The organism is Shinella granuli (genome assembly GCF_004341885.1).
GTDB lineage: Bacteria > Pseudomonadota > Alphaproteobacteria > Rhizobiales > Rhizobiaceae > Shinella > Shinella granuli.
On the sequence record NZ_SLVX01000006.1, the window covers coordinates 110,215 to 166,366 of the forward strand.

General features: G+C 66.2%; 52 protein-coding genes (2 of these 52 running past the window's edge). 34 read left to right on the plus strand and 18 right to left on the minus strand.

Features of this window, described 5'->3' with window-relative positions:
* A protein-coding gene (gene glcF, locus EV665_RS12120) for a glycolate oxidase subunit GlcF (protein ID WP_133034311.1) crosses the window boundary here: on the plus strand, positions 1 to 774 show its 3' portion. The gene continues 525 nt to the left of window position 1, outside the view; only the last 774 of its 1,299 coding nucleotides appear in the window; the start codon falls outside the window, past its left edge; the stop codon is at positions 772 to 774.
* Between the two features lie 75 nt (positions 775 to 849).
* Positions 850 to 1,293: a hypothetical protein gene (locus EV665_RS12125; protein WP_133034312.1), complete on the plus strand. Its 444-nt coding sequence runs from the start codon at positions 850 to 852 to the stop codon at positions 1,291 to 1,293.
* Positions 1,294 to 1,337: 44 nt separating this feature from the next.
* Here the strand turns inward: EV665_RS12125 and EV665_RS12130 are convergent, their stop codons facing one another.
* Entirely contained in the window at positions 1,338 to 2,045 is a 708-nt protein-coding gene (locus tag EV665_RS12130; RefSeq protein ID WP_133034313.1) for a L,D-transpeptidase, read from the minus strand.
* A 131-nt stretch (positions 2,046 to 2,176) separates the two neighbouring features.
* Positions 2,177 to 2,917: a L,D-transpeptidase gene (locus tag EV665_RS12135; protein WP_064329184.1), complete on the minus strand. Its 741-nt coding sequence runs from the start codon at positions 2,915 to 2,917 to the stop codon at positions 2,177 to 2,179.
* A 220-nt stretch (positions 2,918 to 3,137) separates the two neighbouring features.
* On the opposite strand from EV665_RS12135, the gene EV665_RS12140 reads away from it, so the two are divergent.
* The 5 genes from EV665_RS12140 (at position 3,138) to hisG (ending at position 7,987) form a co-directional block, all read left to right on the plus strand.
* Positions 3,138 to 3,764, plus strand: a complete 627-nt coding sequence (locus EV665_RS12140; RefSeq protein WP_380685366.1) for a DNA-3-methyladenine glycosylase I — start codon at positions 3,138 to 3,140, stop codon at positions 3,762 to 3,764.
* A 158-nt stretch (positions 3,765 to 3,922) separates the two neighbouring features.
* Entirely contained in the window at positions 3,923 to 4,141 is a 219-nt protein-coding gene (locus tag EV665_RS12145; protein ID WP_133034315.1) for a hypothetical protein, read from the plus strand.
* A 318-nt stretch (positions 4,142 to 4,459) separates the two neighbouring features.
* Positions 4,460 to 5,983, plus strand: coding sequence for a histidine--tRNA ligase (gene hisS, locus EV665_RS12150; RefSeq protein ID WP_133034316.1), 1,524 nt, complete (start codon positions 4,460 to 4,462; stop codon positions 5,981 to 5,983).
* 178 nt (positions 5,984 to 6,161) lie between these two features.
* Positions 6,162 to 7,295, plus strand: a complete 1,134-nt coding sequence (locus EV665_RS12160) for an ATP phosphoribosyltransferase regulatory subunit (protein WP_133034318.1) — start codon at positions 6,162 to 6,164, stop codon at positions 7,293 to 7,295.
* The gene (hisG, locus tag EV665_RS12165) at positions 7,292 to 7,987 is read left to right on the plus strand and encodes an ATP phosphoribosyltransferase (RefSeq protein ID WP_064329189.1); all 696 of its coding nucleotides are present in this window, start codon (positions 7,292 to 7,294) and stop codon (positions 7,985 to 7,987) included. Before EV665_RS12160 ends, hisG begins: the two co-directional genes overlap by 4 nt.
* 3 nt (positions 7,988 to 7,990) lie before the next feature.
* Here hisG and EV665_RS12170 read toward each other — a convergent pair whose 3' ends face one another.
* Positions 7,991 to 8,362 (minus strand): VOC family protein, encoded by a 372-nt coding sequence (locus tag EV665_RS12170; RefSeq protein ID WP_133034319.1) that lies wholly within the window; start codon positions 8,360 to 8,362, stop codon positions 7,991 to 7,993.
* 87 nt (positions 8,363 to 8,449) lie between these two features.
* On the opposite strand from EV665_RS12170, the gene EV665_RS12175 reads away from it, so the two are divergent.
* The 3 genes from EV665_RS12175 to EV665_RS12185 all read left to right on the plus strand — a co-directional run bounded on the left by EV665_RS12175 (position 8,450) and on the right by EV665_RS12185 (position 13,452).
* Entirely contained in the window at positions 8,450 to 9,157 is a 708-nt protein-coding gene (locus EV665_RS12175) for a glutathione S-transferase C-terminal domain-containing protein (protein WP_133034320.1), read from the plus strand.
* 93 nt (positions 9,158 to 9,250) lie between these two features.
* The gene (locus tag EV665_RS12180) at positions 9,251 to 10,468 is read left to right on the plus strand and encodes an NAD(P)/FAD-dependent oxidoreductase (RefSeq protein ID WP_133034431.1); all 1,218 of its coding nucleotides are present in this window, start codon (positions 9,251 to 9,253) and stop codon (positions 10,466 to 10,468) included.
* A gap of 185 nt (positions 10,469 to 10,653) precedes the next feature.
* On the plus strand, positions 10,654 to 13,452 hold the full coding sequence (locus EV665_RS12185; protein WP_133034321.1) for a bifunctional diguanylate cyclase/phosphodiesterase: 2,799 nt from the start codon (positions 10,654 to 10,656) through the stop codon (positions 13,450 to 13,452).
* Positions 13,453 to 13,458: 6 nt separating this feature from the next.
* On the opposite strand, the gene EV665_RS12190 is transcribed toward EV665_RS12185, so the two are convergent.
* The 3 genes from EV665_RS12190 to groES form a co-directional block, all read right to left on the minus strand.
* The gene (locus EV665_RS12190) at positions 13,459 to 13,905 is read right to left on the minus strand and encodes a hypothetical protein (protein WP_064329192.1); all 447 of its coding nucleotides are present in this window, start codon (positions 13,903 to 13,905) and stop codon (positions 13,459 to 13,461) included.
* Positions 13,906 to 14,500: 595 nt separating this feature from the next.
* A complete protein-coding gene (groL, locus tag EV665_RS12195) occupies positions 14,501 to 16,141 on the minus strand; it encodes a chaperonin GroEL (protein WP_064329193.1) in 1,641 nt (546 codons plus the stop codon).
* A 55-nt stretch (positions 16,142 to 16,196) separates the two neighbouring features.
* Positions 16,197 to 16,493, minus strand: a complete 297-nt coding sequence (gene groES, locus EV665_RS12200) for a co-chaperone GroES (protein WP_064329194.1) — start codon at positions 16,491 to 16,493, stop codon at positions 16,197 to 16,199.
* Between the two features lie 320 nt (positions 16,494 to 16,813).
* Between groES and EV665_RS12205 the strand changes: the two genes are divergently transcribed.
* The 5 genes from EV665_RS12205 to EV665_RS12225 all read left to right on the plus strand — a co-directional run bounded on the left by EV665_RS12205 (position 16,814) and on the right by EV665_RS12225 (position 23,271).
* Complete coding sequence (locus EV665_RS12205) at positions 16,814 to 17,662, plus strand: TIGR01459 family HAD-type hydrolase (RefSeq protein WP_133034322.1); 849 nt, start codon at positions 16,814 to 16,816, stop codon at positions 17,660 to 17,662.
* 19 nt (positions 17,663 to 17,681) lie between these two features.
* Positions 17,682 to 18,662: a bifunctional riboflavin kinase/FAD synthetase gene (locus EV665_RS12210; protein WP_133034323.1), complete on the plus strand. Its 981-nt coding sequence runs from the start codon at positions 17,682 to 17,684 to the stop codon at positions 18,660 to 18,662.
* Positions 18,663 to 19,106: 444 nt separating this feature from the next.
* Positions 19,107 to 21,998, plus strand: coding sequence for an isoleucine--tRNA ligase (ileS, locus tag EV665_RS12215; protein WP_133034324.1), 2,892 nt, complete (start codon positions 19,107 to 19,109; stop codon positions 21,996 to 21,998).
* A 169-nt stretch (positions 21,999 to 22,167) separates the two neighbouring features.
* Positions 22,168 to 22,782 (plus strand): hypothetical protein, encoded by a 615-nt coding sequence (locus EV665_RS12220; protein ID WP_064329198.1) that lies wholly within the window; start codon positions 22,168 to 22,170, stop codon positions 22,780 to 22,782.
* 3 nt (positions 22,783 to 22,785) lie between these two features.
* Complete coding sequence (locus EV665_RS12225) at positions 22,786 to 23,271, plus strand: GNAT family N-acetyltransferase (protein WP_064329199.1); 486 nt, start codon at positions 22,786 to 22,788, stop codon at positions 23,269 to 23,271.
* Here the strand turns inward: EV665_RS12225 and EV665_RS12230 are convergent, their stop codons facing one another.
* A complete protein-coding gene (locus EV665_RS12230) occupies positions 23,272 to 23,715 on the minus strand; it encodes a nucleoside deaminase (RefSeq protein ID WP_133034325.1) in 444 nt (147 codons plus the stop codon). It abuts the gene before it with no gap.
* Positions 23,716 to 23,785: 70 nt separating this feature from the next.
* Here EV665_RS12230 and EV665_RS12235 point away from each other — a divergent pair, with 70 nt between their 5' ends.
* The 3 genes from EV665_RS12235 to EV665_RS12245 are packed head-to-tail and all read left to right on the plus strand — an operon-like array spanning position 23,786 to position 27,151.
* Entirely contained in the window at positions 23,786 to 25,675 is a 1,890-nt protein-coding gene (locus EV665_RS12235; protein WP_133034326.1) for a pseudouridine synthase, read from the plus strand.
* Between the two features lie 6 nt (positions 25,676 to 25,681).
* Positions 25,682 to 26,242: a 16S rRNA (guanine(966)-N(2))-methyltransferase RsmD gene (gene rsmD / locus EV665_RS12240; protein ID WP_064329202.1), complete on the plus strand. Its 561-nt coding sequence runs from the start codon at positions 25,682 to 25,684 to the stop codon at positions 26,240 to 26,242.
* Positions 26,243 to 26,284: 42 nt separating this feature from the next.
* Complete coding sequence (locus EV665_RS12245; protein WP_133034327.1) at positions 26,285 to 27,151, plus strand: patatin-like phospholipase family protein; 867 nt, start codon at positions 26,285 to 26,287, stop codon at positions 27,149 to 27,151.
* Between the two features lie 204 nt (positions 27,152 to 27,355).
* Here EV665_RS12245 and EV665_RS12255 read toward each other — a convergent pair whose 3' ends face one another.
* Positions 27,356 to 29,140 carry a monovalent cation:proton antiporter-2 (CPA2) family protein gene (locus EV665_RS12255; protein ID WP_133034328.1) on the minus strand — a complete coding sequence of 595 codons (1,785 nt, stop codon included), beginning with the start codon at positions 29,138 to 29,140 and terminating at the stop codon, positions 27,356 to 27,358.
* A gap of 110 nt (positions 29,141 to 29,250) precedes the next feature.
* On the opposite strand from EV665_RS12255, the gene EV665_RS12260 reads away from it, so the two are divergent.
* The 6 genes from EV665_RS12260 to lpxK all read left to right on the plus strand — a co-directional run bounded on the left by EV665_RS12260 (position 29,251) and on the right by lpxK (position 35,269).
* Positions 29,251 to 30,597, plus strand: a complete 1,347-nt coding sequence (locus tag EV665_RS12260; RefSeq protein ID WP_133034329.1) for a TldD/PmbA family protein — start codon at positions 29,251 to 29,253, stop codon at positions 30,595 to 30,597.
* 4 nt (positions 30,598 to 30,601) lie between these two features.
* Entirely contained in the window at positions 30,602 to 31,408 is an 807-nt protein-coding gene (locus EV665_RS12265; protein WP_133034330.1) for a 3'(2'),5'-bisphosphate nucleotidase CysQ, read from the plus strand.
* A gap of 61 nt (positions 31,409 to 31,469) precedes the next feature.
* Positions 31,470 to 31,706: a DUF4170 domain-containing protein gene (locus tag EV665_RS12270; protein ID WP_064329207.1), complete on the plus strand. Its 237-nt coding sequence runs from the start codon at positions 31,470 to 31,472 to the stop codon at positions 31,704 to 31,706.
* A gap of 108 nt (positions 31,707 to 31,814) precedes the next feature.
* On the plus strand, positions 31,815 to 33,128 hold the full coding sequence (waaA, locus tag EV665_RS12275; protein WP_133034331.1) for a lipid IV(A) 3-deoxy-D-manno-octulosonic acid transferase: 1,314 nt from the start codon (positions 31,815 to 31,817) through the stop codon (positions 33,126 to 33,128).
* Positions 33,129 to 33,141: 13 nt separating this feature from the next.
* Positions 33,142 to 33,876: an HAD family hydrolase gene (locus EV665_RS12280; RefSeq protein ID WP_064329209.1), complete on the plus strand. Its 735-nt coding sequence runs from the start codon at positions 33,142 to 33,144 to the stop codon at positions 33,874 to 33,876.
* A 331-nt stretch (positions 33,877 to 34,207) separates the two neighbouring features.
* Positions 34,208 to 35,269, plus strand: coding sequence for a tetraacyldisaccharide 4'-kinase (gene lpxK, locus EV665_RS12290; RefSeq protein ID WP_133034332.1), 1,062 nt, complete (start codon positions 34,208 to 34,210; stop codon positions 35,267 to 35,269).
* Positions 35,270 to 35,352: 83 nt separating this feature from the next.
* Here lpxK and EV665_RS12295 read toward each other — a convergent pair whose 3' ends face one another.
* Together EV665_RS12295 and mutL are read right to left on the minus strand one after the other, a co-directional pair.
* A complete protein-coding gene (locus EV665_RS12295; RefSeq protein WP_064329211.1) occupies positions 35,353 to 35,586 on the minus strand; it encodes a DUF2093 domain-containing protein in 234 nt (77 codons plus the stop codon).
* Positions 35,587 to 35,830: 244 nt separating this feature from the next.
* Positions 35,831 to 37,636 (minus strand): DNA mismatch repair endonuclease MutL, encoded by a 1,806-nt coding sequence (mutL, locus tag EV665_RS12300; RefSeq protein WP_133034334.1) that lies wholly within the window; start codon positions 37,634 to 37,636, stop codon positions 35,831 to 35,833.
* A 308-nt stretch (positions 37,637 to 37,944) separates the two neighbouring features.
* On the opposite strand from mutL, the gene EV665_RS12305 reads away from it, so the two are divergent.
* The 3 genes from EV665_RS12305 to EV665_RS12315 all read left to right on the plus strand — a co-directional run bounded on the left by EV665_RS12305 (position 37,945) and on the right by EV665_RS12315 (position 41,589).
* A complete protein-coding gene (locus tag EV665_RS12305) occupies positions 37,945 to 39,642 on the plus strand; it encodes a response regulator (RefSeq protein WP_245337360.1) in 1,698 nt (565 codons plus the stop codon).
* 140 nt (positions 39,643 to 39,782) lie between these two features.
* The gene (locus EV665_RS12310; protein WP_064329214.1) at positions 39,783 to 41,138 is read left to right on the plus strand and encodes a putative bifunctional diguanylate cyclase/phosphodiesterase; all 1,356 of its coding nucleotides are present in this window, start codon (positions 39,783 to 39,785) and stop codon (positions 41,136 to 41,138) included.
* A 115-nt stretch (positions 41,139 to 41,253) separates the two neighbouring features.
* The gene (locus EV665_RS12315; protein WP_064329215.1) at positions 41,254 to 41,589 is read left to right on the plus strand and encodes a PilZ domain-containing protein; all 336 of its coding nucleotides are present in this window, start codon (positions 41,254 to 41,256) and stop codon (positions 41,587 to 41,589) included.
* A 3-nt stretch (positions 41,590 to 41,592) separates the two neighbouring features.
* On the opposite strand, the gene EV665_RS12320 is transcribed toward EV665_RS12315, so the two are convergent.
* Complete coding sequence (locus EV665_RS12320) at positions 41,593 to 42,519, minus strand: LysR substrate-binding domain-containing protein (RefSeq protein ID WP_064329216.1); 927 nt, start codon at positions 42,517 to 42,519, stop codon at positions 41,593 to 41,595.
* Between the two features lie 88 nt (positions 42,520 to 42,607).
* Here EV665_RS12320 and EV665_RS12325 point away from each other — a divergent pair, with 88 nt between their 5' ends.
* Positions 42,608 to 44,152 carry a trimethylamine methyltransferase family protein gene (locus EV665_RS12325; RefSeq protein ID WP_380685401.1) on the plus strand — a complete coding sequence of 515 codons (1,545 nt, stop codon included), beginning with the start codon at positions 42,608 to 42,610 and terminating at the stop codon, positions 44,150 to 44,152.
* A gap of 79 nt (positions 44,153 to 44,231) precedes the next feature.
* On the opposite strand, the gene EV665_RS12330 is transcribed toward EV665_RS12325, so the two are convergent.
* From EV665_RS12330 to EV665_RS12350, 5 genes are all read right to left on the minus strand, one after another.
* Positions 44,232 to 44,945, minus strand: coding sequence for a PRC-barrel domain-containing protein (locus EV665_RS12330; RefSeq protein WP_064332414.1), 714 nt, complete (start codon positions 44,943 to 44,945; stop codon positions 44,232 to 44,234).
* Positions 44,946 to 45,141: 196 nt separating this feature from the next.
* Positions 45,142 to 46,026: an SMP-30/gluconolactonase/LRE family protein gene (locus EV665_RS12335; protein WP_133034336.1), complete on the minus strand. Its 885-nt coding sequence runs from the start codon at positions 46,024 to 46,026 to the stop codon at positions 45,142 to 45,144.
* Complete coding sequence (locus EV665_RS12340; protein ID WP_133034337.1) at positions 46,023 to 46,661, minus strand: 2-dehydro-3-deoxy-6-phosphogalactonate aldolase; 639 nt, start codon at positions 46,659 to 46,661, stop codon at positions 46,023 to 46,025. The genes EV665_RS12335 and EV665_RS12340 overlap by 4 nt, the downstream gene beginning before the upstream one ends.
* 57 nt (positions 46,662 to 46,718) lie before the next feature.
* Positions 46,719 to 47,642 (minus strand): 2-dehydro-3-deoxygalactonokinase, encoded by a 924-nt coding sequence (locus tag EV665_RS12345; RefSeq protein ID WP_133034338.1) that lies wholly within the window; start codon positions 47,640 to 47,642, stop codon positions 46,719 to 46,721.
* Entirely contained in the window at positions 47,642 to 48,409 is a 768-nt protein-coding gene (locus EV665_RS12350; RefSeq protein WP_133034339.1) for an SDR family NAD(P)-dependent oxidoreductase, read from the minus strand. The genes EV665_RS12345 and EV665_RS12350 overlap by 1 nt, the downstream gene beginning before the upstream one ends.
* A 93-nt stretch (positions 48,410 to 48,502) precedes the next feature.
* On the opposite strand from EV665_RS12350, the gene EV665_RS12355 reads away from it, so the two are divergent.
* The 6 genes from EV665_RS12355 (at position 48,503) to EV665_RS12380 (ending at position 54,487) form a co-directional block, all read left to right on the plus strand.
* On the plus strand, positions 48,503 to 49,294 hold the full coding sequence (locus EV665_RS12355) for an IclR family transcriptional regulator (RefSeq protein ID WP_133034340.1): 792 nt from the start codon (positions 48,503 to 48,505) through the stop codon (positions 49,292 to 49,294).
* Between the two features lie 262 nt (positions 49,295 to 49,556).
* Entirely contained in the window at positions 49,557 to 50,294 is a 738-nt protein-coding gene (locus tag EV665_RS12360; protein WP_133034341.1) for a helix-turn-helix transcriptional regulator, read from the plus strand.
* An 84-nt stretch (positions 50,295 to 50,378) separates the two neighbouring features.
* Entirely contained in the window at positions 50,379 to 51,122 is a 744-nt protein-coding gene (locus tag EV665_RS12365) for a helix-turn-helix transcriptional regulator (protein ID WP_064329224.1), read from the plus strand.
* A 115-nt stretch (positions 51,123 to 51,237) separates the two neighbouring features.
* Complete coding sequence (locus tag EV665_RS12370) at positions 51,238 to 52,419, plus strand: Mrp/NBP35 family ATP-binding protein (RefSeq protein ID WP_133034342.1); 1,182 nt, start codon at positions 51,238 to 51,240, stop codon at positions 52,417 to 52,419.
* A gap of 138 nt (positions 52,420 to 52,557) precedes the next feature.
* The gene (locus tag EV665_RS12375; RefSeq protein WP_133034343.1) at positions 52,558 to 53,541 is read left to right on the plus strand and encodes a magnesium transporter CorA family protein; all 984 of its coding nucleotides are present in this window, start codon (positions 52,558 to 52,560) and stop codon (positions 53,539 to 53,541) included.
* Positions 53,542 to 53,731: 190 nt separating this feature from the next.
* Entirely contained in the window at positions 53,732 to 54,487 is a 756-nt protein-coding gene (locus EV665_RS12380) for a class I SAM-dependent methyltransferase (RefSeq protein WP_162853044.1), read from the plus strand.
* A 126-nt stretch (positions 54,488 to 54,613) separates the two neighbouring features.
* Here the strand turns inward: EV665_RS12380 and EV665_RS12385 are convergent, their stop codons facing one another.
* Both EV665_RS12385 and EV665_RS12390 read right to left on the minus strand, forming a co-directional pair.
* Positions 54,614 to 54,952, minus strand: a complete 339-nt coding sequence (locus EV665_RS12385) for a hypothetical protein (RefSeq protein WP_133034344.1) — start codon at positions 54,950 to 54,952, stop codon at positions 54,614 to 54,616.
* On the minus strand, positions 54,949 to 56,152 hold the 3' portion of the coding sequence (locus EV665_RS12390; RefSeq protein ID WP_162853045.1) for a hypothetical protein. Its footprint extends 242 nt past the window's final position; the window shows 1,204 of its 1,446 coding nt (coding positions 243-1,446); its start codon lies beyond the right edge, outside the window; the stop codon is at positions 54,949 to 54,951. Before EV665_RS12390 ends, EV665_RS12385 begins: the two co-directional genes overlap by 4 nt.

The following is a 56,152-nucleotide window of genomic DNA, read 5'->3' on the forward strand; positions in this document are numbered from 1 at the left end:
CCGGGCACGCATCCAGCCGCCGGTCCGCGCCGCGGGCGCGTCGCGATCCTCTCCGGCTGCGCCCAGCCGGTGCTGAAGCCGGAGATCAACGCGGCGACGATCCGCCTCCTCACCCGCCTCGGCGTCGAGGTCGTGGCGCCGACGGGCGAAGTCTGCTGCGGCTCGCTCGTCCACCATATGGGCCGAGAAGAGCAGGCGCTGGAGGCGGCACGGCGCAATGTCGACGTCTGGCTCGGCGAGATCGAGAAGGGCGGGCTCGACGCGATCATCATCACCGCCTCGGGCTGCGGCACCACGATCAAGGACTACGGCTTCATGCTGCGCCTCGACCCGGCCTATGCGGACAAGGCCGCGCGCGTCTCGGCGCTCGCGAAGGACATCACGGAATATCTTACGACCCTCGACCTGCCGCAGCAGGAGGCGCGAGGGCTGACGGTCGCCTATCATTCGGCCTGTTCCATGCAGCACGGCCAGAAGATCACCATGGCGCCGAAGGTGCTGCTCAAGAAGGCGGGCTTTGCGGTGCGCGATCCGGCGGAAGGGCACCTGTGCTGCGGTTCGGCCGGCACCTACAACATCCTCCAGCCGGAGATCTCCGGCAAGCTGAAGGCGCGCAAGGTCAGGAACATCGAGGCCACCAAGCCGGACATCATCGCCACCGGCAATATCGGCTGCATCACCCAGATCGCGACGGGCACGGCCATCCCGATCCTGCACACGGTGGAACTCATCGACTGGGCCTATGGCGGAACGAAGCCGGCCGTGCTTTCCTGAGGCTGTCACGCGCGGAACAGCCGCTTCGCTCCCGGATTGCTAGACAGGCGGCATTCCAGCCCATCGGAGATGTCCATGCGCCGCCTCATGCTTTCGCTCGTCGCCCTTGCCGCCCTTTCGACGCCCGCCTTCGCCACCGGCGGGTTCAGCTGCGCGGTGAAGGACAGGAACGTCACTTTCGAAGGGGAGGCAGGCTTCAGCTACAGCCTCGGCGGCATCCTGAATTTCCGCGGATCGATCGAGCTGCCGAAGGACCTCGCCCGCAAGGGGCTCGATGGGAAGATAGCGCTCGATCCGTCCTTCCTCACGCATCACTGGCTGCATGACGGCGAACTGCGCCTGCTCGTCCATGCCGAATCCGGCGACAACCAGCCCTTTGCGGCGCTCGATTTCGTCATGATGACGAAGGCCGGCGCGGACGACATCGGTTACGAGGGCACCTATACGCTGAGGATCGAAGGCGCCGACCTTGACGAGCCGATCCGGCGCGAGGGAAAGATCGGCTGCTCCGTCGGCTGAACGGAAGACGCCGGCGCAGGGCCGGCGTCCGGACGATCGACGGCTCAGCCGCCGAAGCCGAAGAGGTTGCCGAAGAAATCGACGCCGCGATCGTTGTAGCTCACGCTGCCCTGGCGGTTGCCGGGGCCGACGACGATGACCTTGGTGCCGATGTCGGCGCGGGCATAGAGATGCTCCACGTCCTTGTTCATCATGCGGATGCAGCCTGACGACATGTTCTGGCCGATCGTCCAGGGCTGGTTCGTGCCGTGGATGCGGAAGATCGTGTCGCGGCCGCCCTTGTAGAGATAGAGCGCGCGCGCGCCGAGCGGGTTGTCCTCGCCGCCGGCCTGGGTGACGGGCAGGATGCGGCCCTTCTTGGCCTCGCGGCGGCGCATCTCGGCCGGCGGCGTCCAGCTCGGCCATTCGGCCTTGCGGCCGACCTTCACCACGCCCGACCAGCCGAAGCCGTCGCGGCCGACGCCGATGCCGTAGCGCGTCGCCTTGTTGTTGCCCTCGACATAGTAGAGATACTTGTTGTTCGTATCGACGATGACGGTGCCGGGTGCCTGGTCGGTGACGAAGCGCACCTTGGTGCGCTTGTACTTCGCCGCGACCTGCTTCTTGCTCGGCTGGGCGACGAGCGTCACGTCGGAGGCCGTCTCGATCCGGTCGCCCGCGCGGGCGGCGGGAAAGGCATTCGCCGACGAGACCGGCATGATCGCCGTGGCCGCGACGGTCGCGGCCAGCAAGATCGATGCGTATTTCCGCATGGTATAGTCCCTCTCAATCCTAGAATTCTGCGAGGCTAACCGACTCTTGACCGATTTCAAGTCGGCTCCCGCGCAGTAAGACGATTGTGAGGGCGGATTTCTTCGGGGCCTTGTGGCCCCGATACCACAAATCAGATCACGATGACCTTCGTGCCCACCTTCACGCGCTCGTAGAGATCGACGACATCCTCGTTGCGCATGCGGATGCAGCCGGAGGAAACCGCATAGCCGATCGTCCAGGGCGCGTTGGTGCCGTGGATGCGGTAGAGCGTCGAGCCGAGATACATGGCGCGCGAGCCGAGCGGGTTTTCCGGCCCGCCTTCCATGAAGGCCGGCAGGTAATGGCCCTTGGCGGCCTCGCGGGCGATCATCTCCTTCGGCGGCGTCCAGCTCGGCCATTCGGCCTTGCGGGTGATCGTGTGGGCGCCTGCCCATTCGAAGCCGGGCTTGCCGACGCCGACGCCGTAGCGCCGCGCCTTGCCGCCCTCCAGCACGAGGTAGAGGAAGCGGTTGTTGGTATCGATGACGATGGTGCCCGGCCTGTGCTCGCTTTCGTAGTCGACGAGCTGCGGCAGGTACATCGGGTCGAACTTCGACTTGACCGGATTGCGCGCCGTGCCGGTCGCCGAGACCTGCTCGACACGGGCCGCGCCCTCGCGGCGCAGGACGCGGCGCTGCTGCACCTTCTGGCGCTGGATGATGCGGCGGGTGTTGACGGCGGGCTGCACGCCCTCGCCGGTGAGCTGCATCAGCCAGGGCGCGGTAAGGTCAGGGCTGACGATGACCGGCGGGCGGCTCATGTAGCGCTCGCTCGCATGCGCTGCGGTGGTCGTGCACAGAAGGGTCGTTGCAAGGAGGATTCGTATCAACATCGGACGTACTCGCTACTGATCGTGCCGGGATGCGCCGCGGGAACGGGAATGCAGCGCCGGTTCGACGGAAATGCTTGCACCCTGCGATGAAGCGAATGGTAAACGGGCGTTCATTCGATATCGACGATGCCGAGAAAGCTTTGAGTAGGGTTATTGCCGGCTTTCCAAATGTGGTTGATGAGTGGTAAATCGGAACAAAAAGGAAACGGAGGGCATGGTCATGGCAAAGGGACTTCTGGAAGGCGACGACGGGCGGGTGCGGTGCGCCTGGCACGGCAATCTCGACGACTACCGTCGCTACCATGATGCGGAATGGGGCCATCCCGTCGTCAGCGACCACCGCCTCTTCGAGAAGATCTGCCTCGAAGGCTTCCAGTCGGGCCTGTCCTGGCTCACCATCCTGCGCAAGCGCGAGGGCTTCCGCGCCGCCTTCGCCGCCTTCGATTTCGACAAGGTTGCCGGCTTCGGCGACGACGACATCGCCCGCTGCCTTGCCGATCCCGGCATCGTGCGCCATCGCGGCAAGATCGTCTCGACGATCAACAATGCCCGCCGGGCGCAGGCGCTGCGCGACGAGTTCGGCACGCTCGCCCGCTACTTCTGGAGCTTCGAGCCGGGCCCGGACGAACGGCCGGCGCGGGTCGACTGGGAGACGATCGTCGCCAACCCGACGACACCCACTTCCGTCCGGCTGTCGAAGGACCTGAAGAAGCGCGGCTGGACCTTCGTCGGCCCCACCACCGTCTACGCCTTCATGCAGGCCATGGGCCTCGTCAACGACCATGTGGAGGGGTGTTTCTGCCGCGTGGAAGTCGAAGAGAAGAGAAATCGGCTCGAACGGCCATAATTCGCGTATTGCCGACACAAATATATCTTTGATTCTACAACGAATCATGTAGCTTAAGGTTGAGCGGCAAAATCATACATCGCAAGTTCTGGGGTCGGCGTACGCGTGCGTAGTCGTGACGTGCCGCTTTGTGCTGAATGATTTGGCATGGGGGACAAATGGCGGCGAGCACACCTGCAATGGACGATTCCCGACTTGAAGGCTGGGCCTGTGACAAGGCGCAGGAGATCATGCTCCGGGAGGGCTTTCGCCTGATCCGGTCGGCAAGAAGCGGCAGCAACACGGAAATTCGCGAAACGACGCTGCTGATGGCCCGCGCCATCGCGGCCTCGCTGGTCGAGGCGTCGGCGGCGCATCGCAACCCGGCGGCTGAATGACGCATCATTCCATGGAACCGTAGAGAGGCCTGCCGGGGATACCGGCAGGCCTCTGCCGTCTTGTCGGCGCAGCTTCCCGGCGTTCTTCGCCGGCCGGCCGGAAAGAGCGGCCTCCGGACCGGCGAACGGCGTCATCCGCGACGACACCCATTCCATCCTCATCCCGACCGCCGGGGCGCCGATGGCCTGCGCCGTCATCGTGCACGGTTGGGACACGCTGTCGCGCCGGCCGTGATGGAGGGCGCTTCCGCCCTTGCCGCTGCCCGTCCAATCCGCTAGGGAAACCGCAACGGAAATACAGGAATTTCGGGTATCCCGATGAGCGAAAAGCAGAAAAAACCGCAGAAGCTGAAGGCCCGCCTGCCGCGCGGCTTCGTCGATCGCGATGCCGCGGACATCCGCGCCCTCACCGAAATGACCGCGAAGATCCGCGCGGTCTACGAGCACTACGGCTTCGACCCGGTCGAAACCCCGCTTTTCGAATATACCGACGCGCTCGGCAAGTTCCTGCCGGACAGCGACCGCCCGAACGAGGGCGTCTTCTCGCTGCAGGACGACGACGACCAGTGGATGAGCCTGCGCTATGACCTGACGGCGCCGCTCGCCCGCCATGTCGCGGAGAATTTCAACGAGATCCAGCTTCCCTACCGCACCTACCGCGCCGGCTACGTCTTCCGCAACGAGAAGCCAGGCCCGGGCCGCTTCCGCCAGTTCATGCAGTTCGATGCCGATACGGTGGGCGCGGCCGGCGTTCAGGCGGATGCCGAAATGTGCATGATGTTCGCCGATACGATGGAAGCCCTCGGCATCGCCCGCGGCGACTATGTCATCCGCGTCAACAACCGCAAGGTCCTGGACGGCATGCTGGAGGTCGTCGGCCTTGGCGGCGAGGAGAATGCGGCGCGCCGGCTGAATGCCCTGCGCGCGCTCGACAAGTTCGACAAGTTCGGCATTCCCGGCGTCCGCGAGCTTCTCGGCGCGGGGCGCAAGGACGAAAGCGGCGACTTCACCAAGGGCGTCGGCCTCGATCCCGCCGGCATCGAGCTGCTGGTCGGCGTGCTCGACACCTCGTCCTTCGGCGACAACCTGGAGACCGTCGCTTCGCTCGACAATCGCTTCGGACAGAACGAGCGCGCCCGCGAGGGCGTGGAGGAACTGGAACAGATCGCGAAGCTCGTCGCCAGCGCCGGCTATGAAGCGGATCGCATCAAGGTCGATCCCTCCTGCGTGCGCGGCCTCGAATATTACACCGGCCCGGTCTTCGAGGCCGAACTGCAGTTCGCCGTCACCAACGAGAAGGGCGAGAAGGTCGTCTTCGGCTCGGTCGGCGGCGGCGGCCGCTACGACGGCCTCGTTTCCCGCTTCATGGGCCAGCCGGTGCCGGCCACCGGCTTTTCCATCGGCGTCTCGCGCCTGATGACGGCGCTGAAGAACCTCGGCAAGCTCGGCCAGGACGATATCGTCGCCCCCGTGCTCGTCACGGTCATGGACGGCGACATCGAGAGCATGGGCCGCTACCAGCGTTTCACGCAGGCGCTGCGCGCCGCCGGCATCCGCGCCGAAATGTACCAGGGCAACTGGAAGAAGTTCGGCAACCAGCTCAAATATGCCGACCGCCGCGGCGCCCCTGTCGCGATCATCCAGGGCGGCGACGAGCGCGCCGGAGGCCTCGTGCAGATCAAGGACCTGATCGAGGGCAAGCGCCTTTCCGGCGAGATCGAGGACAACATTGCCTGGCGCGAAGCGCGCGTGGCGCAGGTCTCCGTGCCGGAGGCCGAGCTCGTCGCCAGGGTTCGCGAAATCCTCGACGCGCAGGCCGAAGACCGGGCGCGCCAAGGGTGATGGGCATGCGCGCCGCTCCCCCTCTGTCCTGCCGGACATTTCCTCCTCAAGGGGGGAGGCCGGCAAGGCGCTCGAACGTCATTCCATCTGCCTCGCTTCTGATTGGCGAAACGCTGCTCCATCCGATCTTCCCCCTTGAGGGGGAAATGTCCGGCAAGACGGAGGGGGGGGACGTCCGATGCCCCTAGTCAACCTCCCCACCTTCGCCCCCCAACTCATCGCCGATCTCGAAGGGCTCGGCACGGAGCGTGTCGACACGCCGGTCATCCAGCCGGCCGAACCCTTCCTCGACATGGCGGGCGAGGACCTGCGCCGGCGCATCTTCCTGACGGAGAGCGAGACCGGCAAGAGCCTCTGCCTCCGCCCCGAATTCACCATCCCGGTCTGCCTGCGCCATATCGAGACGGCGACGGGCACGCCGAAGCGCTACGCCTATCTCGGCGAGGTGTTCCGCCAGCGCCGCGAGGGCTCGAACGAGTTCTACCAGGCCGGCATCGAGGATCTCGGCGAGCCCGACGTCGCGAAGGCCGATGCGCGCGCCGTGCATGACGCGCTGACCGTGCTGAAGAACCGCCTGCCGGGCGTGGCCTTTTCCGTGGTGCTCGGCGACCAGGCGGTCTTCGAGGCGGTGGTGGCGGCCTGCGGCCTTCCCGCCGGCTGGCAGAAGCGGCTCGTCCACGCCTTCGGCAACCAGGCACAGTTGCAGCGGCTGATGGCCGACCTCTCCGATCCCGCGCCGTCCGGCGTCTTCGGCCCGGAGGTCGACCGCCTCGCCATCCTCGGCAAGCTCGACGACGAGGCGACGCTGATCGCCCATATCGACGCGACGATGGAGGAGACCGGCTATTCCACCAATGCCAGCCGCAGCCCGGCCGACATCGCCCGGCGCCTGCGCGAGAAGATGGAACTGGCCAACACGCGGCTCGATGCCCGCACGCTGGCGCTTCTCAGGGAGTTCCTGGCGCTGGAGCTGAGCCTTGCCGAGGCGCCCGGGGCGCTCGCTGGCTTCGCTGAAAAGGCCGGCCTGTCGCTCGGCGCGGCGCTCTTGCGGTTCGAAAGCCGTGTCGCGGCGCTCAGCGCCACCGGCGTCGACCCTGCGACGATCACCTATCGCGCCGCCTTCGGCCGCCCGCTCGATTATTATACCGGCCTCGTCTTCGAGATCGCGCCGGCCGGGGAAGCCCTGGTGCTTGCCGGCGGCGGCCGCTTCGACCGGCTCTTGACCCTGCTGGGCGCGAAGGAACGCATTCCGGCCGTCGGCTTCTCGCTCTGGCTCGACCGGATCGCGGGCGTGAAGGGAGCTGCCGCATGACCGTCACCATCGGCCTTCCCTCCAAGGGGCGCATGAAGGAGGACAGCTCCGCCGTGCTCGCCCGCGCCGGCTTCTCCGTCGTCGCCGTCGGCAACGACCGCTCCTATCGCGGCCGCGTCGAGGGGCGCGACGACATCGAGATCGCCTTCCTCTCGGCCTCCGAGATCTCCCGCGAGATCGCCAACGGCACCGTCGATTTCGGCGTGACCGGCGAGGACCTTGTGCGCGAGGGGCTGGCGGAGGCGGATGCCCGCGTCGAATTCTGCGCCCGCCTCGGCTTCGGCCATGCGGATGTCGTGGTCGCCGTGCCGGAAATCTGGCTCGACGTCGATACGATGGCCGATCTCGGCGATGTCGCCCAGGATTTTCGCGCCCGTCACGGCCGGCGGCTCACCATCGCCACGAAATACTGGCGTCTCACGCAACAGTTCTTCTCCGGCAACCACGGCATCCAGCTCTACCGCATCGTCGAGAGCCTCGGGGCGACCGAGGGCGCGCCGGCCTCGGGCTCGGCCGACATCATCGTCGACATCACCTCGACCGGCTCGACGCTGACGGCCAACCACCTGAAGATCCTCTCCGACGGCGTGATCCTCAAGTCCGAGGCCTGCCTCGTGCGCGCCCGCAAGCAAGAGCATGAGGGCGACCCCGTCGTCGCCGAGATCATTGCCCGGGTGCGCGGCGCGCTCTGAAGGTTACGTCGGCGCAGGGCTGCACATCTGCAGCCGGTTGCCGAACGGGTCGTAGAAGCTCGCAAACGTCACGAATCCTGGAAAGTCCTGGGCGTCGTCGCAGCGCACGCCGCGAGCGCGCAACTGCATGACGGCCATCCTGCAATCGGCAACATTCAGCACGATGGTGGTGCCGAAACCCGGCCTGGAGCCCGCCTCGGCACGCGTCAGGGCGATGTTGCCGGCCTGCGCGCCCGCGGAAAACTCGATCCATCCAGCCTCCGGCAAGTCATGGATCGGCGCGCCCAGCTCCAGAATGTCGCGATAGAAGCCGCGCGCCTCGTCAAGTTCCGCAACGCAGATCGAGACGACGTTGATGCCTTGGAAGATCGTCATGTGCTCCCTTCCGGAATGTTTGACTTCGACCCTGCCAAAGCCCGGTTCAATGTCCTATCTATGAGGTCCCATCGCAAGGAGTCCTCCATGGCAGATCTGTCGTCCTTCCCCGTCACCAAGAAGTGGCCCGCCAAGAACCCCGATATCATCCAGCTCTATTCGCTGCCGACGCCGAACGGCGTGAAGGTGTCGATCGCGCTGGAGGAACTCGGCCTGCCCTATGAGGCCCACCGGATCGAGTTCGGTCCCGAGGGCGTCAAGTCGCCGGACTTCATCTCGCTGAACCCGAACGGCCGCATTCCCGCGATCATCGATCCGGACGGCCCGGACGGCAAGCCGATCGGCCTCTTCGAATCGGGCGCGATCCTCGTCTATCTCGCCGAAAAGACGGGCAAGCTGATTCCGGCCGATGCCGCCGGGCGCTACGAGACGCTTGCCTGGGTCATGTTCCAGATGAGCGGCGTCGGGCCGATGTTCGGCCAGTTCGGCCATTTCTACAAGTTCGCCGCCGACAAGGTCGCCAACAATCCCTATCCTGCCGAGCGTTACCGCGACGAAGCCAGGCGCCTGCTCTCGATCCTCGAAGACCGCCTGAAGGATCGCCGGTGGATCATGGGTGACGAATACACCATCGCCGACATCACGACCTTCCCGTGGATCCGCGGCGCCGATGTCTTCTATGGCGGTCGCGAGGTGCTGGACTATGCCGGCTTCCCGGCCGTGATGGCCTGGCTGGAGCGCTGCCTTGCGCGCCCGGCGGCGCAAAAGGGCCTCGAAATCCCCGCCAAATCCTGACGCAAACGACAAATCCGGCGGCGCGGCGATGAGTTGACGCCGCCGGTTCCGGCGCGCTACCTCTCGGAAAACAAGGACGGGACGGACGACATCGTGACGGGAAGACTGGTTGTTGCGGGCGGCGGTCAGGCCGCCTTTGCCCTGGTTGCCAAATTGCGCGCGCTGAAGGACGAGCGGCCGATCACCATCGTCGCCGGCGAGGCGAGCCATCCCTATCAGCGCCCACCGCTCTCCAAGAAATACCTGCTCGGCGAGGCCGATCTCGGCCGGCTGATGTTCCGCCCGGAAAGCTGGTATCCGGACAACAATGTCGAGATCCGCCTCTCGACCGAAGTCACCGCCATCGACCGCGCCGCAAGGACGGTGACGCTCAGCGACGGCTCGACGCTGCACTACGGCGTTCTGGCGCTCGCCACCGGCGCGACGCCGCGCCGCCTGCCGGCCGAGATCGGCGGAGACCTCGACGGCGTCTTCACCGTGCGCGACTACCGCGATGCCGATCGCCTCGGCCTCGAAATGCAGGAGGGCCGCCGGGCGCTCGTCGTCGGCGGCGGTTATATCGGCCTTGAAGCGGCGGCCGTGGCGCGGGGCAGGGGGCTGCATGTCACGGTCATCGAGATGGCCGACCGCATCCTCGCCCGCGTCGCGTCGCCCGCGACCGCCACGATCCTCAAGGCGATCCACACGGCGCGCGGCGTCGATGTGCGGGAAAAGACCGGCCTCGTCCGGCTCCTCGGCGAAAACGGCCGCGTCACCGGCGCGGAGCTTTCCGACGGCTTCGTGCTGCCCGTCGACGTGGTGATCGCCGGCATCGGCGTTGCGGCGAACGACAGGCTTGCGCGCGATGCCGGGCTGGAGGTCGCAAACGGCATCGTCGTCGATGCCCATGCCCGCACCTCCGACCCGGCGATCTTCGCCATGGGCGACTGCGCCGTGCTGCCTTTCGAAGGCAACCGCGTGCGGCTCGAATCCGTGCAGAATGCGGTCGACCAGGCCGAGGCCGCCGCCGCGGTCATCGCCGGCGGCGATCTGCCCTACGTGCCGAAGCCCTGGTTCTGGTCCGATCAATATGACGTCAAGCTGCAGATCGCCGGCTTCTGCATGGGGTTCGACGATACCTTCGTGCGTCCCGGCCCGCGCGAGGGCAGCGTTTCCGTCTGGTATTTCCGGGCCAGCAGGCTGATCGCCGTCGACGCGGTCAACGATGCCAAGGCCTATGTGGTCGGCAAGAAGCTGATCGAGATGGGTCGTACGCCCGAGCGTGCCGCGCTGGAGGACCCGGCGACGGACCTCAAGGCCCTGACGCTCTGAGCGTGGTGATGCGCAAAGGTTGAGTGGAATTTTTGTTGCAGATTGGAACAGTTGTACTGTTTTGATTTTTGTTAAGTATGAACCGACGCAGGATATGGCAGTCCGGTATCGCCATATCTGAATTCACTCATTTTTTAGGGTTGTCCGGCTGAGTGGGGCCATCTCGTTCCCACCGGTGACCTTTCATGCTCCGCATTCTGACCTGCCTGACCGTCGAGCACGACCTCCGTCTCGTCCTGCTCGCAGCCCTCATCTGCTTCCTGTCCTGCTATGTCGCCGTGACGCTGGTGCAGAGGGCGCAGGCTGCCGGCGGCATGGCGCGCGCCCTCTGGCTGGGGGCGGCCGGCGCGTCGAGCGGCTTCGGCATCTGGGCGACGCATTTCATCGCCATACTGGCCTATGATCCCGGCGTCGTCATGGGGTTCGACATGGAGCTGACCCTGGTCTCGCTCGGTGTGGCGATCGTCGTCACGACGATCGGCGTTGCCGTCGCCACCTATCTTGCCGGAAGAAGCGCGGCCATTGCCGGTGGCCTGCTGCTCGGCGCCGGCATCACCTCCATGCACTATATCGGCATGGCGGCGCTGGACGTGCCGGGCAGCCTTGATTGGGATCTGGCCTATGTGGTGGCGTCGGTCGTCTGCGCCGGGCTCTTCGGGGCGCTTGCGCTGGTCTTCTGCATGCGCCCGCAGGCGCGGGGCCGCGACCGGGCGCTCGCCACCGTGCTGATGGCGCTCGGCGTCGTCTCGCTGCATTTCACGGCCATGACGGCGGTCACGGTCACGCCCGGCCTGGTGCCGGTGAGCGACGACACGATGCTGTCGACGGGCCTGATGGCGCCGCTGATCGCCGTCGTCGCCTTCTCGCTGCTCTTCACCGGCCTGACGGCCGCCGTCTTCGCCCGGCAGGCCGAGCTTGCCGCCAGCGAGAGCACGCGCCAGTTCGCCATGCTGGTGCAGGGCGTCAAGGATTACGCCATCTACATGCTCGATCCGGACGGCCGCGTCGCCAACTGGAACGAGGGCGCCGAGCGCAACAAGGGCTACAAGGCGCCTGAGATCGTCGGCCAGCACTTCTCGCGCTTCTACAGCGAGGAGGACCGTGCGGCCGGCCTGCCGGAGCGGGCGCTCGCCATCGCGCGGGAAGAGGGCAAATATGAGAACGAGGGCTGGCGCTATCGCAAGGACGGCTCGCGCTTCTGGGCGAACGTGGTGATGGACGCCATCTACGACACAGGCGGCACGCTCGTCGGCTATGCCAAGATCACCAAGGACGTGACGAAGGAAAAGGCCGATGCCGACCGCCTCGCCGAGGTGACGAAGAACCTCGACCTTGCGCTGGAGAACATGTCGCAGGGCCTTTGCCTGTTCGACAAGGACGAGCGCCTGCTGCTCGCCAACAGGCGCTACAGCGAGATCTTCGGCTTCCCGGAAGGCCGTATCCGCCCCGGCATGACGCTGCGCGAGATCGTCGACCAGGGCGTCGCCGACGTCTTCGTCGATCCGGAGGTCTGGAAGCCGCGGGCGCGCGACATGTATGCGCGTCGCCGCGCGGCCATCCTGGCCAATGACGGCGGCGTGATCGTCGAGAAGCTGTCGAACGGCGTTTCCGTGCAGTTGCGCTACCGCACGCTGCCGGATGGCGCCTGGGTCGCCACCTACGAGGACATTTCCGAGCGGCTGCGCTCGGAGGAACAGATATCCTTCCTCGCCCGCCACGACAGCCTGACGGGCCTGCCGAACCGCGCATGCTTCAACAACCGCCTCGAAGCCGATCTCGATTCGGCGCGCCGCTCGGGCGGCAAGGTCGCGGCGATCGGCATCGACCTCGACAAGTTCAAGGAAATCAACGACACGCGCGGCCATGCGGCGGGCGACGAGGTTCTGACGACGCTGTCGAAGCGCATGCAGGCCTGCCTTGAAGCGGACGAGACGATCGCCCGTTTCGGCGGCGACGAGTTTGCCGCGGCAAAGCGCTTCGAGGATATCGCCGAGCTCCACGATTTCATCCAGCGGCTGGAGGCCTGCCTGCACGAGGAAATCCGCATCGACGGCTACGACATCAAGCCGGGCGCGAGCCTCGGCGTGGCGATCTATCCGCAGGATGCCGACAATCTCGAAGCCCTCATCAACAATGCCGACCTTGCCATGTACCGCGCCAAGGACGCCTTGACCGAGACGGTCTGCTTCTACGAGGTCTCCATGGACGAGGCCGCCCGCAGCCGCCGCCTCATCGCCAACGATCTCTGGCAGGCGGTCGAGCGCAACGAGCTCCAACTGCACTACCAGGTGCAGAAGGCGGTCAATTCCGGCGATACGATCGGCTACGAGGTGCTGCTGCGCTGGCACCATCCCGTGCGCGGCACCATTCCGCCCAGCGACTTCATCCCGATCGCGGAAGAATGCGGCGCCATCCTGCCGATCGGCGAATGGGTGCTGCGCGAGGCCTGCCGCGAGGCGGCCACCTGGAACAACGAGCACAAGATCGCCGTCAACCTGTCGCCGGTGCAGCTCGGCAATGCCGACGTCGCCGACCTCGTGCACCGGGTGCTGCTGGACACGGGCCTCAGCCCGCACCGCCTGGAGCTGGAGATCACCGAATCGACCATCATCGGCGACAAGGAGCGCGCGCTCCAGACGCTCCGCCGCATCAAGGCCTTCGGCGTCACCATCGCCATCGACGATTTCGGCACGGGCTATTCCTCGCTGGAAACCCTGCGCGCCTTCCCCTTCGACAAGATCAAGCTCGACCGCAGTTTCATGAGCGAGGTGGAGGCGAGCCCGGAGGCCAAGGCCATCATCCGCGCCATCCTGGCCCTCGGCCAGACGCTGCGCGTGCCCGTCCTGGCGGAGGGCGTGGAGACGCGCAGCCAGCTCGACATCCTGCTCGACGAGGGCTGCGACGAGGCCCAGGGCTACTTCCTCGGCCGCCCGATGCCGGTGGAGCGCATCCGCCCGGGTTCGGAGACGAGCGAGGCGGCGTAAGCCGCCTTACTGCCGCTTGAAGCGGCGGCCGGCGAGATCGATCTGGAAGCGGGGGAAGATGAAGACGCCGATGATGGAGCCGGCATACTTCTCCTCAAGGCCCGTCGATTCCCCGACGCAGAACACCGGCTGGCGCGGCGCGCCGTCGAGATGGATGGTCGTCGAGAAGCAGAAGGACGACGAGGACGCCGCCGCCTGCTCGAAGAGCTCCAGCACGCGCGTGCGGTCGAGCGGCTCGTAGCAGCGGATGAGGTTCAGAAGGCCGCAGGTGCGCTGCGGCAGGCCATGCGCCAGCGCCGCCTTGTCGCCCAGCGCGAAGAGGCCGTTGGAGAGATCGCCGGTCCAGCGCTCCGTCACGCAATATTGCGTGAGCAGTTCGTTGTCCGTCTCGTCGAACTCCATCGAGCCCGGCAGAAAGGGCGACGAGAGATCAGTCTTGATTATCTTGAACACCTACGACCTCAGGCAGTTGCTCGAATTTGGCCGACATGTCCCGCGCCGTGACGGCACAAGACATGCTAAAAAACAGTGCCGGCTGACAACCATCGAAGCCCGCCGAACCACTTTCTCATGGACTGAACTGCATCCGGCTCCGTCTTTTCTATCGGAGCGGATGTACGCGTGAAGACCGCCGCTGACCTTCATGCAGGCCCCCCGACGGTTTCTTTCCAATGCTTGGAGGCATCCGGCTGCACGACAAATCGACTATAGTCCCGTCGAATTTCAGCGCCTGATCCCCCGGTGAATCTTTAAAGTTCACTTGGAGCGTCTTTATAGTTGGTTTTTTGATGCCATCAACGGCTTTTTGATAATTATTGTACAAATGGAAAAATTCTTTTCACGGTAACGATGCAGGTCCGCCGCCGTTTCAAACGCAAAAGGGGCGGCCCGAAGACCGCCCCTTCCGAACTGAACCGGATGGCTCAGATGTGAAGGCTTTCGCCTATCACATCATGTCCATGCCGCCCATTCAGCGCGCTTGACGCGCTGAACCACTTTTAGTGCATGGGCGAAGCTTGATGGCCACGCTGCGATAGGCTTTCGCCTATCACATCATGTCCATGCCGCCCATGCCGCCCATGCCGCCGGGCATGCCGCCCGGTGCATCCTTCTTCGGCAGCTCGGCGATCATGGCTTCCGTCGTGATCAGCAGCGAGGCAACCGAAGCGGCGTTCTGCAGGGCCGTGCGGACAACCTTGACCGGGTCGACGATGCCGAGCGCGATCAGGTCGCCGTATTCGCCGGTCTGGGCGTTGTAGCCAAAGTTGTCTTCGTTCTTGTCGAGGATCTTGCCGACGACGATGGAGGCTTCGTCACCTGCGTTTTCCGCGATCTGGCGAACCAGCGACTGGAGAGCCTTGCGCACGATGTTGATGCCGGCTTCCTGGTCGTCGTTCTCGCCCTTGACCGAGATCTTCGTGGAGGAACGCAGCAGGGCAACGCCGCCGCCCGGTACGATGCCTTCCTGAACGGCAGCGCGCGTCGCGTTGAGGGCGTCGTCGATGCGGTCCTTCTTTTCCTTCACTTCGACTTCCGTCGAGCCGCCGACGCGGATGACGGCAACGCCGCCGGCGAGCTTGGCAAGCCGTTCCTGCAGCTTCTCGCGGTCGTAGTCGGAGGTGGTTTCCTCGATCTGGGCCTTGATCTGGGCGACGCGGCCTTCGATCTCGGCCTTCTGGCCGGCACCGTCGACGATCGTCGTGTTTTCCTTGGAGATCGAGACCTTCTTGGCCTTGCCGAGCATGTCGAGCGTGACGTTCTCGAGCTTGATGCCGAGGTCTTCGGAGATGACCGTGCCGCCCGTCAGGATGGCGATGTCTTCGAGCATGGCCTTGCGGCGGTCGCCGAAGCCCGGAGCCTTGACGGCAGCGATCTTGAGGCCGCCACGCAGCTTGTTGACGACGAGGGTCGCAAGCGCTTCGCCTTCGACGTCTTCAGCGACGATGACCAGCGGCTTGCCGGTCTGGACGACGGCTTCGAGAACCGGGAGCATGGCCTGGAGGTTCGAGAGCTTCTTCTCGTGCAGGAGAATGTAGGCGTCTTCGAGGTCGGCGACCATCTTTTCCGGGTTGGTCACGAAGTAGGGCGAGAGGTACCCGCGGTCGAACTGCATGCCTTCGACGACTTCGAGTTCGGTCTCGGCGGTCTTGGCTTCTTCAACCGTGATGACGCCTTCGTTGCCGACCTTCTGCATGGCTTCGGCAATGTCGAGGCCGATCTGGCGCTCGCCGTTGGCCGAGATCGTGCCGACCTGGGCGACTTCTTCCGAGGTGTTGATCTTCTTGGCCTTGGCCTGGAGATCCTTGACGACTTCGGCGACGGCGAGGTCGATGCCGCGCTTCAGGTCCATCGGGTTCATGCCGGCGGCAACGGCCTTGGCGCCTTCGCGAACGATGGCCTGGGCAAGAACGGTTGCGGTCGTGGTGCCGTCGCCGGCGATGTCGTTGGTCTTGGAAGCGACTTCACGGACGAGCTGGGCGCCCATGTTCTCGAACTTGTCTTCCAGTTCGATTTCCTTGGCGACGGAAACGCCGTCCTTGGTGATGCGCGGAGCGCCGAAGGACTTGTCGATGACGACGTTGCGGCCCTTGGGGCCGAGCGTGACCTTCACGGCGTCTGCGAGGACGTCGACGCCACGCAGCATCTTTTCGCGCGCGGTGCGGCCGAATTTGACTTCTTTGGCTGCCATTGTGAGAACTCCTGAAGAGGTGTCAGCGGAATTGGGAAAGGGATTACCGGCGAGATCAGCCGATGATGCCCATGATGTCGGCTTCCTTCATGATCAGAAGGTCTTCGCCGTCGAGCTTGACTTCGGTGCCCGACCACTTGCCGAACAGGACGCGGTCGCCGGCCTTGACGTCCAGCGGAACGACCTTGCCGCTTTCATCGCGGGCGCCGGAGCCGACGGCGACGACTTCGCCTTCCTGCGGCTTTTCCTTGGCGGTGTCCGGAATGATGATGCCGCCCTTGGTCTTGGCTTCGGATTCGACGCGACGAACGACGACGCGGTCGTGAAGCGGGCGGAAGGTGGTGCTTGCCATTGTCTTTTCCCTCGATCAAATGACATTGCGGATCGCGAGACGGATCCGATGGATTGATGTTAGCACTCGTCTCCTTTGAGTGCTAGCGATGCCGAGATAGGCGGCGGAGCGCCTGGAGTCAAGAACGGCGCCCGCAAAATATTTCGCCCGGAATGGTTACCGCAGCCGCCAGATGGGAGCGCCATCGCACGCCATCAAGTCAGCGCGATGAATTTTCATTCCTTTCCCCGTTGATCGAGCAAAATTGTGTGGAGAGGCTTGTTTTCTTGGCCTCGCTTTGCGATGTCAGCCGGGCTCGACCTCGATACGGGAATCCCCTGATGGCTCAACGCATCCAATCCTTCAGCGACATTGCCGCGCACTATGACGTGGTGCTCTGCGACGTCTGGGGCGTCCTGCACAATGGCGTCGAAGCTTTCTCCTATGCTTCCGAGGCCCTTGCCGCGGCCCGTGCTGCCGGCCTTGCCGTCGTGCTGATCACCAATTCCCCGCGTCCGCATCCCGGCGTGAAGGTGCAGATCCGCGGCCTCGGCGTCACCGACGACGCCTATGACCGGATCGTCACGTCCGGCGACGTCACCCGCGCGCTGATCGCCGAAGGGCCGAAGAAGATCTATTTCATCGGTGCCGAAAAGGACCTGCCGCTGCTTGACGGCCTCGGCGTCGAGCCGGTCGGCCTGGAGGAGGCCGGCATTGTCGTCTGCGCGGGCCTGCGCAGCGACGAGACGGAAACCGTCGAGGATTACCGCGCCGAGCTGACGGCGCTCGCGGCGAGGAAGCTGCCCTTCATCTGCGCCAATCCCGATCTCGTCGTCGAACGCGGTCACCGGCTCATTCCCTGCGCCGGCGCGATCGCCAAGCTCTATGAGGAACTCGGCTGCACGAGCCAGATCGCCGGCAAGCCGCATCGGCCGATCTATGAGAAATCGATCGCCGAAGCGCGCGAGGTGCACGGCGATTTCGACCTGTCGCGGGTGATCGCTGTCGGCGACGGCATGCCGACGGACGTGCGCGGCGCGGAAGCCTTCGGCCTCGACGTGCTCTATATTTCGGGCGGCATCCACGCGCAGCATTATGTCGAGGGCGGCCGTACCGACGAGGCGAAGCTGGAGGCTTTCCTGAAGGCGGAGGGCGCGCACCCGAAATGGTGGATGCCCAGGCTGCAGTGACGGGACGGAGACGGTCGTCATGACGGTATTTCACAGGAATGAAACCAAGGAGCCGCTGCCGGAGCGCCTGCGCGGCGGCGTCGTCGCCATCGGCAATTTCGACGGCGTGCATCGCGGCCACCAGGCCGTGCTGCAACGGGCGCTCGATATCGCCAAAGATCGTGGCATCCCCGCCCTGGTGCTGACCTTCGAGCCGCATCCGCGCACGGTCTTCCGCCCGGAGCGCCCGGTCTTCCGCCTGACGCCGGCGCCGCTGAAGGCCCGCATCCTCGAAGGCATGGGTTTTTCCGCCGTCATCGAATACCCGTTCGACCGCAGTTTTTCCGAAATGTCGGCGCATGATTTCATCCGCGCCGTGCTGATGGACTGGCTGCACGCCTCCGAGGTCGTCACCGGCTTCGATTTCCACTTCGGCAGGGGCAGGGAAGGCGGACCAGCCTTCCTGATGGCCGCCGGCGAGGATAACGGCTTCGGCGTGACGCTGGTCGACGCTTTCCGCGACGAGAACGCCTCGGTCATCTCCTCCAGCTTCATCCGCGCGCTGCTCGGCGAGGGCGCCGTCGCGGAGGCCGCCGGCCAGCTCGGCTATCGCTACACGGTCGAGGCGGAGGTCATCGGCGGCAAGCAGCTCGGCCGCACGCTCGGCTATCCGACCGCCAACATGCAGCTTCCGCCGGAGGTCGAACTGCGCAACGGCATCTACGCCGTGCGTTTCCGCCGCCCCGACGGCAGCCTCCATGACGGCGTCGCCAGTTACGGCCGCCGCCCGACGGTGGACGCCAACGGCGCGCCGCTGCTCGAAACCTTCCTCTTCGATTTCTCCGGCGACCTCTACGGCGAGGTCTGCGCCGTCTCCTTCTTCGGCCACCTGCGCGACGAACTGAAGTTCGACGGCCTCGATGCGCTGGTCGTGCAGATGAAGCGCGACGAGGAGGAGGCACGGGCGCTGCTCTCCGGTGTTTCGTCGCTGGGGCCGATCGACCGACGGCTCTGTTTCTGATCGCAAGCGGCGGCCTTACCGTCGGTAATTTGTTGACGAACCTTGCCCCATTCTCCTTCGTCATCCTCGGGCTTGTTCCGAGTTCGTCATCCTCGGGCTTGACCCGAGGATCCATTTTTTCAACGGCTTATGGATCCTCGGGTCAAGCCCGAGGATGACGAAGGAGAGGTTTGGCAGTCTTTGTCAGCGTCCCGCCGCGGCTTTGCCGCTCGTCATGTCTTTTCAAACCGCCCAAAACGCCGTAAGACCGCGCGCATGATGCTCAACCGGCTGACCATCGATCTGCGAATTAGTGGCCCGGCCTTCCGCGCGCTCTGAGCGAGGCCGGAAGGTCCGGGATTTCGGGCGTTTCGAAAACGCCCCCGCCGTCAGTGCCCATTGCATGACCTGACAACCTTCCCCGCATGCGCGAAAGATGCGCGCGACGAGACGATAGCCATACCCATGACCGATACACCCGAAAAAGTCGATTATTCGTCCACCCTCTACCTGCCGCAGACGGATTTCCCCATGCGCGCCGGCCTGCCGCAGAAGGAGCCGGAAACGGTGGCCCGCTGGCAGAAGATGGGTCTCTACAAGAAGCTGCGCGCGTCGGCTGCCGGCCGCGAGAAGTTCGTGCTGCACGACGGCCCGCCCTATGCCAACGGCAACATCCATATCGGCCACGCGCTGAACAAGATCCTCAAGGACGTCATCAACCGCTCGTTCCAGATGCGCGGCTATGACGCCAACTACGTGCCCGGCTGGGACTGCCACGGCCTGCCGATCGAATGGAAGATCGAGGAGAAGTACCGCGAGAAGGGCAAGAACAAGGACGAGGTGCCGGTCAACGAATTCCGCAGGGAATGCCGTGACTTCGCCACCGGCTGGATCAAGATCCAGTCGGACGAGTTCAAGCGCCTCGGCATCGAGGGCGACTTCGACAATCCCTACACGACGATGAATTTCCATGCCGAGGCCCGCATCGCCGGCGAACTGCTGAAGATCGCCAGGAGCGGCCAGCTCTACCGCGGCTCCAAGCCCGTCATGTGGTCGGTCGTCGAGCGCACGGCGCTGGCGGAAGCGGAAGTCGAATATGCCGACGTCGAGAGCGACATGATCTGGGTGAAGTTCCCGATCGTGGAAGGCGCTGTCGACCTTCAGGGCAACTACGTCGTCATCTGGACGACCACGCCCTGGACGATCCCCGGCAACCGCGCCATCGCCTTTTCCTCGCGCTATCCCTATGGCCTGTTCGAAGTCGAAAGCGCCCAGAACGATTTCGGCCCGCAGCCCGGCGAGAAGCTGATCTTCGCGACGCGCCTTGCCGATGAGGCCGCCGCGAAGGCGAAGCTCACCTTCAGGTTCGTGCGCGATGTCGAGCCCGCGGAACTCGCCGCGCTCACCTGCGCCCATCCGCTGAAGGATCTCGGCTACACGTTCCCGGTTCCGCTGCTCGACGGCGACCATGTCACCGACGACGCCGGCACCGGCTTCGTGCACACGGCACCCAGCCACGGCCGCGAGGACTTCGACGCCTGGACGGCCAAGGCCCGCGAACTGGAAGCGCGCGGCATCTCCTCGAAGATCCCGTTCCCGGTCGACGACGCCGGCTTCTACACCGCCGACGCTCCCGGCTTCGAGGGCGCGCGCGTCATGGACGACAACGGCAAGAAGGGCGATGCCAACGAGCGCGTCATCAAGGCGCTGATCGCTTCCAACACCCTGTTCGCCCGCGGTCGCCTGAAGCACTCTTACCCGCATTCCTGGCGCTCCAAGAAGCCGGTGATCTTCCGCAACACGCCGCAATGGTTCGTCTACATGGACAAGGAGCTCGGCGACGGCACCACGCTGCGCTCGCGCTCGCTCGCGGCCATCGACGATACCCGCTTCGTGCCCGCCACCGGCCAGAACCGCCTGCGCGCCATGATCGAAAGCCGCCCGGACTGGGTGCTCTCGCGCCAGCGTGCCTGGGGCGTGCCGATCGCCGTCTTCGCCGACGAGAACGGCGAGGTGCTCATCGATGACGCCGTCAACGCCCGCATCCTCGAAGCCTTCGAAAAGGAGGGCGCTGACGCCTGGTTCGCCGAGGGCGCCAAGGAGCGCTTCCTCGGCGGCGACCACGACCCGGCCAAGTGGACGCAGGTCATGGACATCCTCGACGTCTGGTTCGATTCGGGCTCGACGCACACCTTCACGCTCGAGGACCGCCCCGACCTGAAATGGCCGGCCGACGTCTATCTCGAAGGCTCCGACCAGCATCGCGGCTGGTTCCACTCCTCGCTGCTCGAAAGCTGCGCGACGCGCGGCCGCGCGCCCTACGACGCCGTCGTCACGCATGGTTTCACCATGGACGAGAAGGGCGAGAAGATGTCGAAGTCCAAGGGCAACGTCGTCTCGCCGCAGGACGTGATGAAGGAATCGGGCGCCGACATCCTGCGCCTCTGGGTCATGACGACGGACTACTGGGAAGACCAGCGCCTCGGCAAGACGATCATCCAGACCAACATCGACGCCTACCGCAAGCTGCGAAACACGGTGCGCTGGATGCTGGGCACGCTGGCGCACGACACGGGCGAGGAGATCGCTCATGCCGACATGCCGGAGCTGGAAAGGCTGATGCTGCACCGGCTGTCGGAACTCGATGCGCTCGTGCGCGAGGGCTATGACGCCTTCGACTTCAAGAAGATCGCCCGCGCGCTGATCGACTTCTCCAATGTCGAGCTCTCGGCCTTCTACTTCGACGTCCGGAAGGACGCGCTCTACTGCGACGCCCCGTCCTCGCTGAAGCGCCGCGCCAGCCTCTGCGTCATCCGCAAGCTGTTCGAATGCCTCGTCACCTGGCTCGCCCCCATGCTTCCCTTCACGATGGAAGAGGCCTGGCTGTCACGCAAGCCCGATGCCGTCTCGGTACACCTCGAACAGTTTCCGGTCGTCCCGGCCGAATGGCGTGACGATGCGCTCGAAGCCAAGTGGGAGAAGATCCGCGCCGTGCGCTCGGTCGTCACCGGCGCGCTGGAGATCGAACGCCGCGAGAAGCGCATCGGCGCTTCGCTGGAGGCTGCCCCGGTGGTCTCGATCGCCGATCCGGAGCTGCTTGCCGCGCTCGAAGGCCAGGATTTCGCGGAGATTTGCATCACTTCGGCCATCACCGTGGTCGCCGGCGAAGGCCCGGCCGAGGCCTTCCGCCTTGCGGACGTCGCCAAGGTCGCCGTCGAGCCAAAGCTTGCGGAAGGTCAGAAATGCGCCCGGTCCTGGCGCATCACGACGGATGTCGGCAGCGACCCGGACTATCCCGATGTCTCGGCCCGCGATGCCGCGGCGCTGCGCGAGATCGGCTTCCGCCGCGCGGCCTGAACGCCGCAGCTCTGTTGGCGGCCGGCGCTTTCCGGCCGTCAATCTTCCCGGGTGAATTGCACTCGCTGCCGTCATCCGGTAATGCTGCCTGAAAATGGTCGGATTTTTCCGCCATGGGACGGCGGCCGTGCCCGGGCCTTGGGGCGCCGGCCCTGCTGGAAGGGTATTCATGGGAATGACGCGAAAAATTCGGGTGCGTACCGGCCTGCTCGGTCTCTTGGGCGCAAGCTTCGTCCTGACCGGCTGCATGGGTCCGACCTACGGCACGGGCAAGACCGCCGGCGAGCAGCTTGTGGAAGACGTCGGCAACGCCGTCATGATTCGCCCCGACAACAAGGAAGCGAAGAACATCCGCTACCAGCCGCGCGGCAGCCTCGTCGTGCCGAAGGACCAGCTCGCGCTGACCACGCCGCAGCAGTCCGTCGCCAGCAAGGACAATCCGGAATGGCTGGAAAGTCCCGAGGATATGCGCGAGCGCCTGCGCGCCGAGGCGGATGAAAACAGCAACAGCACGACCTTCCGCTCGCCGCTCGCCTCGCAGGGCACGACGAACCGCAAGCTTTCCGCGGCTGAGCAGACCGCCGCCTATCGCGATGCACGCCGCCTGCAGATGGGCGCCTATGCCGACAAGCGCCGCTACCTGAGCGATCCGCCGCTGGATTACCGCCGCCTTCCCGAGGAGGCCCAGGCCGATCTCGGCGAGCCGGAAAAGGTCAAGGAGCGCCGCCGCAAGAAGGAAGCGAAGGCGGCCAAGCAGAGCGGTTCTTCCTGGTGGCCGTTCTAAGCCATGACGGCCTATCGCATTCGTCCGGCGTCGATTGACGACGCCGCGACCATCCTGCGTTTCATCCGGGAACTGGCCGATTACGAGAAGGCCCTCGACGCGGTCGAGGCGACGGAGGAGACCATCGCATCCTCGCTGTTCGGCGAGGGGTCCGTCACCCGTGCGGTGATCTGCGAGACGGCAGCGGGCGAGCCGGCCGGCTCCGCCATCTTCTTCAAGACCTATTCCACCTGGCAGGCGAAGAACGGCCTCTATCTCGAGGATCTCTATGTGACGCCCGCCCATCGCGGCGCCGGCGTCGGCAAGATGCTGCTGCGCCATCTCGCCCGCATCGCGGTGGAAGAGGGCTGCGGGCGCTTCGAATGGAGCGTGCTCGACTGGAACACGCCGGCCATCCGCGTCTATGACGCGCTCGGCGCTGAGCCGCAGTCGGAATGGATCCGCTATCGCCTCGACGGCGACAGGCTGAAGACGTTCGCGGCGGGCTGATCAGCGCCGCTCGGCAAAAAACGTCTTCAGGATCTCCGCCGCTTCCAGGTCGCCGATGCCGGAATAGACGTCCGGTGCGTGGTGGCAGGTCGGCTGGGCGAAGAAGCGCACGCCATTGTCCACCGCGCCGCCCTTCGGGTCTTCCGCGCCGTAGTAGAGCCGGCGGATGCGGGCGAAGGAAATGGCGGCGGCGCAGAGCGTGCAGGGCTCCAGCGTCACGTAGAGGTCGGCGCCGGCAAGGCGTTCCTGCCCGAGTTTTGCGGCGGCCGCGCGGATGACGGCGACCTCGGCATGGGCGGTCACGTCGTTCTCCGCCCGCGTGCGGTTGCCGGCGCTGGCGATGACCGCGCCGTCCATGACCAGCACCGCCCCGACAGGCACTTCGCCGCGCGCGCCGGCCGCGCGGGCTTCCTCGAGCGCGATCTCCATGAAGCGATTTGTCATTGACGGCACGAATTCCTCTTAACCCCGGACGCCTGACCTGATAGGACACGGCAAAACGCAGGCAACACAAATGACATCCAAAGACAAGCCAAAACGGCCGGGCGCCAAGCCCGCGGGCCGTGATCACAAGCCGCGCGGCGCATCGGCCGCTGCCGGCAAGAAGCCCTTTTCCGCCGGCAAGCCGTCGGGCGCCAAGACGCCGTTCGCGGGCAAGTCCGCCCCGCGCGACGGCAAGCCAGCCCGCGCCGCCAAGCCAGCGCCGGCCGCGCCCGCCAGCGCCGAGCTGGCGCCGGAGCGCATCTCCAAGCTGCTGGCGCGCGCCGGCGTCGCCTCGCGCCGCGATGTCGAGCGCATGATCATGGAGGGCCGGGTCAGCGTGAACGGCACGGTGCTGGACACGCCCGTGCTCAACGCCACGCTTGCCGACCATATCGAAGTGGACGGCGTGCCGATCCGCGGCATCGAGCGCACACGCCTCTGGCTCTACCACAAGCCCGCCGGCCTGGTGACGACCAATGCCGACCCCGAGGGCCGCCCGACCGTCTTCGAGAACCTGCCCGAGGACCTGCCGCGCGTCATGTCCGTCGGCCGCCTCGACATCAACACCGAAGGCCTCCTGCTCTTGACCAATGACGGCGGCCTCGCGCGCATGCTGGAGCTGCCGACGACCGGCTGGCTGCGGCGCTACCGCGTGCGCGCCCACGGCAAGATCGAGCAGGCCGACCTCGACAAGCTGAAGGAGGGCATCGCCGTCGACGGCGTGCTCTACGGCGCGATCGATGCGACGCTCGACAAGACGCAGGGCACCAATGTCTGGCTGACGCTGGGGCTTCGCGAAGGCAAGAACCGCGAGGTCAAGAACGTGCTCGGCGCGCTCGGCCTCGACGTGAACCGCCTGATCCGCATTTCCTACGGCCCCTTCCAGCTCGGCGAGCTGCCGGAGGGCCACGCCCAGGAGATCCGCGGCCGCACGCTGCGCGACCAGCTCGGCCCGCGCCTCATCGAGGAATCCAAGGCGAATTTCGACGCGCCGCTGTTCGACCACGCATCTGCCGATGCCGACGAGAAGCCGGCGCCGAAGAGCCGCAGCGAGGCTCCGGCCCGGGGCGAAAAGCCGGCCGGCCGGCGAGAGAAGCCGGAGGACCGCCGCGAGCAGGCCCGTGCCCGCCTCGACACCCGGCGCGACGACCGCTTCGCCGACAAGCCGCAGGACGGCGGCCGTGGCCGCGACGAGGACCGTTTCGATGGCAAGCCGAAGCGCGAACCCGCCGTGCGCGCCCGCAAGTCGAATGTCTGGATGGCGCCCGGCGCGCGCCCCGTTGCCGAAAAGAAGGCGGAGACCGCCGAGGGTGTGAAGCGCGAGCCGCGCGAACGCCCCGAAGGCGCGCCGAAGACCAAGCGCTACGGCCGCACCGCCGAAGGCACGCTGACGCGTTCGGCGAAGAAGTTCGACCCGGACCGCAAGGGCCCGGCCCGCGGCCGCCCCGGCGACGACCGGGCGGAAAAGCCGCGCATCCTGAAGACGCGCGACGCGGACGGCGAATGGATCCGCGCCAGCGAGCCGGAGGCGCGGGACCGCGACGACGGCGGCCGCGGCGGTTTCGGCCGCAAGCGCTCCGGCGCGGGCGACGACCGCTCTTCCCGTGATTTCGCCGATCGCTCGCCGCGCGGCGAGCGTCGGCCCCGTGCGGAAGGCGAACGCTCCTTCGGGGATCGTCCGGCCCGCGGCGACCGCAAGCCTCGCGCGGAAGGCGAGCGCTCCTTCGGCGACCGCAAGCCGCGCGCAGAAGGTGAACGGTCCTTCGGGGATCGCCCGCCGCGCCGCGATGGCGGCAAGCCGTTCGGCGGAAAACCCGGCGGCAAGTCCTTCGGCGGCAAGACGGGCGGGCGTCCCTCCGGCGGCAAGCCCGGTGGTGGTCGCCCGGCAGGCGGCAGCCGCCCGCGCGGCAAGGGGAAGTAAGCGGCCGTGCGCATCGTCGGCGGTGAATTCCGCGGCCGGTCGCTCGCGACGCCGAAGTCGGACGATATCCGCCCGACGACGGACCGCACCCGCGAAAGCCTGTTCAACATCCTCTCGCACGCCTATCCCGAGGCGCTCGACGGCACGCGCGTGCTCGATCTCTTCGCCGGCACCGGCGCCGTCGGCCTGGAGGCGCTGTCACGTGGCGCGCGCGCGGTGCTCTTCGTCGAGCAGGGCGTCGAGGGCAGGGGACTTTTGCATTCCAACATCGAGGCGCTCGGCGTGATCGGCCGCGCGAAGATCTTCCGGCGCGATGCGACGGCGCTCGGCGGCGTCGGCACGATGGAGCCGTTCCATCTGCTCTTCGCCGACCCGCCCTATGCCAGGGGCCTCGGCGAGCGGGCGCTCGACGCGGCAGCCCGCGGCGGCTGGCTCGTCGAGGGTGCCCTTGCGATCCTCGAGGAGCGCGCCGATATTCAGCCTGCCGCCGTCGATGGCTACGAGCTGCTGGAGGTCCGCACCTTCGGCGACACGCGCATGCATTTCTACCGCTACCGCCCCGGCTGATCCTTTCGCCGGCGCTGCCGAAACGAACCGGAGACCTGAGCCATGACCGACGCCCTCGTTTCCGCAAGCAAGCCGCAGGCCGACGGTCCGACCGTCGCCATCGCGCTTGGCGGCGGCGGGGCACGTGGGCTCGCCCATATCCATGTGATCGAGGTGCTGGACGAACTCGGCATCCGCCCGGTGCTGATCTCCGGCGCGTCGATCGGCGCCGTCATGGGCGCGGCCATGGCGGCCGGCATGACGGGCCGGGAGATCCGCGCGCACACGCTCGCCGCCATCGGCCATCCGGGCCGCATCATGAACCGCCTCTGGAGCCTCCGGCCCACCCGCTTTTCCGAGGTCGTCGCCCGCGGTTTCCGCGTCGGCCAGTTCGACCTGGAACGCATCCTCACGGCTTTCCTGCCGGAAAGGCTGCCGGAGACCTTCGAAGGGCTCTCCATTCCCCTGAAGATCGTCACCGCGGATTATTACGCCCAGTGCGAATGCGTCTGCGACAGCGGCCCGCTCTTGCCGGCGATCGCGGCCTCCGCCGCGCTGCCCGCCGTCTTCCGCCCGGTGGTGATAAACGGCCGGGTGATGATCGACGGCGGCCTGTGGAACCCGGTGCCCTTCGATCATCTCCTCGGCAAGGCGGACATCACCATCGGCGTCGACGTCATCGGCCACCCGCCCGCCGGCACGGCCGGCATGCCCAACAGCATCGACAGCCTCTACGGCGCCACCCAGCTCACCATGCGCTCCATCGTCACGCTGAAGCTGGAAAAGGGCGCGCCGGACATCTTCCTCCGCCCCGATGTCGGCCGCTTCCGCGTGCTCGATTTCGTCAAGGCCGAGGAGGTGCTGACCGCCTCCGCTGGCATCCGCGACGAGCTGAAGCGGGCGCTGGACGAGAAGCTGTCGGCGGTTTGAGGCGACGGGCATAGTCCACAGCCGGGATACCCCCCTCTGCCCTGCCGGGCATCTCCCCCTCAAGGGGGGAGATTGGATGGAGAACCGTCTCGCCCATCTCCAACGTTGCTGATCGAGCAGGTCTTTTGCGCCTTGCCGATCTCCCCCTTGAGGGCGAGATGCCCGGCAGGGCAGAGGGAGGACTTTCCAGGTGAGAGGTCCCCCTCAGGCACTCTCCTCCTCGTCCAGCGCCAGCTTCCGCGGCTTGACCAGCGGTTCCGGCTTCACCGGCTTGGTGTGCAGCATGTGCCGGCCGGCGGCAAGGCCCTCGACGGCCTGCAGCTCCAGCCGGGCGAGGTCGCGGCGGCGGATGTCGTCGCCGATCGCCTGGGCGTCGTCCGGCTCCACGCCGAGTTCCTCCAGCGTTTCCCGGCCGAAGACGAGGGCGGATTCGAAGGTTTCGCGCACGTCGTGCTGCACGCCGCGCCCGCGCAGCGACAGCGTGTGCACCCGGTCGTAGGAGCGCACGAAGAGCGTGGCATTGGGATATTCCGACTGCACGAGGTCGACGATGCGGTCCGTCGTTGCCTTGCCCTGGGTGCAGACGGCGACGATCTTGGCGCGCTCGATGCCGGCGGCGCGCAGCACGTCCTTGCGCGTGCCGTCGCCGAAATAGATGCGGAAGCCGAAGCTCGCCGCCTGGCGCACGCGGTCGGTCGAATGTTCGATGACGGTGACCTCGCGCCCGCCGGCAAGGAGGATCTGCGCGGCGATCTGGCCGAAGCGCGAAAAGCCGATCATCAGCACGTCCGCGCCCGCGCCCTCGAAATCCTCCTCCATCTCCTCCTCGATGTCCTCGACGATGAGGAAGCGCGAGAGCGCCGCGGCGATCGGCGTCAGCGCCATGGAGATGGTGACGATGGCGATCAGCAGCGAGGCGAGGCCGCCGGAAAAGATGCCGGCGGCCGACGCCGCGGTGAACAGCACGAAGCCGAACTCGCCGCCCTGCGGCAGCACGAGCGCGATGCGCACCGCATCGTTGTGCGGGGACCCGGTGAAGCGGCAGAGGCCGTAGATGACGAGGCTCTTCACCAGCATCACGGCGGGGGTGGCGATGAGGATCGTCAGCCAACGGGAAAAGACGACGTCGAGATGCAGCGACAGGCCGACGGCCATGAAGAACAGGCCGAGCAGGATGCCGCGGAAGGGCTCGACATCTGCCTGCAGTTCATGGCGATAGGAGGAATCGGCCAGCAGCACGCCGGCGAGGAAAGCGCCCATCGCCATGGAGAGCCCGGCCATCTGAAGGAGCATGGCGGCGGCCAGCACGACGAAGAGCGCGGCGGCGATCATCGCCTCGCGCGCGCCGGTGCGGGCGATCACCTGGAACAGCGGGTTGAGCAGGTAGCGGCCGGCGGCAAACAGGGCGGCGATGGCGCCGATGGCGATGAGGAAGTCCTCGAAGGCCGTCGTCGTGTCGTGCGGCGCCTGTTCGGCGAGCAGCGGGATCACCGCCAGCAGCGGCACGATGGCGAGGTCCTGCAGGAGCAGCATGGAAAAGGCCCGCTGGCCGTAGCGCGTGTTGATGTCGCCCCGCTCGTCGAGGATCTGCATGGCGAAGGCGGTCGAGGAGAGCGCGAGGCCGAAGCCGATGATCAGCGCCCCGTCCCACCGTTCGAGACCGAAGGCGAGGGTCAGGCCGGCCAGCGCAAGGCCGGTGACGACGACCTGCGCCATGCCGAGCCCGAAGATGTCGTGCCGCATCGCCCACAGGCGCGAGGGCTTCAGCTCCAGCCCGATAAGGAAGAGCAGGAAGACGACGCCGAGTTCGGCGACGCCCAGCAGTTCCTCGCCGTCGCGGATCTGGTGCAGGATCGGGCCGATCACCACCCCGGCGGCGAGATAGCCCAGAATGGTGCCGAGGCCCAGCCGCTTGAAGATCGGCGCGGCCAGCAGCGCCCCGCCGAGCATCATGAGGACCTCGTTGTAGGGGCTGTGGGTATAGGCCATGCGGAGGGCTTTCTTCTGGTGGGGCGAGGGCGATGCGGCAAAAAAGGAGCGGCCTCCCTTGATGCCCGTGCCACTGCACAATAAATGGGGCAGCAAAGAAAGGCCAAGTCATGTCAGAGACGATCGATTCCGCAAGCCTTCTCGCGCGTGCCGGTGAACTCATCGACCGCGCCGTTCAAGCGGGGGCGGATGCGGCCGATGCCGTCGTCGTCCGGGGCCGCTCCTCCTCCGTCAGCGTGCGGCTCGGCAAGGTCGAGGGCACCGAGGCCTCCGAGAGCGACGATTTCTCGCTGCGCGTCTTCGTCGGCCGGCGCGTCGCCAGCGTCTCGGCCAATCCCGGCTTCGACCTGAGGGTGCTGGCCGAGCGCGCCGTCGCCATGGCCAAGGCCTCGCCGGAAGACCCCTATGCCACGCTCGCCGGTGAAGCGGATCTTGCCAAGGACTGGCCGGACCTCGAACTCTTCGATCCGACCGAGGTCTCCGCCGATCAACTGACCGAGGCGGCGCTTGCCGCGGAGGCCGCCGCGCTCGCCGTCCCCGGCATCACCAATTCCGGCGGCAGCGGGGCCTCGGCCGGCATGGGCGGCCTGGTGCTCGCCACCTCGCACGGCTTTTCCGGCGCCTACAGCGCCAGCCGCTTCGGCCGTTCCGTCAGCGTCATCGCGGGCGAGGGCACGAAGATGGAGCGCGACTACGACTTCGATTCGAGCCTCTATTTCGCCGATCTGCGCGATGCCGAAGAGATCGGCCGAGAGGCGGCCGCCCGCGCCGTGCGCCGGCTCAACCCGCGCCAGGTGCCGACGGCGAAGAACGTCACCGTCGTCTACGATCCGCGCGTGGCGCGGGGCATTGCCGGTCACATCGCGGGCGCGATCAACGGCGCCGCCGTCGCCCGCAAGACGAGCTTCCTGCGCGACCGCATGGGCCAGCAGGTGCTGAAGGCGGGCCTGTCCGTCACCGACGATCCGCTGATCGTGCGCGGCTCGTCCTCGCGTCCCTTCGACGGCGAGGGTGTGCGCGGCCAGCGCCTCACGATGATCGAGGACGGCGTGCTCAGGCACTGGTTCCTCTCCACCTCCACCGCCAACGAGCTCGGCCTGAAAACCAACGGGCGTGGCGTGCGCGGCGGCACGGCGGTCAACCCGGCCTCGACGAACCTCGCGCTGGAGCCCGGCGACATTGCGCCGGAGGACCTGATCCGCTCCGTCGGCACCGGCTTCTACGTCACCGAGCTGATCGGCCAGGGCGTCAACATGGTAACGGGCGAATATTCGCGCGGCGCCTCCGGCTACTGGATCGAGAACGGCGAGCTGACCTTCGCGGTCTCGGAGGTGACGATCGCCTCCAATCTCGTCGACATGTTCCTGCGCATCACGCCGGCAAGCGACATCGACCGCTCGTTCGGCACCGCCGCGCCGACGCTCGCCATCGAAGGCATGACGCTTGCCGGGACGTGAGACCATGCCGAGCCCCGCCAACGCCTGGACCGCCGACCTCGATCTTCTCACCGGCGCCGCGCGGCTTGCAGGGGCCCGGGCGCTCGACTTCTTCCGCAAGAGGCCGGAGGTCTGGTGGAAGAACGGCGGCCGCTCGCCGGTGAGCGCGGCCGATTTCGCGGCCAACGACATCCTCAAGAAGGAGCTGCTCTCCGCCCGGCCGAACTACGGCTGGCTCTCGGAGGAGACCGACGACGATGCCGGCCGGCTCGACTGCGAGACGGTCTTCGTCATCGATCCGATCGACGGCACGCGCGCCTTCATCGCCGGCAAGGACGTGTGGTGCGTCAGCGCCGCCGTGGTGCACAGGGGCCGCCCGGTCGCCGGCGTCCTCTTCGCCCCGGCGCTCGACGAACTCTTCACCGCGGCGGCCGGCGGCGCGGCGCTGAAGAACGGCCAGCCGATCCGCGCGACCGATCCGGACGCCGCCCGCCCGACGCGCATCGCCGCGCCCGAGGACATGGCGCACGGCATCGACCGGCACATGGTCGGCGGCGTGCAGCGCATCTCCCATGTGCCCTCGCTCGCCTACCGCCTCGCCATGGTGGCGGACGGGCGCATCGACGCAACGCTGGTGAAGCGCAACGCCCACGACTGGGATCTGGCGGCCGCCGATCTCATCCTCGCGCAGGCCGGCGGCGCGCTCGTCATGCTCGACGGCGAGGCGCTGTCCTACAACCGGCCGGCCGTCAGCCACGACACGCTGGCGGCGGCCGGACTGTCCCGGCTTTCCGGGCTTGTCGAGGCCTCCCGGCACCTTGCCGGCCATTGACCTTTGATGCGGAATACCGCAAACCCATTGCCGAAATCGGCATCATGAAAAGAGAGAAAACATGACCGAAAGCAAAGAACCGAAACAGCTCCTCCATCTGGTTTTCGGCGGCGAACTGACGACGCTGGCGGACATGCAGTTCCGTGATCTCAACGATCTCGATATCGTCGGAATCTTCCCCGACTATGCCTCCGCGCTCACCGCCTGGAAGTCGAAGGCACAGCAGACCGTGGACAATGCGCATATGCGCTATTTCATCGTGCACATGCACCGGCTTCTGGATCCGCAGCAGAACTGAGGCGCGTTTCCCGACACCGTTCCGCGCGGCTCGACGCCGCGCCGAACCAGAGACCGGACCTTCCATGATCCCGAACAAGACGAAAGCCGCAACCAAGGTCACCTGCGCATGAGCAGGCGCCTCGCCCGTTTCGCGCTTTCGCTTTACCGCTGGGGCGGCGTCGCGCTCTATCCGATCGTCAGCCCCTATCTCACGTTCCGGGCCGCCAAGGGCAAGGAAGACCGTTCCCGCCGCCGCGAGCGCTACGGCTATGCCAGCGTGCCGCGCCCGGCGGGGCCGCTCGTCTGGTTCCATGCGGCCAGCGTCGGCGAGACCAACGCGGTAATCCCGCTCATCAAGGAAGTGCGCCGCCGCGGCATCGCCGTGCTGCTGACGACGGGGACGATCACGTCCGCCAAGGTCGTGCGCGACCGCCTGGGCACGGATGTCATCCACCAGTATGTGCCGCTCGACCTGAAGCCGGCGATCAGCCGGTTTCTGGAATACTGGCATCCCGACCTTGCCATCATGGCGGAATCGGAGATCTGGCCGATGACCATCCTGGAGCTCGGCAAGCGCCATATCCCGCAGGTCCTGGTCAACGGGCGCATCTCGGATCGCTCCTTCCCGCGCTGGAAGCGGCGCCATGCCATCGCCGACGCCATCTTCGAGAATTTCGCCCTCGTCATCGCCCAGTCGGAGCTCGATGCCGACCGGTTCCGCACGCTTGGAGCCCTGCCGGTGCTGGTCTCCGGCAACCTCAAGGTCGACACGGACGCGCCGCCGGCCGATTCCGCCGTGCTGCGCAGCTTTCTCGACCAGATCCAGGGCCGGCGCACCTGGGCAGCGATCTCCACCTTCGAAGGCGAGGAGGCGGCCGCCGGCGATGTGCACCGGGTGCTGAAGGAGCGCACGGGCCTGCTCACCATCATCGTGCCGCGCCATCCCGAGCGCAGCGACGCCATTGCCGACATGCTGGAGGCGCGGGGCCTGAAGGTCGCCCGCCGCACGCGCGGCGACGTTCTGACGCCGCAGACCGACATCTTCCTCGGCGACACGATCGGCGAGATGGGTCTCTACCTCCGCATGACGGAGATCGCCTTCGTCGGCCGCTCGCTGTTCGCCGAAGGCGGGCAGAATCCGCTGGAGCCGGCCATGCTCGGCTGCGCGATCCTGTCCGGCGGCAATGTGCAGAACTTCCGCGAGGCCTACCAGCAGCTCGCCCGCAACGGCAGCGCCAAGATGGTGCGCGACACGGAGATGCTGGCCAAGGGCGTGCACTATCTCCTTGTCAACGACGAGATGCGCAAGCAGATGATCGAGGCTGGGCAGGAGACCGTGCAGGAGATGCGCGGGGCGCTGCGCGCCACCATCAAGGGGCTGGAGCCCTATATCAATCCGCTCACCGTGAAGGCGCGGCTGCATCCGCGCCAGACGTCCTGACGAAAGGCGTGTCATGTCCAAGGCTGAGACCATTTCCGGCATCCTCTTCGACAAGGACGGGACGCTGCTCGACTATGCCAAGAGCTGGGTGCCGGTGAACTACGAGCTTGCCCGCATCGCCGCCGCCGGCGACGAGGCGCTGGCCCGCACGCTGCTTCTGGCCGGCGGCATGGACCCCGACACCGGCTATGTCACGCCCGACAGCCTGCTGGCCGCCGGCAACACGGTGGAGATCGCCGAGGGCATGGTCGCGGCCGGCGCGCCCTTCACGGTGGAGGCGCTGGCGACCCATTTCGACGGCCTCTTCGCCAATTCGGCGCAGCTTGCCGTCGCCGTCACGGACCTTGCGCAGTTCTTCGCCACCATGCATGCCCGCGGCTACTGGCTCGGCGTCGCCTCCAGCGACAACGAGGCCTCGATCCGCGCGACGGCGAAGCGCTTCGGCTTCGAGGGCTACCTGCATTATGTCGCCGGTTACGACAGCGGCTTCGGCACCAAGCCGCAGCCGGGCATGGTGCTCGGCTTCTGCGCCGCGACGGGCCTTGCGCCGCACCAGGTCGCCGTCGTCGGCGACAACAACCACGACATGCATATGGGCCGCAATGCCGGCGCGGGCCTCAACGTCGCGGTGCTGACGGGCACCGGCTCGCGGGAATCGCTTTCGGACGCCTCGGATTATTGCCTTGCCGACATCACCGAGCTCGTCCCGCTCCTCCCCGAGGCGGCCATCGCGCGTCCGGTGGCGTGAGCGGGTTGAGCTACCCCCCTCTGCCCTGCCGGCCATCTCCCCCTCAAGGGGGGAGATTGGATGGAGCAGCGCTCTGCGCGTCTTTAACGTCGCGAATTGAGCGAGGTTCACGCCGCTTGTCGATCTCCCCCCTTGAGGGGGAGATGCCCGGCAGGGCAGAGGGGGGTATGCGCCCATGTGATGACCTCTCGATCATTCACAGGCGATCGCTCCCCCTTTGCGGCGATAGGCTGCTACTGCGAACCGCACGCTCACAATCCCCCCGGTTGATTTTCCTCAACTTCTCGCGTTTGCTGCAAGGAGCCGGGTCGGGATGCCCGCGGGGGACGGAATGGTAAGTGAAGCGCCGCCTTTCTGGTGGACGAAGCCTGACTGGCGGGCCTATGCGCTCTGGCCGGTCTCGCGCCTTTACGGCCTGATCGCCGGCCGGCGCATGCGCAAGGGCCGCCGTGCCGAGGTGGCCGTGCCCGTCATCTGCGTCGGCAACTTCACCGTCGGCGGGGCCGGCAAGACGCCGACGGCGATCGCGCTCGCCCGCGCCGCCAAGGCGCGGGGCCTCAAGCCCGGCTTCCTCTCGCGCGGCTATGGCGGCTCGCTCGACGTGACCACCGTCGTCGATCCGCACCATCACCGCGCCCGCGCCGTCGGCGACGAACCGCTGCTGCTCGCCCGCGAGGCGCTGACCGTGATTTCGCGCCGGCGTGTCAAGGGCGCGCGCAGGCTGGTGGAGGAGGGCGCCGACCTTATCATCATGGACGACGGCTTCCAGAGCGCGCAGCTCACCTTCGACTATGCGCTGCTCGTCATCGACAGCCGCCGCGGCATCGGCAACGGCCATCTCGTGCCGGGCGGGCCGGTGCGCGCGCCGCTTGCCGAGCAGATGCGCCAGGCGAACGCGCTTCTGGCGATCGGCAACGGCAACGCCGCCGACGCGCTGATCCGCCAGGCGGCGCGGGCCGGCAAGGCGATCCACTCCGCCACCCTCGTCACCGTCGGCGCGGAAGACCTCGCCGACAAGGTCGTCATGGCCTGGTCGGGCATTGCCGACAACGAGAAGTTCTTCCGCACCGTCACAGAGACGGGCGCGCATCTCTACGTGACGCGCAGCTTCCCCGACCACCATCACCTCTCCGAGGACGAGGTCGCGGAACTCCTCGACCACGCCGAAGGCGTCGGCTACCAGCTCGTCACCACGGCGAAGGACAGCGTTCGCCTTGCCGGCGAGCACGGCCGCGCGCAGGAGCTGAAGGAAAAGAGCCGGGTGATCGAGGTGGAAATCCGCTTCGACGATCCCAAGGGCCCGGACGCGATCATCGATGCGGCGATTGTCAGCGCAAGGCGGCGCAAGCTGCACCGCCTGGCCGCGAAAGAGCGGGAAGGGGGTAGGCATTAGGCAATAGAGCCAATAGGGAATTGACGCTACCGCGTCCCCAGTCAGTCTCTACTGCCTACTGCCTACTGCCTACTGCCTACTGCCTACTGCCTCTTCTGCGTCGGCAGCGCGCCGGCACGCTTTTCGGCCTCCAGCGAGGCCTCGGCGGTGGCATAGGGCTCCTGCCGCGCGACGCTCCAGTAGCGCAGTTCGTCGACGGGCACCGTCTCGCCGGTCATCGCGCAGATGACGTGGGAGCCAGGCATCAGGATCTGGAAATCGCCGTCGAGATAGCGGATCTTCGCTTCGCGGCTGCCGCGTCCTTCAAAACGGTTCATCATCGATCTCAATATCCGTCTCATTGAGGGGTCACGCGCCGACCGCGCGGTCAATATCGTGCCATATCCCGGCAAGGGTGAAAATTCCAGCCTTTTTGCCGCACACGCGGCCGGCTGCGGGCAAGCAAGGCATGTTCCCGCCTAAAGCGCGTCGCGATCTTCCGATTCGCTCCTTGCGCTTTCGGTCGTTGATTTTTCGCATGGCGTTATCGCCAAACCGCTGCACACCTTTGCGCGACATGCTCTAGCTCCGCCCGAACAGCCGCTCGATGTCGGAAAGCTTGAGCTCGATATAGGTTGGCCGGCCGTGGTTGCACTGGCCGGAGCCGGGCGTCGCCTCCATCTGGCGCAGGAGCGCGTTCATCTCCTCCGGCCGCATGCGCCGGCCCGAGCGCACCGAGCCATGGCAGGCCATGGTCGCCGCCAGATATTCCAGCTTGTTCTTCAGCCCGCTGGCGGTGTCCCATTCGGCTAGTTCGTCGGCAAGCTGGCGCACGAGCCCGGCCGCGTCCATCTCGCCGAGCATGGCCGGCGTCTCGCGGATGGCGACGGCACCCGGCCCGAAGCGCTCGATGCCGAGGCCGAGGCGGGCGAACTCCTCCGCATGGGAGACCAGCCGGTCGCAATCGTCCTCGGGCAGGTCGACGATCTCGGGGATGAGCAGGGCCTGCGCCGGCACCGGCCGGGCATGGAGGGCGTTGCGCATCGCCTCGAAGACCAGCCGCTCATGCGCCGCATGCTGGTCGACGATGACGAGCCCGTCCTCGGTCTGCGCGACGATGTAGTTCTCGTGCAGCTGCGCGCGTGCCGCGCCGAGCGGATGGCGCTGCGGCTCCTCGTCCCGCGGCGTGGTGGAGGGAGGGGCGAAGGCCGGTTCGCTGCGCGCCGAGGGCGCGGCGAAATCGGCAAAGCCGGCCTGCCTCTCGCTGAAATGCGGCGCCGCGGCGCCCGCCGTCTCGAAGGGGCGATAGGGCGAGGCTGCCGGGCTCCAGGGCGTCTGCGGGCGCTGCGTCTCCGGCCGGAAGGCACGCATCAGGCCGGCCGCGCCGGTCGTTGCCGCCCGGTCGCCCTCGCGGGCGAGCGCCTCGCGGATCGCGCCGATGATGAGGCCGCGCACCAGGCCCGGATCGCGGAAGCGCACGTCGGATTTCGCCGGATGCACGTTGACGTCGACGAGCGCCGGGTCGATCTCGATCGCCAGCACCGCCACGGGATAGCGCCCATGCGGGATGGTCTCGGCATAGGCGGCGCGCAGCGCCGCCCAGATCAGCTTGTCCTGCACCGGCCGGCCGTTGACGAAGGCGAACTGGTTGAGGCTGTTGCCGCGGTTGAAGGTCGGCACGCCGGCAAAGCCGGTGAGCCGGACGCCCTCGCGCGCCGCATCGATCTCGATGGCATTGTCACGGAAATCGCGGCCGAGCACCTGCGCGATACGGGCAAGCCTGTCGCTGCCCGTCGCGGGAAATTCCAGCGTCGTGCGGTCGGAGCCCGACAGCACGAAGCGCACCTGCGGAAAGGCGATCGCCATGCGCCGCACCACGTCGGAAATGGCGGAGGCCTCCGCCTTCTCGCTCTTCAGGAATTTTAGGCGGGCGGGCGTTGCGAAGAACAGGTCGCGCACCTCGACGACGGTGCCGCGGTTGGCGGCGGCCGGCCGAACCGGCGCCACCTTGCCGCCGGTCACGCTGATCTCGGCGCCCTCGCCGGCCTCCGCCGTGCGGCTGAGCAGCGAGAGCTTCGCCACGGACCCGATGGAGGGCAGCGCCTCGCCGCGGAAACCCAGCGTGCGGATGTCGAGCAGATCCTTGTCGAGCTTCGAGGTGCAATGGCGGCGGATCGCCAGTTCCAGGTCGGCGGGCGCCATGCCGCTGCCATTGTCGGTGACGCGCAGCAAGGTCTTGCCGCCGCCGGCCGTTGCGATCTCGATGCGCGTCGCGCCCGCGTCCAGCGCGTTCTCGATCAGCTCCTTGGCAGCGCTTGCCGGCCGTTCGATCACCTCGCCTGCGGCAATCTGGTTGATGAGGGTTTCGGAAAGCTGCCTGATCGTCATGCCGCCATTTTCGCGGATTCGGCGGGGCCTTGGAAGGGGCAAGTTGGCTTATCCCGCCTTGCGGGCGCAGGGCGGCCGCAAATCGTTTAATCAGGCTTTAATAAAATGCTGCCAACGTGCGCGGAGGTTTGTATGAACACAAGCCGGCCGGTTTCCCGGTGGACAATTTCAGCGTCGCTGGCCGCTGTCATTCCCCTCTGTCCGAAGGTGCAGGACGCACCGATCAGCATGTGTCCGGGAATGCCAGACAGGCGAGGTCTGCCACTATGAATGATGTAGCGTCGCCAGACGCGAACATCCGGCTGGGTATGTTTGAGGCCGCGTGCGATATCCTCGCCGCCGCCGTGATCGTCTACGACAAGAACGATTGCCTCGTCTTTGCAAGCCGCCAGGTCCTGCGCTACTTTCCCATTCCCGCCGATACGCTGAAAGCGGGCACGCGGCTGCGCGACGTGCTCGGCGCCATCTTCGACAGCGGCGTGCGCTACGGCATTCCGGCCGATCAGCGCCACAAGGCCGTCAACCGCGAGGAGTGGATTTCCACCCGCATCTCGGCCCACTGGCGCGAGCAGCACGACGCCGTCGAGCGGCTCGGCCGCGACCGCTGGATCCATTTCCGCAAGCGCCGCCTGCCGAGCGGCTACAATGTCACCACGCTGGTCGACGTCTCCGAGCAGAAGAAGCAGGAAGAGCAGTGGCGCTCGGATCTCGAACGCATCGCGCTGACAGAGGAGATCCTGGAGACCCTGCCGTCGCCGGTCGTCATCAAGGACCGCAACTTCACCTATATCGCCGCCAACAGGGCCTTCTGCGCGATCTACAATGCCAATGCAGACGGCATTCTCGGCCGCTCGGTCTGGGACCTCGCGGATGCGGAAAATGCCGAGCGCATCGAGCGGTCCGACCGTACGGTGCTGGAAACGGGCGAGCCCTACAGCGTGCCGGAGCATGTCATCCGCGCCGACGGCTCCGATCTCTACGCCATCACCCGGAAATACCGCATCGGCGCGCCGGGCCACCATGCCATCGTCACGGTCATGGAGGACGTGACCGCGCTCGTTGCCGGCAACAGGGCGATGTCGGATGACGGCGACGTGTTGCTCAGCGTGCCCGGTGGCTTCGTGGAGGCACAGAACTGCTTCGATCCGGTGCGCGACGCGGAGCGCCGGCTGCTGCTCGAACAGTTGAACGGCGAGGAGCTGCGGGCGCTGGCCGGCAGGCGCGCCTTGATCGCCACGCCCAATCCGCGCATCGAGGAGATCCTGGTCGGCGAATTCCGGGCGCGCGGGGCGGATTGCTGCGCGGTGCGCAGCGTCCACGAGCACGACGCCTTCCTCGCCCTTGCCGCCCGCCAGGGGATTTCGATCGCCCTCGTGGTGATCGACGACAACCTGCCGGACCACGAGCGCATCCTTTCCAACGAGCACGGCATCGCCACGCGGGTGATCGCGCCCGACGGCATCGGCCCGGATTTCATGCGCACGCTCGCCGAGGAACACGAACTGCTCTCGCAGAACGCCTCGCCGCTCGGCGACATCCTCACGCCGGTGTCGCTGTCGGACGACTGGTACATCGCGACGGACATTTCCGTCATGTTGCCGGGCGCCGTCGGCGATATCGAGGTGCTCGTGGCCGAGGACAACCAGATCAACCAGTTCGTCTTCTCGCAGATCCTCGAAGGCATGGGCATCTCGCACCGCATCGCCGAGAACGGCGAGGAGGCGGTGATGCTCTGGCGCAAGCACCAGCCGCGCCTCGTGCTGATGGACATTTCCATGCCCGTGATGAACGGCATCGACGCGGCGATGGAGATCCGCGAGGCGGAGAAGCTGACGGGCACCCACACGCCCATCGTCGCCGTCACCGCCCAGGCGCTCAATGTCGACATGCAGAACTGCATGGAGGCCGGCATGGACGATTACATCACCAAGCCGGTCAGCCCCGACATGATCGAAGCGATCTATCGCCGCTACGCCGCCAAGCAACCGGAGAAATCTGTCGCGTAAGTTGAACCGGACCGGTCAACTCCCCAGAATTGGGGAGGGCGGTGGGCAGGAGTGACGATCGTTTGCTATGTTTTTGTTAACGGTCATGCCTCATCGTGGAACCATCCTCGGAGGTCGCGTGCAAGTACGGGAAATCATTGATGAAGTCTGCTGAACCTGCAGCGCTGGATGTTTCCCAGACTGACCTCCATGCCATGGCCTATACGGACCCGCTCACCGGGCTCGGCAACCTCTACCGGCTGCGCGACAAGGTGCGCCAGATCGCCAAGGAGCGCGAGGAGGACCCGGCGCCCTTCGCTATCGGCATCGCCAATCTCGACGGCTTCAAGCCGATCAACGACCTTTTCGGCCCGCGCGCGGGCGACGAGATCCTCTGCCAGGTCGCCCATCGCCTGAAGGCCTGCGTTCCCGACGGCGCCACCGTCACCCGCCACGGCGGCGACGAGTTCGCCTTCGTGCTGCCGCTGGTCTTCGAGCGCAAGGGCGCGGAGAAGATCGGCCAGATGCTGCGCGAGGTCCTGTCCGCCCCCTTCGACCTGGGCGACCGCAACGTGCGCCTTTCGGCCTCCTTCGGCTTTGCCATCTTCCCCTTTGCCGGCGAGGACTTCACCGAGCTTCTGAAGAGCGCGGATACGGCCCTCTATCGCTCCAAGCGCCGCGGCCGCGGGCAGATCACCGTCTATTCCCAGGAAATCGCCCAGGAGATGAAGCGCGCCACGCAGCTCGAGCAGGCGCTGCGCAATGCCATCATCGCCAATGAGGTGGACGTGCATTTCCAGCCGATCGTCAGCCTGCGCGACGACACGGTCGTCGGCTTCGAGGCCCTGGCGCGCTGGTGCGATGCCGATCTCGGCTATGTCTCGCCCGCCACCTTCGTGCCGCTTGCCGAGGAGCGCGGCTTCATCGACGCGCTGTCCGACACGCTGCTGCGCAAGGCGGCCGAGACGGCGCTGTCCTGGCCGAAGGAACTCTTCCTCTCCTTCAACCTCTCCTCCGCCCAGCTTATGGACCCGAAGACCGCCTTCAACACGCTGGCTATCCTCAACCGCGTCGGGCTCGATCCGCGCCGGCTGGAGCTGGAGATCACCGAGACCGCGGTGATGACGGATGCCGACACGGCGCAGAAGATCGTCGGGGAACTGCGCGCGGCGGGCGTGCGCATCTCGCTCGACGATTTCGGCACCGGCCAGTCGAGCCTCGGGCGCCTGCGCGATTTCACCTTCGACAAGGTGAAGATCGACCGCGCCTTCGTCTCGCGCATTTCCAACGACAAGGCCTCCGAGCACATCATCAAGGCGATCGTCGCCATGTGCGAGGGCCTCGACCTTGCCGTCGTCGCCGAAGGCATCGAGGACTTCTCCGAGGCGCTGAAGCTGAAGGCGCTCGGCTGTGGCATGGGGCAGGGCTATTTCTACGGCAAGCCGCAGGATGCCGTCGCCACCATGCGCTACCTGTCCGATCGCTATGTCAGCGTCGAGGGCCGGGCCGTCGGCTGAAGCCCTGTCTCCCGATGGGCCACATCGTTAAAATTGCAGGCATCTGTTTAGCCGGATGGCAAACAACCTCCGGTATGGTCGGCTCCAGAGTGAATGTTCGTGAGGGGAGCCACGGATGACGACCATCAAGGAAATGCCCGTCAGGGCGAACAGCCGTTCCAGGGTGCGCATTTTCGCGACCGTGCGGGTGATGCACCAGTCGACGCGGGCGCGCGTCATCGACCTTTCCCCGACGGGCATGGCCTTCGATGTGGAAAAGCCCATCCAGGCCATGGCCGGCCAATTGGTGACGGTCGAGAGCGAGGAACTGGGCAGGCTCAGCGGCACGGTGCGCTGGTATTCCAACGGCCGCCTCGGCATCGAATACAAGCTGTCGACCAACGCGCTCGCGCAGATCACCTCCTATTTCCGCTTCTTCCACGAAGAGGTGCGGCCGGTCCTGCGCCGCTGAGGTTCAGGCCTCGCCGCTCCGGCCCAGCCGGCCTTCCTCCAGCAGCCAGTCCCGCACCCGCCGGGCCGGGCCGTTGAGCTCGCGCGAACGCGGCCAGACGACGTAGAAGGCGTCGTCCGTCTTCAGCACATGGCCGCCGACGGTGACGAGCGCGCCCGAGCGCACCTGCCCGTCGATGAGGTGCCGCCAGCCGAGCGCGACGCCTTCCCCCGCCAGCACCGCCTGGATCACCAGAACATAATCGTTGATGGCGAGCCGGCGCGCCTGCGCCGGATAGCGCACGCCGGCGCTGGCGAACCATTCCGGCCAGTCGCAGGCCGCCCGCACCGGCTCCTCCAGGTGGATGAGCGGCAGTTTCAAGAGTTCTTCCGGCGTTCCCGGATATCCGCGGCTTTCGACGAAGGCGGGGCTCGCCACAACCGTGATCACCTCCGGCGCCAGCAGCGCGGCATGGTAGCGCGGCCATTTCGCCGGATCGCCGCCGCGAATGCCGAGCGGGATCGGTTCCTCGTCGAGGTCGAGGTCGCGCACGCTGGTCTGGATGCGCAGGTCGATATCGGGAAGGTCGGCGCGCAGCTTGGCGAGCCGCGGCAGCATCCACATCGAGGCGAAGGCGGTGGAGGCGGCCAGCGTCACATTCGCCTCCCGCCCCTTGGCACGAATGTCCTCCGCCGATTTCTGGATGCGCGACAGGCCGAGCGTCACGTCGGCATGGAAGCGCTCGCCGGCATCGGTCAGCTCCACGGCGCGGTGGATGCGGTGGAAGAGCGCCACGCCGAGCTGTTCCTCAAGGTTGCGCACCGCGTAGGAGACGGCCGCCTGCGTCATGCCGAGCTCGGCGGCCGCGCGGGTAAAATTCTGGTGCCGCCCGGCGGCCTCGAAGATGATGAGGCTGGAGGCGGAGGGGAGCAGGCGGCGCAGGGTTTCCATAAATACAGCTTATAGTCTTCGTAAGTTTTTTCCAGCGTCACAAGGCGTGCAATCACGCTTAGCCTCGCTCAGGATTATGGAGGCGGCAATGGCAGACGCAGCGACGATCGAAGCACCGGCACGCAGGGGCAGGACGCGCCCGGCCCGGCGGGAGGGCGCCAAGGCGCTCGGCGTTCCCTATATCGTGCGGGGCATCCCGACCTATGACGTGCTGTCGGAGGAGAACCTTCAGAAGATCGAACGGGCGGCCGACCGCATCCTGGCCGAGGTCGGCATCGAGTTCCGCGACGATCCCGCCGCCATCGACCACTGGAAGCGCGCCGGAGCGAAGGTGGAGGGCCTGCTCGTGCGCTTCGAGCCCGGCATGCTGCGCGAAATCGTCTCCTCCGCGCCTGCCGAGTTCACCCAGCATGCCCGCAACCCCGCCAACAATGTCGAGATCGGCGGCAACAAGGTGGTCTTCTCGCCGGCCTATGGCTCGCCCTTCGTCATGGACCTCGACAAGGGCCGGCGCTACGGCACGCTGGAGGATTTCAAGAATTTCATCAAGCTCGCCCAGTCGAGCCCCTGGCTGCACCATTCCGGCGGCACGATCTGCGAACCGGTCGATATCCCCGTCAACAAACGCCATCTCGACATGGTCTACAGCCATATCAAATATTCCGACCGCGCCTTCATGGGCTCGATCACCGCGGAGGAGCGCGCGGAGGATTCCATCGACATGGCGCGCATCCTGTTCGGCGCCGATTTCGTCGACAAGAACTGCGTCATCCTCGGCAATGTCAACGTCAACTCGCCGCTCGTCTGGGACGGCACCATGACGAAGTCGCTGCGCGCCTATGCCCGCGCCAACCAGGCCGCCGTCATCGTGCCCTTCATTCTCGGCGGCGCCATGGGGCCGGTGACGAATGCCGGCGCCATCGCCCAGTCCTTTGCCGAAACGCTCGCCGGCTGCGCGCTGACCCAGCTTGAGAGGAAGGGCGCGCCGGTCATCTTCGGCAATTTCCTCTCCTCCATGTCGCTCCGGTCAGGCTCGCCCACCTTCGGCACGCCGGAGCCGGCCATCGGCTCCATGGTCGTCGGCCAGCTCGCCCGGCGCCTGAAGCTGCCGCTGCGCTGCGCCGGCAATTTCTCGAACTCCAAGCTGCCGGACGGCCAGGCCATGCAGGAAGGGCTGATGTCCATGCTGTCGGCGGTGCATTGCGGCGCCAACTTCATCCTGCATTCCGCCGGCTTCCTCGACGGCCTGCTCTCCATGTCCTACGAGAAGTTCGTGATGGATGCGGATCTGTGCGGCGCGCTGCATTCCTATCTCGCCGGCGTCACGGTCGACGACAACACGCTGGCCATGGACGCCTTCCTCCAGGTCGGCCCCGGCAGCCACTTCCTCGGCTGCGACCACACGATGCGCAACTACCAGACGGCCTTCTGGGATTCGATGCTGTCCGACAACGAGCCCTTCGAGAAGTGGAGCGAGGAGGGCGGCTCGACCGACATGGCGACCCGCGCCAACCGCCAGTGGAAGAAGACGCTCGCCGAATACGAGGCCCCACCGCTGGACGCCGCCATCGACGAGGCGCTGTGCGATTACATGGACCGCAAGAAGGCCGCCATGGCCGACGCCTGGTATTGACGCCTTTCAACGGCACGACGAAAAACCCGGTGGCGCAGGGATGTGCCACCGGGCTGGAGATCAGAGGGAACCTGCCGGATTATTCGACCGGCTGGGTGGCCGGAGCCGTGCCCGTATCGGTCGTCGACGAGGTCGTCGAGGTGTCGACCGGGGTATTGGCCTGGCGTTCGGCAACCTGCTGCGCCGTGGTCTTGAATTCCGGCGCGGCCTGCAGGCTTTCGGCGGTTTCGGTCGTCGTCAGCTTGACGTCGTCCGAGTCCGGAACCTGCGTGATCGAGATCTTCTCGAACGGAACGGCGACCCACTTCTCGCCGATGCCCAGGAAGCCACCGACACCGACAACGGCTGCGGTGATGCCGCCGTCCTTCTCCATGATCAGGTCGCTGATCTTGCCGATGCTTTCATCGGCGCTGTTGTAGACGGTCTGGCCGAGATAGGTGTTGGCGCTGATCTGTTCCGGCGACTGGGCCGTCAGATAGTCACCGCCGGCAGCCGGAGCCTGGGCCGTGTCCTCGGTCGGGGTCGTTGCCGGGGTCTGAGCCGTGTCTTCGGTGGCCGTGCCTGTTGCCGGCGTCTGGGCCGTATCCTCGGTTGCAGGCGTGCCCGGGTTTGCAGCGGTGTCGCCCGGCGTGGTGCCCGTTGCGTCATCGCCGGTCAGGCCCGGCTGCTGTTCCATCGTCTGGGTCTGGTCGCCGGCCGGCTGGTTGGTATCCTGTGCGTAAGCTGCCGGGGCAATTGCCGCGCCGAGGAAGAGTGCACCAGCGGCAACGGAAGTGAGAAACTTATTGGTCATTTTGAACCTGCCTTTCGTCTCGTTGGCATCAAGGCGCGGCAGACTTGAAAAGGGCTGTCCGCACCGGCTGATGGACAAGGAACGGCGACGTCCGGTTTTGGTTCCGATGAAAATTGCCTTCTTTTTGATTGCGGCCATGCATTTTTAGCGCAGAAGCGGACGCAAGATCGCGGCCCGCTCCTGGCTGAATGCGTCGTCAGAGTGCGAAGTTCGGCTCGAAACGTCCCTTTACCGGAACGCCAAGCTCGAAGGTCTGGCCGGCATGCGGATCGGCAAGGTGCCCGGCCGCGTCCATGCCCTGCCAGGCGGACGTCACCAGGAGCCGGTCGGCCTTCTCGCCGATGAAGGCCGGGCAGCTCGCCTGCGCGGCGGGCACCAGATGACGGGCGATCTTCGTGCCGTCGGGCCTGTAGACATCGACGGCATTGGCGCCCCAGCGTGCATTCCAGATCAGGCCGTCCGCATCGCAGACCGCGCCGTCCACGCCGCCGGGCGTGCCGGTCTCGTCGCTGAGCATTTCGGGCGTGCCGATGGGCAGCCCGGTTTTCGGGTCGAGCGCGACGCGCATCAGGTGATTGACATCCGTGTCGGTGAAATAGCCGATGCTGCCGTCCGGCGAGAAGCAGATGCCGTTCGGGATGGTGATGTCGGAGAAGAGCTTCGTCACCGTCCCGCCGGCAATATGATAGATCGCGCCGGCGTGCTTTTCCGCCTTGCGGCCCATCGTGCTCGCCCACAGCGCGCCGGACGGGTGCACGCGCCCGTCATTGGAGCGGTTCTGCGGCTTGTCCTCCAGCGTGGCGAAGGGGCTGAGCGTTCCATCGGCGACCCTGCGCAGGAAAAGCCCCTGGTCGGAAACGATGAGCTGGCGCTCGGGATCGACGACGGCGAGCACGCTGCCGAGGAAGGGCAGGGCATGCGTCGCCTTGGTCATGGTCGCAAGGTGCAGTTCATGCAGCGTGCGGCCCGTGATGTCGAACCAGAAAGCCTTGTCCGTCGCCGGATCGTAGGTCGGGCCTTCGCCGAGTTCGCAGGCCGTCCCGCACAGGATGCGGCCGGTGAAGGAATGGGTCTCGCTCATTTCCCGCCTCCATAGACCGCGTCATAGGCTTCGATCGTCGCGCGGGCGCGGCTACGCACCTCGTCGGCGCCCATGCCCACCTTGTAGAGGCTGGAGCCGAGGCCGAAGCTGCGGATGCCGATCGCGGCATAATCGGCGAAATTCTTCTCCGAGACGCCGCCGACGGCCGCGATCTCCAGGTCGGCCGGCAGCACGGCGCGGATCGCCTGGATGCCGGCGGGGCCGAGCACGCTGGCGGGGAAGAACTTGAGCCCCGTCGCCCCGGCGCGCGCGGCGGCGAGCGCTTCGGTCGGCGTGAAGACGCCCGGCATCGTCACCATGCCCTTGGCGGCGGCGGCGGAGATGACGTCGGGCTCGACATTCGGGCTCACCATCAGCCGTCCGCCGACATCGGCGAGCCGGTTGACATCCGCGACGGTCAGCACGGTGCCGGCGCCGATCAGGCAGTCCTGCGGCGCCATCTTCACGGCGGTCTCGATCGAGGTGAACGGATCGGGCGAGTTCAGCGGGATCTCGATCGCGGTGAAGCCCGTCTCGATCAGCGCGCCGACGACGGCCTCGGTCTCGCCCGGCTTCAGGCCGCGCAGGATGGCGATCAGCGGGTATTTTATCGGGGGAAAGGATATGCGGTTCATCGGTTCAGCTTTCTCGGGAGCACGTCCGGGTGCGTGGATTTGCATTGCAGTGCATGTTCAGAGGGACCAGAGGGCTCTTGCGCCCGCGGCAAGGCCGTTGCGCACGGCGGCGTCGGCATCGATGACGGCGGGGGAGATGCCGGCGGCGGCAAGGGCGTCCTTGTAGAGCGTGCCGAGCCCGCCGGACACGACGAGCGCGACGGGCGTGCCCTCGGCGACGAGCGAGAGGGCGCCGGCGATCTCCAGGCCGATCAGCGTGCCGGAAAGGCGCGCCTTGGCATCGACAGGCGAAAGCCCCGCGATCAGCGAGCCGGCGCGCACGGAGAAGAGCTGGCTCGTGGCAAGCGCCGGATTGGCCACCATGCGCGTGACGGCGGTGCGGAAGGCGGCGTTGTCGCCGGAAATCGGCCCCGCCTCGGCGATGGCGTGGCTGAGGATCGTGTTCCTGGCGATTGCCTCGAACAGCTCGCCGGTCATGAAGGTGGAGAACCCCGCGACCTTTCCGCCGGAAAGGCGCACCCACTTGCTGTGCGTGCCGGGCATGCAGACGAGGTGGTCGCCCTCGCCGAGCTGGGCGGCGGCGCCAAGAAGCTGGGTCTCCTCGCCGCGCATGACATCGGGCGCGGCCGCATCGCGCTGGGCAAGGCCGGGCAGGATGCGGATGTCGGCGGCGGCGCCGGGAATGCGTACGGCAGCGGCGGGAATGTCGGCAAGCGCGGCGGGCGTGTCGAGATAGCCGGCCTCGACCCAGCCCTGCTTCGCCCCGGCCATGCCGCAGATCAGCACCGGCAGGCCGGCGGGCGCCGACACGGCGGCAAGGTGGCTTTCCAGCACCTCGGCAAAGCCGGTGCGGGCGGCGGTCGTCATGCCTTCGCCGCTGCGGCGCTCGGCGAGCACGTCGCCGTCCCTGCCGATGAGCCAGAGGCGGAAGCTGGAGGTTCCCCAGTCGACCGCGACATAAGCGGGTTCGGGTGCGGTCATCAGAGCATGCCTCCATCGACGATGAGCGTTTGTGCGGTTATGGCGGCGGAGGCATCCGACGCCAGGAAAAGGCAGGGGCCGACCATGTCGTCGGCGATGAGCGAGCGTTTCAGGCACTGGCGGGCGATGCCGCCGGCCACCGCCGCCTCATCGATCCAAAGGCGCTTCTGCCGCTCGGTCAGCACCATGCCGGGCAGGATGGCGTTGACGCGGATATTGTCCGGCCCGAGCCGGCCGGCGAGCGACTTGGTAAGGCCGATGATGCCGGCCTTGGCGGTGGCATAGCCGGGAAACTCGCCCATGTTGAGCAGGAAGGCGATGGAGGAGAAATTGACGATCGCCCCGCCGCCGGCCGCCCGCATATACGGTGCCACGGCTTGGGCGGCGAAGAAATGGTGGCGGAGATTCACCGCCTGGTTCTCGTCCCAATAGTCGGGCTCGACGGTTTCCAGATCGTGCCGGTCGTCGCGCGCCGCATTGTTGACGAGCACGCTGAGGCCGCCGAGCGCGCTGGCGGCCTGTTCGACCGCCCGGCGCAGCGCGTCGATGTCGCGAAGGTCCGTCCTTATATAAAGCGGCAGGTGCTCGACCGCGCCTTCGAGTTCCGAGACCAGGGTGCGGCTCTCCGCCTCGGCAATGTCGAGGAAGGCGACACGGGCGCCCGCAGCGGCAAAGCCTTTCACCAGCGCCGCGCCGATGCCCGAGCCGCCGCCGGTGACGAGAACGCCCTGTCCTGCGAGGTCCGGATAGCGGCCCGCCATCGTCATTCTCCCATTAATTCCATTATTTGGAACTGAGTTTGATTATTCGGAATTATTCCGCTACCATGGCGGCCTGTCAAGGGATGGGCCGGGGTTGCGATGATGGCAAACGAACGGGACGAGGAGGCGGGCACCGGCACGCTCGGCAAGGCGATGGCGGTGCTGGAGACCGTGGCGCTCGCCGAGCGCCCCATGCGCTTCACCGACGTGCTCGCCGTCAGCGGCCAGCCGCGCGGCACGCTGCACCGCCAGCTCTCCCATCTGGTGCAGGAAGGGTTGCTGGAGCTGCGCCCCGACCATGCCTATGTGCCGGGCCTGCGCCTTCTGAAGCTTGCCTCGGCAAGCTGGGCGCGCAACGAATTCCGCGCCGTCGCCGCGCCTTTTCTCGAAGCGCTGCACCGGCAGACCGGCGAGACCGTGCATCTCGGCGTGCTGCGCGGGCGGGAGATCATCTATCTCGACAAGGTGGAGAGCCGGCAGGCCGTGCGCATGAATTCGCAGATCGGCAATGCCTCGCCGGTCTATTGCACCGGTGTCGGCAAGGCGGCGCTCGCCGCGCTCGATGCCGAGGCGCTCGACGCCATCCTGTCGGGGCTGGAGCTGCGCCGCTTCACGCCGCAGACGATCACCAGCCGGGCGGCGCTGCTCGACGAGCTGGCGCAGATCCGCGCAAGCGGCATTGCCTTCGACCGGGAGGAGCACGAGCCGGGCATCCGCTGCGTCGCTGCGCCGGTCTTCGACGCCGGCCGCGCGCTCGTCGCCGGCGTTTCGGTGACGGGGCCGGCCTACCGTGTCGGTGAGGTGCAGCTTGATGATTGGGCGCCGCGTGTGCGTCATGCGGCCGGCGGCATCATGGCGGAGTTGTCCGCCCGTCTCGGTCCGCAACGGTAAGTCGAGGGAGGAGGTCGGCAAATGGTGGCATGGTTGTCTTCTGACGCCATTTTACGGTAAATTAGAAAATCGCGCTGGACGCGGAGTAGGGGCATCATTAGCTTCCCTCACGACCAGCTCACGAGTTGCGTCGCTCACCGCGAACTTGAGGCGCGGTTCATCGAACATACTTGCATTGGGATACGGGGGTTCCTGAGGCAAGCAGTGCATTGTGACGGCAGTTCTTGCCGTACGGGCGCGTGCGTGCTGAAGGAAGATGGATATGGCCGATCGATTTCATACGGCATCTGCACAGTTCCGGCACCGGTGGGATCCGGGTCCCGCCGCGCTTGGTTCGCAGGAGGATGTTGCCGAAACGCTGGACGGCCTTGCCAAGCATTACGGCCTTCGCGGTTATCTCCTGATCAACGTACCCTCGGAAACCTCGACCGACTTCTCCTCCAATGTTCTGCTGACGTCCTGGCCGGACGAGATGCTCAAGACCTACGACCATGCCGGCCTGATCTTCGGCAGCCCCGTCGTCGAGCGCCTGCGCCAGAGCACCAATCCCTTCACCTATGATGCGGAGCGTACGAACCGCCGCAGGGCCGACGGCAAGGCGACGATCGCGGCAAACCTCTTCGAGCGGCACGGCCTGTCGCGCGGGGCCTATTTTCCGGCCCACAATTCGGCCGGCCTGCGCGGTGCGCTCGCCTTCGGCGGCACGCGCGAGGCGCTCAATCCGCGCGAGATGGCCGAGCTCAACGCGGTGGCGAACCTCATCTTCACCGAGGTGATCGAGCTGCGTGCCGGCCGCCGGCAGAACGTCTCGCTCTCGCGCCGCGAGATCGAGTGCCTGTCCTGGGCCTCCGCCGGCAAGACGAGCGTGGAAATGTCTGAAATCCTGGGCCTTTCGGAATATACGGTCAATCATTATCTCAACCGGGCGACGCGCAAGCTTGATGCCGTCAACCGGGTCCAGGCGGTCGCCAAGGCGATTCGCGCTGGGCTTTTGAACTGATGCATAAAAAAACCTTGCGACTTTCTGGAATGCGTGCGGTTCCGCTCCAATTGCTCAAGGCCAAGAACAAAATTGCGGGGAACCATGACGGCTGACGAAACGAGCAGCACCGATAACCAGCTACGGGACGAAGGCAGCGAGATCGCCGCTCTCGAAACGCAGTTCGACATCGTGCGCTATATGCGGCGCAAGTGCGAGGAATACGGGCTCAAGTTCTTCATTGTCTTCAACCTGCCGGGTTTCGAGGCGGAAAAGCTGTCGGCCTATTCCATCGTCAGCAACTGGCCGCAGGAGATCCTGGCGAAATACGATGCCCTGCGCATGGTTCGCCACAGCGCCGGCATCCGCAAGCTGCGGCTTACCACCGTGCCGTTTTCCTATGACATGCGGGAATGGATCGGCGAATCCTCTGAGCAGACGGATTTCAGCGAGCTGCTCGACGTCATGACCGGCCACGGCATGCTGACCGGCCATTTTTTCCCCGTGCACGACGCGCTCGGCAATCGCGGCGCCATCGTCTGGGGCGGCGAGAGCCCGACGCTCGGCCGTGACGAGCGGCTGATGCTGCAGATGATCTCCGTCCACCTCTTCAACCGGCTTGCCGAGATCGGCGCCGCCTGGAAATCCGGCCAGGTCGTGCTCACCGAACGCGAGATCCAGTGCCTGAGCTGGACGGCGGCGGGCAAGACCAGCCTGGAGATCGCCGAGATCCTCGGCCTGTCCGAGCATACGGTGAACCACTACCTCAACCAGGTCACGCGCAAGCTGGAAGCGGTCAACCGCACCCAGGCCGTGGTCAAGGCCATCCGCCGCGGGCTGATCGCCTGAGCGGGCGCCGAGGCTTTCCGTCGCGGGCGAAAACGTTTGGCGCGCGCCCTTCCGTGCACTATCTACGCAAAACAGGGCCGCGGCCCGACGCCGCGACGGGTCTATCGAGGGTTTCATGACTGACGTAAGCAAGGAACAGGTGCTGGAACGGCTGCGCACGGTGCGCGGCCCCGACATGGACGGCAACATCGTCGACCTCGGCCTCGTCTCTGATGTCTTCATCTCCGACGGCAAGGCCTATTTCTCCATCACCGTGCCGGCCGAGCGGGCCCGCGAGCTGGACCCGATGCGCGCCGCCGCCGAGCGTGTCGTCAAGGAAATCCCCGGCATCAAGGCCGCCATGGTGGCGCTGACGGCGGACAAGCGCGCCGCAACCGGCCCGGCCGCCGCGCGCGCCCCCACCCCGCCGCCGCCCGGCCGCGGCGATGCGCACAGCCATGCCGGCCACGCCCATGCCGCACCCGGCCAGCCGCCGCAGCGCACGAAATCGGGCATTCCCGGCGTCGGCGCCATCATCGCCGTCGCGTCGGGCAAGGGGGGCGTCGGAAAATCCACCACCTCCGTCAACCTCGCCCTGGCGCTGAAGGCGAACGGCCTTCGCGTCGGCATCCTCGACGCCGATATCTACGGCCCCTCCATGCCGCGGCTCCTGAAGATCTCCGGCCGCCCGCAGCAGCTTGAGGGCCGCACGATCAAGCCGATGGAGAACTACGGCATCAAGGTCATGTCCATGGGCTTCCTCGTCGACGAGGAGGTAGCGATGATCTGGCGCGGGCCGATGATCCAGTCGGCGCTGATGCAGATGCTGCGCGAGGTCGCCTGGGGCGAGCTCGACGTGCTCGTCGTCGACATGCCGCCCGGCACGGGCGACGCCCAGCTCACCATGGCCCAGCAGGTGCCGCTCGCCGGCGCCGTCATCGTCTCGACGCCGCAGGACCTCGCGCTCATTGATGCGCGCAAGGGCCTCAACATGTTCTCGAAGGTCGAGGTGCCGGTGCTCGGCATCGTCGAGAACATGAGCTATTTCATCGCGCCCGACACCGGCAACCGCTACGACATCTTCGGCCATGGCGGTGCGCGCAAGGAGGCCGAGCGCATCGGCGTGCCCTTCCTCGGCGAGGTGCCGCTGACCATGGATATCCGCGAGACCTCCGATGCCGGCACACCCGTCGTCGTCTCCAATCCGGAGGGCGCGGCGGCAAAGACCTATCGCGCGATCGCCACGCGGGTCTGGCAGGAACTCCAGGCGATCGAGGGCAAGGGCGGGCGCGGCGCGCCGGCCATCGTCTTCGAATAGCCGGCTCTTTGCGTCTCGGGGTGTTGCCCGCCATGGCCTTGCTTTTTATGTTGCGCCGCGCAATATGCGCGGCCGACCGCTGAAGCGTGGCGTCCAGTCAGGAGTGTGAGCGATGGTCCTTTTCGGAGCCATTCGCCGGTGATCACGGTTTTCCGCCCCAACGGCGAGGCGCGCGCCCTGCCGGCAGAAACCGATTCCGCGGCCGCCGAGGCTCTTGCCGGCACCGTCTGGGTCGACATGCTCGAACCCACCCGCGGCGACGAGGCGCTGATCGAGCGCATCCTGCCGATCGACGTGCCGACCCGCGACGAGCTGAAGGACATCGAGCCGTCGAGCCGGCTCTACACGGACGGTACCGCGGCCTACATGACCGCCTCGCTGATGGTGAAGGCGGAAAGCGACCTGCCGCACCTGACCGACGTCGCCTTCATCCTCACGCCGGACCGGCTGCTGACGGTGCGCTATGCCGAGCCGCGCTCGTTCTCCCTTTTCCGGAGCGCGATGCACCGCATTCCCGGCGGCTGTACCTCGCCCACGGTGATGATCACCCGGCTCCTGGAAACCATCGCCGACCGCACGGCCGAAATCCTCGAAATCGCCGTTTCGCGCGCCGACACGCTCTCGCTCGAAGTGTTCGGCGACAAGCGCCATCTCAGCCGCCGCCCGCCGCGCTATCTGGAAGACCGCGTCGTGCAGGTCTCCGCGCTCCACCGTCTCGTCGCCAAGACGCGCGACAGCCTGATGTCGCTCTCGCGCGTCCTGACCTTCCTGCATGGCCTGCCGGCGCTGCAATCCGATCGCGAGAGCCTGGAACTCTGCCGCACCGTGACGCGCGACGTGCAGTCGCTTTCCGAACACGCCAACTTCGTCGCCGGCAACATCACCTTCCTGCTCGATGCCTCCCTCGGCCTCATCAATCTTGAGCAGAATGCCATCATCAAGATCTTCTCGATCGCCTCCGTCGTGCTGCTGCCGCCGACGCTGATCGCATCGACCTACGGCATGAACTTCGAATTCATGCCGGAACTGCACATGGCCTATGCCTATCCGCTGACGCTGGCGGCCATGGTGCTGTCGGCGATCCTTCCCTTTTTCTTCTTCCGCTGGAAAGGCTGGCTCTAGCAGGGGAGCCGTCCTGCCCGCGCGATGGGAGGCCGCGACCTTCCCTCGAAGCCGGCTATAAGCGTGGCCATGCCGCAGCGTCCGGCAGGCAACCTGCGACAGCCTGGCGTAAGCCGCCTGTGCAAACACTGGCCTTTCTTCCAACACTTCGCGGGCTTCTCAGGACATGGCGCTAAAAAGTATATACAACATGCTTTCACCGACAATGCGTGAAAGGACGCCTTGGCAGAGCAAGAAGACCCCGCCGTTTGCCGCGATCGACCAGACCCTTTCCGGGCAGATCTGGGTCCAGATACCGGGAGGGCACAAATGGCTCGGATATTTTCCGATATACGACCGCGAATTCATGCGCTTCAGGAACAAGCAGCCCCGCGTGCTCGAAATCGGTGTCTATCGCGGCGCATCCCTCATGCTGTGGAGTCACTTCTTCGGCGAGGGAGCGTATGTCGTCGGGATCGACATCAACCCGGCATGCGCCGCCTTTGATCAGCTGGTGCCCAACACCTTCGTGGAGATCGGCGACCAAAGCGATCCGGCATTCCTTCAATCGGTCATCGACAAGCACGGTCCGTTCGACCTGATCATAGACGACGGCAGCCATGTGGCGTCCCACCAGATCGCCTCCTTCAACGGGCTGTTCGAAAAGGGCCTGAAGGATGACGGGATTTACTTCGTCGAGGACCTGGAATGCATGTATTGGGGGCATACGGACGAATTCCGCGATGCGCCGATCACCTCGACAGACTTCTTCAAGATGCTGGTGGATGTTCAAAACAGCATCTATGAGGACTACACCTATCATGATTTCGCCGTCCATATTCCCGGAACCCGCAGCGACTACACGGCGATCGACATCGCCAAGTCGATCGCGGGCATACGATTCTACCGGGGGGTGGCTCTCGTCGAAAAGTCGCCTCAGGTGCCGCCGCTCACGCTCCATATCTGAGATTTCTGACGTGTTCCCGGCCGAAGCGGCATCGCTTCGGCATCGGATCACGCGGAAAAGCGGAGCAATTGCAAAAGGCCCGTCCACGCGGGCCTTTTGTCGTTTCACGCTGCGGGGCGGACAGGGCTACCGGCGTGCGAACAGGAACGGGCCGACCTTCCCCGCGCTGAAGAGAAGTTCCGCCGGGCCCGAATTTCCTTCGCCCGCCTTGCATTTCCAGGCCGCGGCTCCGGCATGGCTGAGGGAGAGGATTTTCGCGACTTCCACGGCAGCGTTCGCCGTGGAGAACTGTTTGGGCACGCTCGTCCGCGTGACGCAATCATTCTCTTTTTCGTGAAATCCGACAGCGAAAAAATAGTACATGGAAGTCTTCAGCTTCATTCGGGAGCAGGAGCGGATCTCGACGACGCGTCCTGCCCGGCGGATTCCGGGTTGCGCCATGCCGATCGCGCTATCGGCTTTCATGCATTCGCAATTCTGGCCATGTTTGCAGGCGCGAGGTTTGCTCCCTGTTCGAACAGCAGGGTTTCCAGTTTCAAGGCCTGTTCGGGAAGCTGTTCGACGATGCCCTCCGCGGCGGCACGCAAGGCGGCCGGATGGGGAAATTCGCCCGGTGGCTGGAAGGTGTTGAGCTCCCCGAGAAAATCTCGGAAAAGGGCTCGGGAGACCGTGATGATCTCGCGCATCGCGTCGCCGAACTCGTTGGGTTGCGTCAGTATCCTGATCATGTGCTGATCCGACGCCGCGGTCACGGCCGATCCGTCCAGCGATGCATTCAGTCCTTCGATGAAAATCCTGCACTGGAAAAAGTCCTTCAGGATGAAGGCGTCCAGCGCCGGAGCATGGGCGGCCGCGACGGGGTCTGCGACGAGGATGCAGGGCCGCAGCCGGTCCCCAAGGCCGAGGCGCTCGACGAGGGCAAGCAGCGATTTCCCGGTGCCAACCATATCCACCAGCAGGCTGCGCGTGCCCAGATTGGACTGCAGATAGGCCTCATAGGCGTCCGAGCTCTCATGGCAGAGGGTTCGGGAAATCTTGATATAGGTGGAGAGCGGCATGCCGCATCGCGCGAAATGCGCGGATGCCAGCATTTCTTGCCAGAGATTGCAGTCTCTCGCTGCGGTCAGGATCCTGTCCGCGCGAAAACTGGCGGCGCAGTAGCGGATCCAGAACGAGCCGAGCAGCATGAGGGGAATGTTCACGGCCAACTGCGCATTCAGGGCATTGGCGATGGCCGGCGTGCGATGGAATGTCTGCAACCGCACCTGCCGGAGGGCATGTGCGTATTTTGGCAGCCCGACGCCATGGAGGATTTCCTCGGTTTTGCTCCATTTGGAGATCGTCACCAGTATCGGCTGGATGCCGAATTCGGACGGGCCGACGATATCGGCATGCACATTGTCGCCGAAGTGGCTGCGCAGCGCGTAGCGCTCGGTTATGGCGGGCCATATCTGCCGGTGATGCTTGCCGTAGTTGCTCAAATAGAGCTCGTTGTCGAGCCCGCACTTCTCCTTCAGCACCCGCTGGATGAAGGAGCGCGGCAGGTACATGTCCGAAATGATGATGTCGCCGGGATTGACATGGGCAATGACCTCCCGGATCGGGAACAGGGTGTCCCACTCCTCCTCCAGCTCCATCAGCATGAGGACCCGTGACTGCTTGGCT

Excerpts from the sequence above, each read along its gene's own strand:
- EV665_RS12125 (WP_133034312.1), top strand. The coding sequence starts at position 850 with ATGCGCCGCCTCATGCTTTCGCTCGTCGCCCTTGCCGCCCTTTCGACG.
- EV665_RS12130 (WP_133034313.1), bottom strand. The coding sequence starts at position 2,045 with ATGCGGAAATACGCATCGATCTTGCTGGCCGCGACCGTCGCGGCCACG.
- EV665_RS12135 (WP_064329184.1), bottom strand. The coding sequence starts at position 2,917 with ATGTTGATACGAATCCTCCTTGCAACGACCCTTCTGTGCACGACCACC.
- EV665_RS12140 (WP_380685366.1), top strand. The coding sequence starts at position 3,138 with ATGGCAAAGGGACTTCTGGAAGGCGACGACGGGCGGGTGCGGTGCGCC.
- EV665_RS12145 (WP_133034315.1), top strand. The coding sequence starts at position 3,923 with ATGGCGGCGAGCACACCTGCAATGGACGATTCCCGACTTGAAGGCTGG.
- hisS (WP_133034316.1), top strand. The coding sequence starts at position 4,460 with ATGAGCGAAAAGCAGAAAAAACCGCAGAAGCTGAAGGCCCGCCTGCCG.
- EV665_RS12160 (WP_133034318.1), top strand. The coding sequence starts at position 6,162 with ATGCCCCTAGTCAACCTCCCCACCTTCGCCCCCCAACTCATCGCCGAT.
- hisG (WP_064329189.1), top strand. The coding sequence starts at position 7,292 with ATGACCGTCACCATCGGCCTTCCCTCCAAGGGGCGCATGAAGGAGGAC.
- EV665_RS12170 (WP_133034319.1), bottom strand. The coding sequence starts at position 8,362 with ATGACGATCTTCCAAGGCATCAACGTCGTCTCGATCTGCGTTGCGGAA.
- EV665_RS12175 (WP_133034320.1), top strand. The coding sequence starts at position 8,450 with ATGGCAGATCTGTCGTCCTTCCCCGTCACCAAGAAGTGGCCCGCCAAG.
- EV665_RS12185 (WP_133034321.1), top strand. The coding sequence starts at position 10,654 with ATGCTCCGCATTCTGACCTGCCTGACCGTCGAGCACGACCTCCGTCTC.
- groL (WP_064329193.1), bottom strand. The coding sequence starts at position 16,141 with ATGGCAGCCAAAGAAGTCAAATTCGGCCGCACCGCGCGCGAAAAGATG.
- groES (WP_064329194.1), bottom strand. The coding sequence starts at position 16,493 with ATGGCAAGCACCACCTTCCGCCCGCTTCACGACCGCGTCGTCGTTCGT.
- EV665_RS12205 (WP_133034322.1), top strand. The coding sequence starts at position 16,814 with ATGGCTCAACGCATCCAATCCTTCAGCGACATTGCCGCGCACTATGAC.
- EV665_RS12210 (WP_133034323.1), top strand. The coding sequence starts at position 17,682 with ATGACGGTATTTCACAGGAATGAAACCAAGGAGCCGCTGCCGGAGCGC.
- ileS (WP_133034324.1), top strand. The coding sequence starts at position 19,107 with ATGACCGATACACCCGAAAAAGTCGATTATTCGTCCACCCTCTACCTG.
- EV665_RS12220 (WP_064329198.1), top strand. The coding sequence starts at position 22,168 with ATGGGAATGACGCGAAAAATTCGGGTGCGTACCGGCCTGCTCGGTCTC.
- EV665_RS12225 (WP_064329199.1), top strand. The coding sequence starts at position 22,786 with ATGACGGCCTATCGCATTCGTCCGGCGTCGATTGACGACGCCGCGACC.
- EV665_RS12230 (WP_133034325.1), bottom strand. The coding sequence starts at position 23,715 with ATGACAAATCGCTTCATGGAGATCGCGCTCGAGGAAGCCCGCGCGGCC.
- EV665_RS12235 (WP_133034326.1), top strand. The coding sequence starts at position 23,786 with ATGACATCCAAAGACAAGCCAAAACGGCCGGGCGCCAAGCCCGCGGGC.
- EV665_RS12245 (WP_133034327.1), top strand. The coding sequence starts at position 26,285 with ATGACCGACGCCCTCGTTTCCGCAAGCAAGCCGCAGGCCGACGGTCCG.
- EV665_RS12255 (WP_133034328.1), bottom strand. The coding sequence starts at position 29,140 with ATGGCCTATACCCACAGCCCCTACAACGAGGTCCTCATGATGCTCGGC.
- EV665_RS12260 (WP_133034329.1), top strand. The coding sequence starts at position 29,251 with ATGTCAGAGACGATCGATTCCGCAAGCCTTCTCGCGCGTGCCGGTGAA.
- EV665_RS12265 (WP_133034330.1), top strand. The coding sequence starts at position 30,602 with ATGCCGAGCCCCGCCAACGCCTGGACCGCCGACCTCGATCTTCTCACC.
- EV665_RS12270 (WP_064329207.1), top strand. The coding sequence starts at position 31,470 with ATGACCGAAAGCAAAGAACCGAAACAGCTCCTCCATCTGGTTTTCGGC.
- waaA (WP_133034331.1), top strand. The coding sequence starts at position 31,815 with ATGAGCAGGCGCCTCGCCCGTTTCGCGCTTTCGCTTTACCGCTGGGGC.
- EV665_RS12280 (WP_064329209.1), top strand. The coding sequence starts at position 33,142 with ATGTCCAAGGCTGAGACCATTTCCGGCATCCTCTTCGACAAGGACGGG.
- lpxK (WP_133034332.1), top strand. The coding sequence starts at position 34,208 with ATGGTAAGTGAAGCGCCGCCTTTCTGGTGGACGAAGCCTGACTGGCGG.
- EV665_RS12295 (WP_064329211.1), bottom strand. The coding sequence starts at position 35,586 with ATGAACCGTTTTGAAGGACGCGGCAGCCGCGAAGCGAAGATCCGCTAT.
- mutL (WP_133034334.1), bottom strand. The coding sequence starts at position 37,636 with ATGACGATCAGGCAGCTTTCCGAAACCCTCATCAACCAGATTGCCGCA.
- EV665_RS12305 (WP_245337360.1), top strand. The coding sequence starts at position 37,945 with ATGTTTGAGGCCGCGTGCGATATCCTCGCCGCCGCCGTGATCGTCTAC.
- EV665_RS12310 (WP_064329214.1), top strand. The coding sequence starts at position 39,783 with ATGAAGTCTGCTGAACCTGCAGCGCTGGATGTTTCCCAGACTGACCTC.
- EV665_RS12315 (WP_064329215.1), top strand. The coding sequence starts at position 41,254 with ATGACGACCATCAAGGAAATGCCCGTCAGGGCGAACAGCCGTTCCAGG.
- EV665_RS12320 (WP_064329216.1), bottom strand. The coding sequence starts at position 42,519 with ATGGAAACCCTGCGCCGCCTGCTCCCCTCCGCCTCCAGCCTCATCATC.
- EV665_RS12325 (WP_380685401.1), top strand. The coding sequence starts at position 42,608 with ATGGCAGACGCAGCGACGATCGAAGCACCGGCACGCAGGGGCAGGACG.
- EV665_RS12330 (WP_064332414.1), bottom strand. The coding sequence starts at position 44,945 with ATGACCAATAAGTTTCTCACTTCCGTTGCCGCTGGTGCACTCTTCCTC.
- EV665_RS12335 (WP_133034336.1), bottom strand. The coding sequence starts at position 46,026 with ATGAGCGAGACCCATTCCTTCACCGGCCGCATCCTGTGCGGGACGGCC.
- EV665_RS12340 (WP_133034337.1), bottom strand. The coding sequence starts at position 46,661 with ATGAACCGCATATCCTTTCCCCCGATAAAATACCCGCTGATCGCCATC.
- EV665_RS12345 (WP_133034338.1), bottom strand. The coding sequence starts at position 47,642 with ATGACCGCACCCGAACCCGCTTATGTCGCGGTCGACTGGGGAACCTCC.
- EV665_RS12350 (WP_133034339.1), bottom strand. The coding sequence starts at position 48,409 with ATGACGATGGCGGGCCGCTATCCGGACCTCGCAGGACAGGGCGTTCTC.
- EV665_RS12355 (WP_133034340.1), top strand. The coding sequence starts at position 48,503 with ATGATGGCAAACGAACGGGACGAGGAGGCGGGCACCGGCACGCTCGGC.
- EV665_RS12360 (WP_133034341.1), top strand. The coding sequence starts at position 49,557 with ATGGCCGATCGATTTCATACGGCATCTGCACAGTTCCGGCACCGGTGG.
- EV665_RS12365 (WP_064329224.1), top strand. The coding sequence starts at position 50,379 with ATGACGGCTGACGAAACGAGCAGCACCGATAACCAGCTACGGGACGAA.
- EV665_RS12370 (WP_133034342.1), top strand. The coding sequence starts at position 51,238 with ATGACTGACGTAAGCAAGGAACAGGTGCTGGAACGGCTGCGCACGGTG.
- EV665_RS12380 (WP_162853044.1), top strand. The coding sequence starts at position 53,732 with ATGCTTTCACCGACAATGCGTGAAAGGACGCCTTGGCAGAGCAAGAAG.
- EV665_RS12385 (WP_133034344.1), bottom strand. The coding sequence starts at position 54,952 with ATGAAAGCCGATAGCGCGATCGGCATGGCGCAACCCGGAATCCGCCGG.